Source organism: uncultured Bacteroides sp. (genome assembly GCF_905207245.1).
In the GTDB taxonomy this organism is placed as follows: Bacteria; Bacteroidota; Bacteroidia; order Bacteroidales; family Bacteroidaceae; genus Bacteroides.
This window is the reverse complement of the sequence record NZ_CAJLKP010000047.1, coordinates 1-47,707: the sequence shown is the minus strand read 5'-3', so window position 1 is coordinate 47,707 and position 47,707 is coordinate 1. Positions and strand designations below refer to the sequence as shown.

Genomic DNA, 47,707 nt, shown 5'->3' with positions numbered 1-47,707 from the left:
TTTAGAGGGGTCAATTTAGATTGGAAACTGAGGGTCAGTTTAGTTGGAATATCCACTTAGCGGCTATTTCGAAACTCTCTACAGGAGAAGTAAATGAGCCATAAGTCTGACTTATAGGGGTTAATACTTTTTTTGCACCGCTGGCAGACATGATATTCACGAATTCCATGCTTTTGTATGGGTCATACCCAATGGCAAGGATACGTATTTGCTCACGGTTCCGGCGGTTAATATCGTCCGCTATAAGCCGGTAGTCTATCACATTACCCGGAAGAAGTCTCAGATGTCCGGCATCCGCCCATTTCTTGTATAGCTCCCCGTTAGGGTGGTTCTTTAGGGCACCTTCAGGGAAATAATAATCCGTATGTATATGGAAATTTCGGATATCCGGCATGTAGACCGTATAACTGACCGCGCTAAAGTCATCACACACGGACAGGTCTACGGCTACCATGGCGTCGGGACGACCCTTCAGGGATTTCATATTATCGTCATCACGGGACATAGCCTCAACTTCGGAAGCAGTGAACCATATCTTCCCGGTATTCTGAACGAACATGTTCAATAGCTTTGTCCGGAAAGTCATCATGTCATCTGCATTCATTTGGGCTTTCCTGTATTCATTTTCGTAATAATCCGGCTGTACGGTGACACCAAGATGCGGCTGTACTTTCCCCCAAGTGCGGGGGTCGTCTTCCGCATCGTCTACGTCAGGCTCGAATATATGGGCGAATATGAAATCGTTTTCAATCTCTCCGCGAAGAACGGCCTTATAGGAATCCAGCATGTCTACAAATGGACTTTCCAATTTATCGCTGGCCGTCGTAATTACTACGGTGAGAGGATTTACACGGGCGCCCATGGAAGAGGTAAGTACATTCTTGAGCGCCGCACTGTCAGCCTGTGAATACTCGTCAAGTATGACCATGGAGGCGTTTAATCCATCCAGTTTATCCGCATTACTGGCAAGGCAACGGGCAAACGAGGTCTTACCCTGCATCTTGTTGAATACCTGTTCACGGTTTATCTTGAAATGCCGGAATTTCGGATCGAGACATTTTAAGATTTCCTTAATTTCACTAAAACATATCTGCGCCTGATTGTAATTGTTGGCGGCTACATAAGATTGAGCGTTCGCATCTCCGAACAACAAATCATAAATAGCCAGTGAGGCGACGGAGGTAGTCTTGCTATACTTACGGGGAACGAACAGCAGGGCGTCACGAATCAATCTTTTTTCTTCGGTCTTGTAAAATCCCAGAATATTTGCAAACTGAAATACCTGTATGGGAGTAAGCTTATACCGGGTACGTCCGTTCAGTCCTGAAAATTGCAGGCTCTCATAAAATACAATGAACTTCTTTACCTCGCCTGTCCTGAAGAAGTAGGTATCCAACAGGCGGAAAAACCGCACGATGGAAAGAAGTTCATATAAGTTGTGCCCGTCAGGGTCGGCTATTACGCTTTCAATATACGTATTCAGACGGTCGTCTATTACGTCCAGGTGATACCTGTGCAAGTCGATTCCCCGGAGTTTCTCCCGGGCCTCTTCCTTTAGTTTCCTTAATTCATTTTTGTCTGTCATTTTTCATATCTTTTATTAGTTTAGAAATAGCGTCTTCCTCTGTGGATACTCCCGCTGTGTCGCAGGTCAGATGCAGTTCACGAAGCCATTTACGAGACTGCTCGCTCAATTTCAACATGAGATACATTTTCTGAACATTGGGGTTATTCCCGTCCTTATCATCGAACACCCCGGAAGCCTCATCCAGTTCTCCACCGAGCTTTCCACATTGAGCCAAAACAATAGAGGCTTGCTCTATAGCCAGGTCCATAGGCTTAGAGTAAGTTTTCTGCTCTTTCATCAAACTTTTTAGTTTTCGCTCAATATTCTTCTGTTTCATACACACGATTTATGTACATAACTTACGTATCAATGTATCTGGGTGGCACTTATGATAAAAACCCTCCCCCGGTACACCCTCCCCCTATATTTTCACCTCGTGCGTGTATCTGTGGGTAGGGGTGGGTTTCAAAGGGAAGGCCCGCCCTTGAAAAAAAAGCTCCCCCCGTGGAACAATATTTTAACATTTTGTTCCACGGAGAGGGCAGATGTGGAACAAAGCGTTATTCACGGTTCCACATACTGTAAGCAGGTAAGCACAATTAGATGATCTATTTATCGGTAGAATGGTAGCCGTCATCTTGCAATTATATCATTTTGAAAAGCGAATCAGTCATAATCATTGCAACATGACACACGTAATGAGAAAAAGCCAGGGATTTCACTTTATGAATGTTAGCTTATTCTTTGAATTAATAACAAAAAGAAAGCCCTACCTTATTAGGGTAGGGCTGGCAACGTACATGAAGTAAGTGTATTAATCAAACGAATTGAACGTTGCTTAATTCTTTACCAAACTGCTGCAAGGCAGCTTGTATCTTCTCAGCGGTCTTTTTACTTGGATTTCTATGACCGTTTACATAATGACTTAATTGTCCTTGCGCTACTCCTGTTATACGCTCCAGACCAGCAAGAGATAGCCTGTCACTATAGTAAGCCAGAAAAGAAGGAATGTCATAACTAAAATCGAATGTTACTTCCTCAAATGGCTTACCTTCTTGTGCGTAATATTCTTTCATTCCTTCATAAGCATCCTTAAAGTCCCTTACTGTTTCCTCAATAGTATGTCCTGTACCGGTTATTCCATAAGACAAATTATCATCATCCGGCATATATGCGCTATAGTCACCGTCCGAACCTCTTTCAATAAATACTCTTACTGTCTTCATACTCATTTATTTTTTATTTAATATACATTGCGATACCGGAAAGAAGGCGGGGTTAAATCCCCGCCAATCTTTTGATGCTTCTCAGTGTCCCTGTAGCTACTTCCTGCGCTTCGTGGTGGCTGGTAGTAAACTCTTTACCTGTTTTGGGACTAAACCAAAGCGGGTGCCCCGCTTGTGTCTTTCCTAAAGGATAACATCCATTCTTTTTTAGAATCCGATGTAGTTCATTGTACTTCATGTTAATGATCGCTTGATTAATACAATACAAAGATACGAATATTAATATCAAAAACAAGCTTTTTAGCAACAAATGATATTTGTTTTAATATCATTTAATGATTTACTTCAAAAACTTATCAACGAAGGATTCTGTCGCTCTACGCTGGTTGGCTTTCACAGCTTCTTTTGAATGACTAAACATCTGCCTGTGTATGTCTGAATGGCATGCATGGCATAGACTCATAAGGTTACTATATTGAAACATCAAAGAATACATTTGGCTTTCTCCGGCAACAGACTCTACAGGCGTTATGTGATGTACTTCCGTAGCAGGAACTACCAGACCTTCATTCTTGCACTGCTCACATAGGGGATTAGCCCTTAGCTTCATGAGTCGTAGCTTCTTCCACTCCTTTGAAGCGATCAACTTAATGTAATATGGATTTCTACTCATCATTCACGGTTTTATGAGAAACTCTTCGTTTAGGTTTCTCGAATTCAACATGCTTCTCTGCCTCGGACATCTCATCAAACATAGCCTCTATATCATAAGGAACAGGCTCTGTTTGTGCATCACTGGCAGGATCAGCAACACGGAGAAAACAATGAATCAAAGATTGGATAATCTCGTATACACTACTGAAACCGTATTTGCTCTTGATCGCATCAAGTCTTTGATAAGTTTCCGGAGTAACTCTCGAATAGACTTTTTTAGTGAGTATTTTCCTTTTCTTTGCTCTCATGTTTAAGCCTCATCAATTTATCACGCTTATACTCTTCTGCATATTGTGGGGTAGCCTTATTCCTGGTAACATAGATCACCGTTGTACCGGATACCCGGATGGGGTAGAGTTTCTTTTCTCTTTCCCTCTGCCGAGCAATGATTTCATCAAGGTTACTCACGTTGGTTGTAGTATCCGGCTTACGTTCTTCTGCCGGACCCTTACGCTTCTTTTCTCTAATATTATTCATTTGTAATTTTTACGTTTACGTTTTACGTCTATCCAAGCCATCAAACACGCAATAAGTGAAAGCCAAAATGTTATTTCCTCAAATTGATATTTCTTCATATCTCTATTCGATTTAGCTATGGGGTAAGCATAGCCTGCAACACTAAAACGATTAGGACAATAGATAATATCACCGCTAACGGAAGCCATAACGGGGACAGAACCCACCACCAAGACCAATCAATATAATGTGTCAATTTCAAGATTATAAAAACTATTGAAAGGAGTCCACAAAAGCCGATACCACCACCAGTTGAATTATTACTTGTACTCATTTTATGGATACGGTTACCTGTACACCATAAGGTTTTATTCATTATTATTTTGTTATTAATCAATTATTTCAAATGTCACTTTCACTTTTTTACAGCGATATCCCATCTTATACCATTGTTTCCATGTTCGGGAGCATCCCTCACACCATTCTCTAATACAGATGTTTCGGTAGAATTTCTGCGTATTCATTGCGATAAGACCATCAGGATAAACGATAACGTACATTATATCTTCACGCATATTAGCTCCTTTCTTTATTGATTTGAATATTACTTTTTAGAGTTCTTATAGCACTGTACACAAAGTGCTCCAGACGGAAAATTATAAAGCCCTTCTCCAGCTCCGAACACCTTACCACATTTTGAACATTTTTTTCTCGTGTCCAATTCCGGGGATAGAGCTTGTTCTAATGTCAATGTTCCCTTATTGGGAACACCATCTACGAAAACATCACCCTTTAAGTCATTAGTTGTGATATACCCTGTTGCCGCTTCAATTGCTTCTTGCCAAGAATTAAAGCATTCCGTCGGTTCTCCCGCTTCGTATGAATAGAATCTATCTCCATTAGAATCTATCTCCTGTTGCGTAATAGGTCTTCTTATCTTATCATTACGGAAGTCATTACAACTATCGTAATACTCTACAGACACATAATAGTGAACAGCTTCCACGCACTGACCGCGAAAAGTCGTAAGTGATATTATTATCTTTTTATTCATATTTTTCTTGTTTTACTCTAATTGTTATAAAAATATTCACTACACTTAAATCCCTTTCGTGGGGTAAAGTCTTTAAACTCGCAACTCATATACAGTTCTTTTCGATCAGCCCAGTGTGCCATATCCTTTTGCCATTGAGGTATGGTCTGCCGAGGATTATTCAAACTTCTATATGGTTGCGCATGAGGTACAAATCGAGGGCTTACATGCTTCCAATAATTTATCCGATAAAAGCTCTCTTTAAAGTCCATCAAGATGCAGTACAGGAAGTATTCTCCTTTATAGCCATACTTATCAATCAATGATGCAGCCCTTTCAACTTCTGCTATTTGCCCAGGAGTATCACAACCAAAACGAATGCGCTTAAGCCATTTCACTTTTGCAAGTAATCGGGCAATATCATCCGTTACTAAACGAGCATCTAAACCCTGATTAAAATCTACATGGAGCTTCAATTTTGCAATCTTTTCTATCTGCCGTAGTCCATAGCCAGAAGCAAGCACATTATTATCCATCAGGATAAGATTCTTTCGACCGTCGATTGCTATCTCCTCAACATCCATGTATGGCGCTATCGGACCTTCTTTCTTCGGTACCACGCACCACTTGCACTTGTTGGGGCACCCGCGAGTAAGAAACCCGTAAGCTGTCTTAGTATCAAGATTGTAAAGCGAATAGTCTGGCTGCAAGCGGTCTATTTCAAGAGGCAGTGTCTTATCAACATTAATGCCGGTTCCTCCAGTCTCCAGTTCATCAGTGTTTATGTAATATCCATAATTAGGTGTGAAACTGAATACTTTGGCGGCATAGACTTTATCGTAATGGCACAATGGATTATACCATTCCACATTATCGCCTCTTGCCTTGTGATAACTGCTTATCTTCATCAATGCGAGATTTGGATAATTACTATCAACTGCTAATAGTCCTATGTTCATTTCTTTATTGTTCTACTTCTTCTATTGCTTTAAATATCTCAAGAATCACCTGCGGAACGATGGCGTTTCCATATCCTTTGACTGATTCCTGTCTCCACTTTGTGAAAGGAATGGTAAGGTCGTCCACATTAAAGGGAAGCCCATCATTTCCTCGACAAACAGGGGATTGAGTTGGGAAGTTTTTCCAGTCTGGGGAAAGCGATCCACTAAACTGTTCGTAGCTGGATTTCTTCTTCTCTTTTCCAACGCTTCCAAAGTTGATGCACCCTTGTAATCGTTTGTTGTAGGAGTAGGGAGCATACCGCAAGCTGCCAAATCGTTCAATTCCATTGTCCATCCTTGCTCTATTTTCCGCTTCGTTCGACCGTCTTCCGGTTTTGAGCCATTCTTGTAGCTTCTCGCTGTTGGAGTTGGTAGCATCCCATTCATAGCCATTGCAGTCAACGCAGTCCCCATCTGGCTCTTCGGGTTGTACTTCTTCGTGTATTTGTCCGCTTCCCGGGCATTGGGAGTTGGAAGAAGGTCTTTGAATTTCGGATCGTACATTATCTGACTTGTCAGGCTTCCATATTTCGTTCCGTTCCTGTAACCATTTCTTGCGACACGGGCTCGCATCTTCTCTGGAGACTCCAATGTCTGAACAGATGTCGGAGTCTGTAACATTATTCCTGTGGGCAACAAACCACATCCTGTCTCTTCTGTGGGGCGCTCCGACGGCACAAGCCGGAATAAGTATCGGTTGGACGGAATATCCTTCTCGCTCAAGGTCTTTACAGATGGTTTCGACAACATACTCTTGTCGTAGCAATATTCTTTTTCGGTTATCTTCTCCGAAAAGAGAGGTTTGGATTCCCATTTCAGTCTCCTCGCCGGGCTGAACCATCGTGAGGATTCCAGCAACGTTTTCACCAATAACCCAAGTGGGTCGGATTTCCCGTATAGCACGGAGCATGTGCGGCCAGAGGTAACGGTTATCATCCGCTCCCCTTCTTTGACCTGCAACGGAGAAAGGCTGGCAAGGAAATCCCCCTGTAAGGACATCAATTCTTCCTCTCCATTGTCTAAAGTCTGTTTTGGTAATGTCTTCATAATGTTCTGAGTTAGGGAACCAATATTTCAGTATCTTGTTACAAAAATCATTTATCTCACAGTGAAAGGCATTTTTCCATCCCATCCAGGAAGCTGCTACACTCGGGGCATCAAAACCGCTAAATAAACTGCCATGAACTAATTTCATTTAACTCCTTTCTCATTTGTATTGAGGGTTATTCTTCTTTCTCTTCATTATAGAAATCCATTAAGAAGCTATTTACTTCTCCTTGAAGTCTATTCATTAAGTCACGTACCATCTTACCTTTGGTAAACTTATCATGTTCATAATAATTCATCGAAGGGAATTTGATTGTGAATCGAAGCTCTGATCCTTTTCCATTTTTCCAACCTGATAAATCAGCACTTTTATCGCTGGTTTTATGTCCATAATCAATATAAGCTTCTTCGACTTCTTCAAGTGCCTTATCATCTACTTGATATTGTTGCCAAATATCCCAATCTAATATTTTAGTAGACAACTTATCGGCAAAAAAAGGAACTGCCTCTTTTTTTAGTCTGTACTTTTTCATAAGCATTCTGTATTTTCTATTTGTTAATCTTTGATATACAGGTGACATCCCGTCTTATCTTTAGCTCTCAGCAGGAAACTGGCCGCCTCATCACTATCTACAATCAATTTAATTGCGGTTAACCCTTCCGTTCGTGGTTTCTGGAAAAACAGGGAGCAAGGCTGATCGTAGTACGTCCAGTAGAAGATAAAATCAGCTAAATAGAAATTATCAATCTGAACGATGTATTTAATCGGGGGACGCTGCATATTAATCTTTAGATAAGTTTCTCAAGTTGGTACGCTTTCACGTCATTGTACCAATTGCCATTTACTTCTCTGGCTTCGATGGTGAAGCGAACTTTTACTTTGTCTCCAACTACCGGTGCATCTTCAACAGGACCATCAAAACTAACCATTGCAAAACGCATCTTAACTGGGAAGCGTTCTGAGGTTTCCAAGACAAACTCTTTTTTCTCCCAGTCCTTGCCGTTTCTTGACTGTCCGCCAATGGTTGGCAATGCCACCAATATTTTTCCTTCTACTTCGTGATACATATACTAAATTATTTAATTATTATTTTTCAGCCCTCTAATGTCGGTACCCGACAACCCTGCGGGCTGTATAGGACAAGTTGCCGAAAATCGTTAAAAATGATACTTTAAAAGCGTATGTTGTTTATTATCAAATAGTTATATGCGCACCATAAGGGGCTTTCTATCATTCGTATAATTTATTGATTATCAAACAATTACTACTTTCTCCGAATTGGCGTAAATATCCCAACCTGGTAACTTGCTAAAAGACGGTCTTTAAATTCACGCTCCAATTCGCCCACCTCTTCCACATATTTTTCACGCTCCGTGGGCCAACTCCGGGCGAAGTTCCGAATCGTCTCCCATTGCTTCTTTGTGAGTTTCCCGCCCAGATACATCTTCTTATAATGCTCTTTATAGCGCGTTACACCTATGCGCTGGATTTCACGTGCCTTTTCCAACTGGGATATTTTTATTCCCTTGACAGCAGAGAGTTCCCTCACAAACTCTATTTCCGACCAATCTTTATAAAATATTCTACCAATCTTTGACAAAAATGCATTATCAGTTAATTCAGTCAAACAAACGGATTGATGCTTATATATAGTTTCGATACGAAGTATATTGGCGTCAATCCGCCGACCTTTTTCCTTGGCCTCGAATGTTTTATCATAAATCTTCAGTACTTTGCGAAAATATTTAGCTTTTCGCGTCGTCTTTTGCTTATCTTCCAAGTAATTGGCATCTTCTATCAACACTCTGCCCATAATATTTTTTACTTGACTGATATACTCGTCAGCAGGCAACCTCATTTTCATAGTTATGCCTATCTCGTAATAGGTAACTACGGCATCCTCCATTTTCACACACAACCGGAGCAGAAGCTCTCTGATTGTCCGGACTGCCATCGCAAAGGTCATCGGACGGCTGTTATCCAGTTTTCCGGTACGACCTTTACTCCATAACTTGCAAATTGAACATTTACACCGCAGTTGATTCCCGCGGACCTCAATGAAGCAACCGTCGAAGTTGGCGTACGCTGTTGACTTGTAATAAAGCTCGTCACCTTCCGTGCATTGCTCCAGATAGTTCCGCAGGACAATGGTGTCAATGTCGGCAGTGTCAATTCTTGCCTTTATTGTTATCTTGTCGAACATTGCCTTTTGCTTCATAGAACTGGCAGCGACGGAGGGCTTCACCGACCAATTTCCGGTTTAAAACTGAGCAGGTGATGATGATGGGCATCCCGAATGGATCAGAAGACTGGCGACAGTTGAGGCATTTTATAGCCTCACACTTCTTTACTTCCTTCTTCATTGCCATAAGGGAACACATCTATAATAGGAGTTTCAACAACTGATCCGATGCGGTATTCGGCCATCGTACCTTTCATCCCTTCATGTAACTTGGTAGTTGCATCCTCTGTTGAGGCACCTTGTACAAGTACGTAGGTTGATGTCTTCTTTTCGGCACCGCTTTTATCGTCCAGGGTAATGAAAATCAGTTTGCACTTAAACCATCGGTCGGCAGCCTCTTCTTCACTGGGAAACAATTCACTGAGGTTGGCACGACTAATATCCGCTACCGTAAACTCTCCGGAGATGAACGGGGTCATTTCCTCAATGATGCGGGCTTCCGCTTCCGTAAAACTGAGAGCGTCCACCAGATAAGGTTCTGTCACTTTCTTATTCATCCCGTTCTCCATTACCTTCTCGTAACGGATCTTACATATAAACCATGTGTGCATTGCTATGACTATTTATTTTTATTGTTCAACTTCTTTATAAATTTCTTGCACCTACGACACAAATCCTGATCGGGAGATGTTTTCGGTGCGTATTTCTCAATCTTATCAGAGCATTGCCGGAGAAGGCGCTCTAATGCTTGCATGTCTGTTTTGCATAATTCCATATCACCTAATTAGCTTTTCCTTCTTCAATCGCTTCACCTCTTTTCGGTAGTAGTCAATCATTTCGCGATATTCAAAGTCTGAGATTTTATTTATCTGATTTTTCATCGCCTCAAGCATCAATACGGTAGGTTCTCCGTACTTGGCAATCAATCCCCGCCTGTAGCCTTGTATATTCCCCTCGTCAAAGCGATTGCACTTCCGGCATTGGGCATTGCAGTTTTTTTCATTAAATCGCGTGGCCATGTGCTGACGGTTGATATAGTGGCCGCAGTCTGATTGGTCAAAGGGAAGGAGCCTTCCACATGAGATACATCTGAACATTCCGTTCGGCATCGCATCCCGAAGCCGGATGAACATAGCAAACGCCGTATCGAGGTGCGTTTTAAGACTACTTTTTGGCATAAGAGATTCCCGTTATCTGTCGATACTGATCATCACTGCGGAAACGTATAGAGTTCTTATAATAGACACCATTAGCCGCCTGGTAGGGACATTCGTCCGTCAAGTCGCTTGAATTGTCATCGGACAGACGGGCGATAATAGCACTCTTACGGTCTTCATCATCCCAGAATACCGCTGTGTCACCTATTCGCGGAACTTCTTCCACTTGATCCGTCAGGTCACAGAGGAAATCACCGTAATGCTCCGGCTCAAATATAACAAGCAGCTGGTTGCCAATAGCCTCAATTGATACACGGCTGCATTCTGCTGGTATCTTATAATCTACCAATTTCATTTTCATAGCTTAATATGTTTTTGAATCGTAAAACTTCTTGTTTCTCATATACTCCTGAGCTACGTCGTACTGCGAAGCAGGAGCGATACGATCATGGATGTATTGATACTTTTCAAGACTCATGCCGGAAAGGACATCATCGGTGTATTCTACACGACCTCCATAGATACACCCGGCAATGGCTATTGCTATGATGATGGACTGGAGAGTATATTTGCTGATCTTATTCATGTTATCTATTCCATTTAAAGGCACGCCCTCACGATGAAGTTAAATCGTCACTTAAAACTTTTATCAGAGAAGTGAAGGACGTGCCTGGATTATTATTACTTTTGTTTGTCACTTAAAACTTTACATTAATGGTTTACGATTACATTGCAGAAGGTCGGAGAGTATCTGATCTGCAAAACACAGCCCTTCAGAAACATGTCGAATGGTTGAAATACCTCCTGACGGTTTGTATAGCTCTGTTTGGAGCATTAATTTCCCTTCATCCCACACCTCCAGATACCCCGCTATTGCGTTGGTGCTTTGCAGTTTCGAGTGTATTACTTGCATTCGGCATCCTGTTGATATCAGTGGCACTGTATAGTGCGTACGGACAGTATAATACTCTTGCTGAGAAAGTCCAGAAAGAATTACTACTCGCCATTCAGAAAGGGGGTATACCCTCCGGTACGGGAACGCACATATCAAAAGGTTTCGTAATCTGTAGAAGATTAGGATATGGTTTCCTATTATCGTCCACATTCTCTTTTGCAGTGTATTTAGTAATAAGTTCATTTTCATAATTTTGGATTTATCAATTTAATGGGCTTTTTGAAATCCCCGCCAGCCCGTGGCAGGGAATATTACTACTTATCTATTACTCAGCACGCTTCACAGCGGACTCTTTAATCTTTTAAATAATAAGCCGTTACTTCATCTTTAGAGAAGTAAAGATTCCCGTGCTTCTTATGGTGGGGAATCTGACCGCGGCTGCATCGGGTACGGATGGCATTTTCTGTTAACCCAAGCATTTCTGTTACTTGTCTTATTGTTAGAAGCTCATCCTTATGACCAATTCTTTTTGCAAGAGCTTCTGCAATCTTTTCGATTTCGTAATTCGTTAACATATAGTATTAATTTATAAGTGAATAATATTTTTAAGCATCAATAATAGTATACCGTAACACATCCGACCCTTTGCATTCCCAGCGACCGTTCTTCTTGTCGGTAGTCTTGACATAGGCAATCTTCTTCTCAGCAGTCAAGCGTTCCAAGCGTCTACGACCGCCAACCAAGACAGAGGATTGATTTTTGCTAAATGTTACCTTTTCAGCAGCTTTCATTATTTCTTGTAGTCGATCCATGGTTAGTTCTCCTTTCCAATGAATTTATTTACGAAGTATATCTGCCCTTTGCCGGTGACTTTGCTCGTGGTATTTACAATGACATCACCGTTGGGCTTAGTTATTGTTGTCTTTTTGATTTCAAACAATCCCATTTCCATAGCCTTCTGCGTAGGCTGGTTATAGTACTGGCCTTTATTGCAGAGATAACCGTTCTTGCGCATCCATGCAAATAACCGATTCTGCCCTATGGCTACCCCATTTTGAGAGATGATTTTTGCAAGCTCTGATATCAAGCAGGAACGCTGGGAAGTCGAGACAGCCTCAGCGAACAAAACTTTAGGCTTATTTGCTTCAATCTGTTTTTGCTGCAGCTCAATTTCCTCCTGTTGGTGGGCAGCAAGAAGAAGAGCTTCTTTGAAGGAAGCGGGAACCTGAAAATTTCCATTCCGTCTTTCATTCTCTAATTGTTCCCAACGAAGAATCAATTTTGCCCGGGCCTCATCATTGAACTTAGTAGCCACATAGAGACATTCGGTTTTAGTGAGTTCATAATAAGGTTCCTCTTTATGCCCGCCATTAGGCAACTCTCTGATTTTAAACATCAGGGAAAATTTTCCCTGTTGCACTTTCTCCCATGCAGGCTCCATTACTCGAATAGCCTTCATTACATCATTATGAGGCTTTCCAGTGAGTTCAGCTATTTCAATTGAACTCATCGTTTCTTTAATCAATTCAAGGTTTCCCATGCATCTTTCTTCCTCCTAAAGAAGAAAGCCCTATTCTTTCATATCCTTAAAGTGGCAGTTAGGATATTACCGGAATAGAGCTCTTTCAAATGTCTTTCATTCGCGGAAACTGCCACATAACCGCTTTTATTGCTGTAAAACATTACCTCATCTGTAGGATAAGTGAAAAGGACTGCCTATCTTTGTTGCGTTCAAACATACGACGATAGGATTAGGGACGCTTCTCTAACAGCCCTTTTTGTATCCGTCTGTGAGCTTAGTGACGTTTTACGAATGCAAATATCAATGAATATTTTCAATAAACAAGTGTTGCTATTGAAAATATTCATTGATTAAACTTTTATTAACTATTGAAAGATGAAAGATTGGTTCAAAAAGAACTGGCTATTATTGTTTGCAATACTATTGGCTATTATTGCAATTAGCTTATCGTTAGTAAGAATAGAGCCCATTGACTTCAACAATGGTTCTATGGTTTCTTTTGTTGTTGGGCTGATGGGAATATGCGCAACAATAATGGTTGCTTCTCAAATTATGGGTTTACGATTTTCTGAATCCCAAATTAAAAATATGCTCAATAATGAAGCTGATAGGCTCAAAACAGAATCCCACAGAAACACCATAGAAGCATTATTTAGAGTTGAAATGCGTGCGGCCACTGATAGTTATGAAAGACAGGAATGGAAACATTTCATGGCCGACATAAATTTGCTAACATCTTATGTTTTAGACCTAAAAGACCCTCAAAAAGCTAATGAAGTTGCCAAAATATTAGTTGAAGCAGAAATTTCATTTCGGTTTTATGACAACCTGTTTATAGAGGGCAAAAAAAAACTCCATGAAGTCATATTATCATTAGTGAAGATAATGGATAATGATCCAAGGGATTTATTAATGATATTCAATGTTCTACATACCATTGAATAAGGTAACTAACACATATAATAATCCCTAGACACATTGTGAAAAGAACGACACATCCTATAATTTGCTCAATCATGGCAGCTAGTTTTAAAGGTTAATAAATTAATTCAATTACAAATATAATGAATATATTCAATGGAAAGAGTTATAGATAGATTAATTTTATTCCAGCAGTCTGTTAAAGATATTATTGGTGGACAAAATAAGTTCGAGACACATATCGGCTTATCTACTGGATATATCAGTAATATGAAGAAGAACAATGGGGGAATTTCTTCCGATGTTATGCTCAAGTTAAAAAATAAGTTTTCTGGCTTAAATTTAGACTGGCTTATTACTGGCGAAGGACCTATGCTTAAGTCAGAAGTTTCAACCACGCCAACTTCCCCAACGCCTCCCAATAACAACAATGCAGTTGCTTACAAACTCGTTCCATTGCTCAATCTTGACGCCGTAGGAGGCATACATAGCCCTAATATAGTATCAGGAGATAATGAGTATCCAGATCAACTAATTCCATTCACGGATGCTCAAGAGGGCGACGTAGCTCTGACTGTATCTGGTGAAAGTATGTCACCAACATGCCCACCTGGAAGCAGGGTGCTTATACGTCAGGTTCCACAGTGGAGAGAATACTTTGGATATGGGAACATATTCGTTCTTCTCCTGACAGACGGAAGACGTATACTGAAAGAGGTACAGAAATACCCCGAGGACTCTCAGAATTACATTCTTTGCAGATCACACAACGATAGATTCCCCGAAGAAGAACTACCCAAAAATATGATTTCAAGTGTTTGGAAAGTCATTAAGATATTGAATGAGAGAGGATGGTAACATCTATATAATTTATAAACTATAAAAACGACATTATGAAAAAAGTCACATGTACATTACTGCTATTATGTATTTTAATTTGCTCATGCGCAACTTTACCTGAGCCAAGGTCTGAACTCGGTGTTATAGACTACACCCCTCTGATTAAAGAAGGTATCTACGTAACAGAATCTAACTCTGTCAACTTTGAATATACAGCAGTCGCCAGCCTAATTGCAACAGAAAGGGGCGGATGGGTAAATGGAATGCCTCAACGCCCTTCCACAAAAAAAGCTCTATCAAACATTATCCAAGAATTGAAACGCGTTGGAGCAAATGGTATCATAAATCTTACCGTATTATCATCAGTTGAAATGGTTGATCTGAAATCTTACGCATCAGTCATTACAGTAAAAGGCATGGCTATCAAAATTCCAGAAAATGGTATTAAAATGGAAATAGTAGATACAGATGCTTTAGGATACATTGACGGAATAAAATGCAAAATTGCAAAAAGGTACAATAACGGAGCGGTTGTTTATACATCTAAAGAACTAACACCAGAGCAAATTCGCAAAGCTAAAAACGAATTTAAACTAAATGGGAGAATAAGGTTCAACCTGGAAGGTAATGAAGAGAGAGGAAATGCCTACGCGGGGATAGATGACGGCTTTATCATTCTCTATAAAAATAATGAGTTTATAAAATTATAATCTCGCATTTTATGATTTTAGAATAGAGTAACTAACATAATTATTAACCCAGTCAATTCACACACATTGTGTGGAAACGTATGTAGATTAATATATATCCGTCTAAAAGACGAAGAGCTAACAAATTAATAGGCTGAACGATGCGTTTAAGGATTCTGCCAAAGAACAAAAATTCGTAACGCGTAGGTCGCCAGTTCAAGTCTGGCTAGCGGCTCAGAAAGAGAGATGCTTATGCATCTCTTTTTTTATTCCATAGATTCTTCTTACCTTTGTACGATTAAAAAAACCGCAGAAACAGATGAAAAAAAAGACAAAAAGAATTCTTATAGGAGGATTAATAACGCTGCTCTTTATCGGAATAGCCTGTACAGGAACAGTATATTACTATTTATTCTATCCACAATTTCATCCCCAAAAGACAACTTATATTTATATCGACAGAGATGATACAACAGATTCTATATATAATAAGGTAAAAACACAGGGACGCCCCAAAAATATCACAGGGCTTCTTTGGATGGCTCAATGGCGTGACTATAGCTCCAATATCCATACCGGACGTTATGCCATCCGGCCGGGAGAGAATGTTTATCATGTCTTCAGCCGCCTATATAGAGGCTATCAGGAACCTACAAACCTGACCATTGGCAATGTACGTACTTTAGATAGACTCGCACGTAGTGTGGGAAAACAACTCATGGTCGACTCTGCCGAAATAGCAGTTACAATGAACGATAGCGCATTTCAGAAAAAACTGGGATACACCAAAGAAACGCTGCCCAGTTTATTCATCCCCGAAACTTATCAGGTGTATTGGAATATGAGCGTGAATGATTTTTTTGAACGCATGCAAAAAGAACATGAAAAGTTCTGGAACCAAGATCGGCTGGCTAAAGCTACAGCCATCGGTATGACGCCGGAAGAGGTATCCACCCTTGCCTCCATTGTGGAAGAAGAAACAAACAACAATGAAGAAAAGCCTATGGTTGCAGGTCTATATATCAATCGGTTGCACAAAAATATGCCATTGCAGGCAGATCCTACCATTAAGTTCGCTCTTCAGGATTTCGGTTTAAGAAGAATCACCAACGAACACTTGAATGCTCCTTCACCTTATAATACATACCTAAACGCTGGATTACCCCCAGGCCCGATACGTATTCCCTCTCCCATCGGCATCGACGCCGTATTAAACTATGTGCAGCACGACTACATTTATATGTGCGCCAAAGAAGATTTTTCAGGCACTCACAACTTCGCATCCAATTACGCTGAACATATGAAAAATGCCAGAAAATATTGGAATGCCTTAAACGAAAGAAAGATTTTCAAGTAAAATCAGAATAAAATAAAAGCAAAAGCCTATATTTGCGAATGAAAAACGCAGATTATTTCCTTTTTAATAATCCATGACTAACATTAAAATAATCAGATATGAGCAAGCAACTCTTACTTGGCGATGAAGCCATTGCACAAGCTGCATTAGATGCCGGACTTTCAGGCGTTTACGCCTATCCCGGCACTCCTTCCACGGAAATTACAGAATACATCCAGATGGCACCCATCACGGCTGAACAGAATATTCACAGTCGTTGGTCTTCTAACGAAAAGACAGCAATGGAAGCTGCTCTAGGGATGTCATTTGTCGGCAAACGGGCATTAGTCTGCATGAAACATGTGGGTATGAATGTAGCTGCCGACTGTTTTATCAACTCAGCCGTCACAGGCGTAAAAGGCGGACTAATAGTCGTAGCCGCAGACGACCCCAGTATGCACTCCTCGCAGAATGAGCAAGACAGCCGTTTCTATGGTGATTTCTCACTCATACCTATGTACGAGCCAAGCAACCAGCAAGAAGCATATGACATGATCTACAATGGTTTTGCTTTCTCTGAAAAGATCGGCGAACCAGTATTACTACGCATGGTCACCCGTCTGGCACACTCCCGTTCCGGTGTAGAACAAAAGGCACAACAACCTCAAAATGAAATATCTTTTAGCGAAGATCCACGTCAGTTCATTCTACTTCCGGGTAATGCACGCAAGCGCTACAAAGTTCTACTGGAGCGCCAAACTGAATTCATCGAAGCGTCTGAAAATTCTCCATACAACAAATACATTGACGGACCGAACAAAAAAATGGGTATCATAGCCTGTGGTATCGGTTATAATTATCTAATGGAGAACTATCCTGAAGGTTGCGAATATCCTGTATTGAAAATAGGACAATACCCATTGCCCAAGAAGCAACTCCTGCAACTGGTGGAAACTTGTGACGAAATTTTAGTATTAGAGGATGGACAACCTTTTGTTGAAAAACAACTGAAAGGTTATCTTGGTATCGGCGTAAAAGTCAAAGGACGCCTAGACGGCACACTGTCGCAAGACGGCGAGTTGAATCCGGACAAAGTAGCACGTAGCTTAGGAAAAGAAAACAAATCAGAGTTTGGCATTCCCTCTCTTGTAGAGATGCGCCCGCCCGCATTATGTGAAGGTTGTGGCCACCGCGACATGTACACAGTGCTGACGCAGGTATTAAGAGAAGAATACCCTGCACACAAAGTATTCAGCGACATCGGTTGCTACACTTTAGGAGCCAGTGCTCCGTTCAATGCCATCAACTCATGTGTAGATATGGGTGCGTCCATCACTATGGCAAAAGGCGCCGCAGATGGTGGACTCCATCCGGCAGTAGCCGTCATTGGTGACTCCACATTCACCCACTCCGGCATGACAGGGCTTTTAGATTGCGTCAACGAAAATACAAATGTCACTATCATTATATCCGACAATGAAACTACAGCCATGACAGGTGGTCAGGATTCTGCCGGAACAGGACGTATCGAAGCAATTTGTACCGGTATCGGTGTAGCCCCTGAGCATATTCGTGTAGTAGTTCCCCTTAAAAAGAATTACGAAGAAATGAAGCAAATTATCCGCGAAGAAATCGAATACCGTGGTGTATCCGTGATTATTCCGCGCAGAGAATGTATTCAAACGTTAGCACGTAAAAAACGAAACAAGTAAAGCCATGAAAAAAGATATCATACTTTCCGGCGTAGGTGGACAAGGTATCCTCTCTATCGCCACCGTAATTGGTAAAGCCGCCCTCAAAGACGGACTATATATGAAACAAGCGGAAGTACACGGCATGAGTCAACGCGGTGGAGATGTACAATCCAACCTGCGCATCAGCGACCAACCTATCGCTTCCGACCTTATCCCATCGGGGAAATGTGATTTGATTATTTCACTTGAACCGATGGAAGGATTACGTTATCTGCCTTATTTAAGCCCAGCAGGTTGGCTGGTGACCAATGAGACGCCATTCATCAATATTCCCAACTACCCGGCAGAAGCTGATGTAAGAGCGGAGTTAGATAAACTACCCCACAAAATCGTTCTCAATGTAGACAAAGTAGCCAAAGAAATTGGTTCTATCCGTGTAGCAAACATTGTTTTGCTTGGAGCTACCATTCCTTTCCTTGGCATTGATTATGAGAAAATACAAACCAGCATCCGCGAGATCTTCGAGCGCAAAGGCGAGGCTATCGTAGAGATGAACCTCAAAGCACTTGCTGCCGGTAAGGATATCGCCGAAAAATTAATGTAAGCCCCCAAAAGAACAAGACCATGAATAACAAATACTGGGAAGAAGAAATAGAGATCATGAGCCGTGAGAAGTTGCAGGAATTGCAGCTTCAACGGCTTAAGAAAACAATAAGCATTGCGGCAAATTCACCGTATTACAAGAAAGTATTCCAGGAACATAACATCACTGCCGACAGCATACAAACCCTGGATGACGTCCGCAAAATCCCATTTACAACCAAAGCAGACATGCGTACCACCTACCCATTCGGACTGGTTTCAGGCAATATGAAAGAGGATGGTGTACGCATCCACTCCTCAAGCGGAACAACGGGCACGCCGACTGTCATCGTCCACTCGCAACATGATCTGGACTCCTGGGCAAACCTTGTAGCGCGTTGCCTGTATATGGTGGGCATACGCAAAACTGATGTTTTCCAGAACAGTTCCGGATATGGTATGTTCACCGGAGGATTAGGCTTTCAATACGGCGCCGAACGCTTGGGAGCACTGACTGTTCCTGCTGCAGCCGGAAATAGCAAGCGGCAGATTAAATTCATCACTGATTTTAAAACAACAGCACTTCATGCCATTCCCAGTTACGCCATTCGCCTGGCTGAAGTATTTCAGGAAGAAGGTATAGATCCGACCAGTACCAGCCTTAAAACGCTCGTCATCGGCGCTGAACCTCATACAGACGAACAACGCAGGAAAATCGAACGCATGTTAGGTGTCAAAGCCTATAACAGCTTCGGCATGACAGAAATGAATGGTCCGGGCGTCGCTTTTGAATGTCAGGAACAAGAAGGCATGCACTTCTGGGAAGACTGCTATCTTGTCGAAATCATCAATCCGGAAACAGGAGAACCTGTTCCCGAAGGAGAAATCGGCGAATTGGTTCTGACTACCCTTGACCGTGAAATGATGCCACTTTTGCGTTACCGCACCCGCGATCTTACCCGTATTCTTCCCGGAAAGTGCCCCTGTGGCCGTACTCATCTCCGCATAGACCGTATTAAGGGGCGCAGCGATGATATGTTTATCATTAAGGGAGTCAACATCTTCCCTATGCAGGTAGAAAAGGTATTGGTACAATTCCCCCAATTGGGTAGCAATTACCTCATCACTCTGGAAACAGTAAACAATCAGGATGAAATGATTGTAGAAGTGGAACTCAGCGACCTTTCCACTGATAACTATATCGAATTGGAGAAAGTACGCAAAGAAATTACCCGCCAACTGAAAGACGAAATCTTAGTTACTCCCAAACTAAAACTTGTGAAGAAAGGTTCCTTGCCACAAAGCGAAGGAAAAGCAGTCAGAGTGAAAGATTTGCGCCAGAATCACTAAACTTGTAAGAGAACTCCCACACTTAGTTTTTTGATGCATAAAGGTGACCTTTAGACACATAAAGGTCACCTTTATTATAATAAACCTATACGTATATTCCAGAGGCATGGCGGCATCAAAAAGAAAAGGGAACGGTAACCAACCAAGATTACCGTTCCCTTTATAAAAAAGCCGCACCGATGATGTGATGAAACTCCGAATGACATGATTTGAGCGCTCGTCCTCTTTGTAATCCACCGACTCAAAGGTTACCCCGAAGGGCGTGGCCCGCCATTGAGAAGCGAAGCTTGTCTCGGTATTTCATAATAGTTTGATGAGTTTCCCGATCCAATCAATGCGGCTATATTTTCTACAACAAATGTAGTAAGTTTCTGTCAAAGAAACAAGGAAAAACATGAAATTGTTTCTCCCATACAGCATATTTTATACTATATTCTCCGTACAATAAGCAAAAAGTGCCGATTACTCATTCGTAATCAGCACTTTGTAAAGTATTTGCTAAATAAACTTAAGCAGCTTTTGCTTTAGCTACGATAGCCTTGAAAGCTTCCGGATGATTCATCGCTAAATCAGCCAAAACTTTACGGTTGATTTCGATTCCTGCTTTGTGCAAAGCACCCATCAGTTTAGAATAAGACATACCTTCCAAACGAGCGGCAGCATTGATACGCTGAATCCACAGAGCGCGGAAGTTTCTTTTCTTGTTCTTACGGTCGCGGAACGCATAAGTCAAACCTTTCTCCCAAGTATTTTTGGCAACGGTCCATACGTTCTTTCTTGCACCAAAGTAACCTCTGGTTAATTTCAAAATTTTCTTTCTTCTTGCTCTGGAAGCAACGTGATTTACTGATCTTGGCATAGTTTTACTAATTTTTGAATGTTAGCGCCATTACTTCACGCAACGGACTTAAAGCTAATGCATTCGGTTAATACTTAAATACTTTGTACGCTTTTTACTTCATTGCTAAGAGTTCCTTAACCTGGCTTACATTCGTCACGTCAACTGTAGTCGAATGGCACAGATTTCTTTTTTGCTTCTTAGTTTTCTTAGTCAAAATGTGACTGTGAAAAGCGTGCTTTCTTTTGATTTTACCTGTTCCGGTAAGAGTAAATCTCTTTTTAGAACCGGAGTTAGTCTTCATCTTTGGCATCTTACTTATTTTTAAATTATTTAAATTATATGGCAACGCACTATACCTGTGGCGCTACTCATTTCTTTTATTCTTCTGTTTTCTCAGCCGGAGCTGCTGCCTTTGGTACAACCGGCTTCTTTGGTGCTTCCTTTTTCTTTGGAGAAAGCTGAATTGTCATCCTCTTCCCTTCCAAAATCGGCATTTGATCCACCTTCGCATATTCTTCCAAGTCATTGGCAAAACGAAGCAGCAACACCTCTCCTTGTTCTTTAAACAAGATTGAACGCCCTTTGAAGAATACATAGGCTTTCACCTTGTCACCATCTTCTAAAAAGCCTATGGCATGCTTCAACTTGAAGTTGTAATCGTGGTCATCAGTCTGAGGACCAAAACGAATCTCCTTCACGTTCACTTTCACCTGCTTTGCCTTCTGTTCCTTCTGACGCTTTTTCAGCTGATAAAGAAATTTAGAGTAATCGACGATACGACAAACAGGGGGTTGTGCATTTGGAGAGATTTCCACGAGATCCACTTCATGCTCTTCAGCAAGTCTCAATGCCTGAGCTATTGGATATACGTTTGGTTCTACTTCATCGCCCACTATGCGGACTTCTTTGGCGCGGATTTGTTCATTAATCCGGTATTGCCCTTTTAAGCTGTCATTTTTCATTAAATAACCTCTATTTCCAGTTTGTTTCTTATTTACTACTCCCAAATTATTATTTTTTAATGTTAAGTAAAAGCTATCTTTAGAACATCATGGTATGCTATGCTTTCACAAGTGGGCGCAAAGTTACCATTTATTTATCATATTCTGAACTTCTTCGTTCAAAATTTTAGCAAATTCTTCAAATTTCATGGTTCCTTTATCGCCTTCCCCCTGCTTGCGGACAGAAACTTCTCTATTTTCAGCTTCTTTCTCACCAACAATCAGCATGTAAGGAATACGCTTCAATTCGTTATCACGAATCTTACGTCCGATTTTCTCATTACGTTCATCCACAATTGCGCGGACATCATATTGTTTCAGGAATTTCTTCACCTCTTGTGCATAATCATTGAATTTCTCACTGATAGGCAGAATAGCAACTTGCTCAGGAGTCAGCCATAATGGGAATTTACCTGCTGTATGCTCGATAAGTACAGCTACAAAACGCTCCATTGAGCCAAACGGCGCACGATGTATCATCACCGGACGGTGCTTCTGATTATCAGCTCCCGTATATTCCAATTCAAAACGCTCCGGCAAGTTATAATCCACCTGGATAGTTCCCAATTGCCAACGACGGCCAATGGCATCTTTCACCATAAAGTCTAATTTCGGACCATAGAAAGCTGCTTCACCATATTCTATTTTGGCAGTCAGACCTTTTTCTGCACAAGCTTCAATGATAGACTGCTCAGCTCTTTCCCAGTTTTCATCGCTACCGATATATTTCTCACGATTCACTTTGTCACGCAAGGAGATTTGCGCTTCTACATTGGCAAAATCCATAGAGCGGAATACGATAGAAATAATATCCATTACGCGTAGAAATTCATCCTTCACCTGATCGGGACGACAGAAGATATGCGCATCATCCTGCGTAAAACTACGTACTCGTGTCAATCCATGCAACTCTCCGCTTTGCTCGTAACGGCAAACCGTACCGAATTCAGCCAGACGTAAAGGCAAATCCTTATACGAACGGGGAGAATTCTTATAAATCATACAGTGGTGAGGACAGTTCATAGGTTTCAAGAAGTACTCCTCTCCTTCTTCCGGTGTATGGATGGGCTGGAATGAATCCTTGCCATATTTTGCATAGTGACCGGAAGTGATATACAACAGTTTGTTGCCAATCGGCGGAGTAATAACCTCCTGATAGTCATAACGTGCCTGAATACGGCGCAGGAATTCTTGCAAACGCAAACGCAAAGCAGTACCCTTCGGCAACCACATCGGCAATCCTTTACCTACCGTATCAGAGAACATAAACAAATCCATTTCCTTACCAATCTTACGATGGTCACGTTTTTTGGCTTCTTCCACCATCACCAGATATTCATCCAGCATTTTCTTTTTCGGGAATGTGATACCATAAATACGCGTCATCATCTTGCGATCTTCATGTCCACGCCAGTATGCACCTGCCACCGACATCAGCTTGATAGCCTTAATAGGAGCAGTAGTCATCAAGTGCGGACCACGGCACAAGTCCGTAAAAGCACCTTGTGTATACGTCGTGATGTGACCATCTTCCAGTTCAGAAATCAATTCACATTTATAAGTTTCGCCACGGTCGCCGAATTTTTTCAATGCATCCGTTTTTGAAATACTTTCTCTTACAACAGCTTCTTTTTTCGCTACTAATTCCGCCATTTTAGCCTCGATAGCTGGCAAGTCAGCCTCTTTAATGGTAGTTTCGCCCGGATCTACATCATAGTAGAAACCATTTTCGATGGCAGGACCGATACCGAACTGAATGCCCGGATATAATTCCTGCAATGCCTCAGCAAGCAAGTGGGCACTGGTATGCCAGAATGCATGCTTACCTTGTTCATCTTCCCATTTATAGAGAACAAACTCAGCGTCCTCATTAATAGGACGTCCCAAATCATAAATCTCACCGTTTACTCCACATGCCAGCACTTCCTGTGCCAGGCGAGAGCTGATACTTTCTGCAATTTGCAACCCCGTTACTCCTTCGTTATATTCACGTACAGAGCCGTCTGGAAATGTAATCTTTATCATAATGTTGTGTATATTTCAATTTTCAGAACGCAAAAATAGCTAATTCTTTTTGATATTTTATTTTTTAGCAAAAAAATGTTATTCACGCGTATCGGTAAATCGCTTAATGATATTGTAAGCTGACACAATGCCCAACTCACCTGCTTTGCTTAAATCCGTTATACCAAGCTTATTGTTACCCAAGAAAATATGAGTCAGTCCACGGTTAAAATAAGCTTCAGCAAAGTCATCATTCAACTCAATCGCCTTATTATAATCCTCTAGCGCCCCACGATAATCTTTTAACATAGACAACACATTGGCGCGATTATAATAAGCATAAACAAAATCAGGAGCCAATTGGATGACGTGATCCAAATCATTTTTCACAATATCATAATCCAATGCTGTTACTTCAGGCTGTTTCTTATTATCGGCAGAAGCACCGGGAACACCTTCAGTCAGGCCAGCTTCCGCTTTCTTATATTCCAATTGTTTGCAACGTACTAATGCCCGCATAAAATAAGCAGGGAAGAACTTGTCATCCAGCAAGATTGCCTGCGTAAAGTCATCTATAGAGCTGGCAAAATCCTGAACCAAATAGAAGTCAAGCCCACGCAGGAAACGCTTTTTAGCATCCTTATCATTTGCCACGATATCCGAAGTATGGGAATCAACCAAGGCAAAGTGGAACCTCACCTGCTCTTCCGTCAAGGGTGCTTCCATATTAGTGATTCGCAACGGTTTCGGGAATATTTTCGAATGATTCAGCTCTTCAATATATTTATGGAAATGAACAATTCGCTTCACCTCGCTCGATTTCTCATAATACGTCAGCGCATACATGGGTTCCATCTTAATGCTCACATTGCGATCTTGCACACGTCCGCGATAATCGCTCTTATACTTTTGATCCGCTTCCGAGTCATCTGCAATCACAATCTTCCGATAGTTCTCCATATTCTTATCGGACTTTTTACGCGTTTTGCTTCCATCATCACCATCTGCAAGGTCCTTATTGTCCGATGCATCTTTATTATCTTTATTATCCGCAGTGACACCATTACGCTTATCAATCTGCATTTTCATGATTTTGAATTCGTCCTGTTCCGCCCCTTTCCTATCACCTGCTTTCTTCCGGGCTTCGGCACGATGATAATATCCGGCCATAAAATTAGGATACTCATCAATCACCTTTGAATAATCACTGATAGCACCACGATAATCCCCCGTCTGTGCACGCAGCAAACCACGGTTGAATGTTGCCATCATATTATCCGGTTCTATTTGCAGAACAAAATCAAAGTCCTCAATAGCACGGTTATCGTCACCTACCTGTGCACGCAGCAAACCACGATTATAGTGCCCAAGGAAATTATTGGGGTCAATATCCAATGCCAAATCATAGTCGCTCATGGCACCTCTCAAATTTTTCTGGTGAAAACGAGCTAATGCACGATTGATATAATTGCCAGCATTCTTCGCACTCAAATGGATGGCTTGATCCAAGTCGCTTTCCGCATCTGCGTATTTCCCTTGTTGCAAACGAACGATAGCACGCGCTCCCCATCCATCGGGATCATAGCGGTCCATATCAATCGCTTTCTCAAAGTCATTCAAAGCCTGTATCGTATCCTTCTGCTTCAACGACACTTCACCACGCATCAAATAAGCGCGAGTGTATCTGGGAGCAATCTTCAGCAGTTTTCCCAAATCCTCTTTAGCCGAATCATAATCTTCCTTCTGCATATGGCAAAGAGAAAGATTATGCCAAAGCACAATATTCTCCGGGTCATACTTCAGAGCCATCATATAATCTTCAATAGCACCATCATAATTATTTTGGCGGATACGCGCCAATCCACGTATCTGATAAGCACCAACTACAAAGGGGTTACGATGGATAGCAGCATCACAATCCGCTTCTGCGCCCTGGAAATCATCCAAATTTATCTTTGCCAAACCACGAAAGAAGTAAGGCTCATATAAATAAGGCTTAGCGTTAATCACCTGGTTAAAATATTGGATAGAAAGCACATAATCCTCAAAATATAATGCGTTACGTGCGATTGTCATCACACGTTCCGTATTGATTTGCGCACACAATAATGTGGGAAGCAACAGGAAAGCCGTCAATATTCTTTTTATCATCTTGTCTTATAAATGCTTGTAAACGAAACAAATTTAATGCTTTTCGTCTACTTGGCAGGATTAACGGAAGACTTTTTATATTTTTTGAGCCTTTTATACCTTATTATAAGATTAAGCTATCTCACGGTCTTCACCTTATATGTGCAATGAGCCTTCCCTTTCAGCATCGCATTCAGTTTTCCCTTTACCATTTGCTTACGCAAGGGAGACAGGTGATCAATAAACATCTTCCCTTCCAGGTGATCGAATTCGTGTTGCATCACGCGCGCCAGATAGCCTTCAACAATTTCATCATGCTCCACCATATTCTCATCCATATAGGTTACGTGAATCTTGTTGCCACGTTTCACTGATTCATGAATACCCGGAAGGCTCAGACAACCTTCTTCCATGGATACTTCTTCACCCGACACCTCTAAGATATGGGGGTTGATGTACGCTTTCCGAAAATTCTTATATTCAGGATAATCTTCAGACAATACATCCAAATCAACAACTACGACGCGAATAGGCAAACCAACCTGTGGAGCGGCAAGTCCCACGCCTTCTGCATGTTCCATTGTCTCAAACATGTTCGCAATCAATTCTTTCAAGTTAGGATAGTCGGGAGTAATATCTTCCGCCACTTTTCTCAATACGGGTTGACCGTATACATAAATGGGTAAAATCATTCTTTATCTAAATTACAAATTACTAAATCACTATATATACCTTATTATATTATAAGGTAAAACGTTTATTCTCCAAATAACTCTGTAGAATAATAGTCGCACTGATTTCATCCACAAGTGCTTTATTCTGGCGGTCTTTCTTTTTTAATCCGCCCTCCAACATTGTCCGGTGCGCTAAAACAGAAGTGAAGCGTTCATCAACATATTCAACAGGTATGCCCGGCAGCTTTTTCTTCAATGAGCGAACAAAAGGTTCTATGCGTTTCATATTCTCTGAAAGCTCATTGTTCATTTGCTTGGGAAGTCCTACAAGAATACGCTCCACCGGTTCTTTTCCTATATAATCAAGGATAAATGCCAGTAATTCATGTGTAGGCACAGTTGTCAGCCCGTTAGCGATCATTTGTAACGTATCACTAACAGCTATCCCCGTACGCTTTCTCCCGTAATCAATAGCTAATATTCTACTCATAATAGGCTACAAAATTACGATTAATATTTGATATTTGCCTCCATTTACTGCCATAATAATAAAAAGACTACCTAACACACATTCGAACCACCACTAAAATCATAACCGAAGTTCCTGTTATCACAGTCCACTTCAAAAATACAATCATTATTTACCCAATTGCAGAAAAGAGCAATTCAAGACACACAAACATCAAAATATATTACTATCACACACTTTCTATCACCTTCAGAAACAGGAACTGGTAATGAGCAAGTAGCACAACCATAATACAATGATAATCAGCAGTGAACAAACATTAAATCAAAAAGGAAGATATTAACGTATTTCTGCATTTTTCTTGTATTCAATCTCTTATTATCTTCTTTTTCACTCTTTATTCAGCTTTTGCATTTAGCAATTATTCAACAATTAAACTAATTTATTCATTGATTACAAGGAATAAATCATGTAAATAATTCTAATTTAATAGTACGATTGTGATATGATTACATATCTATTTTCACAATCAATCTATCAAATATTGAATTCTTTATAACAAAAAAGGCGTCTAACTAATGCCAGACACCTTTTTATTTTTTTTATAGAGTTTACACTCCTATACTGCTTTCTCTTATTCCAAAATAACTACGCGATTCAGATAGTTCTTACCGAACATATTAGCCGTACCACCGAAGCCTACGAGTTCGAGTTGATCTTTGCTTACGCCTTCTTTAATCAATGCATCGTAAACAGCCTGAGCACGTTTTTCAGACAACTTCTGGTTCCAGGAAGCGCTACCTGTAGCCTTGTCAGCATAACCGGCAACCTTATACTTCTTATCCGAATTAGCCTTCAGAATCTTAGCAGCCAACTGAATGTTAACCATACCGTAATCATCGATACGAGCACTACCAATCTTGAAGAAGATAGCACGAGGACCGGCAACTTCAACTTCCTTCACAACTTCCTTAGTTACAGGTTTCACGTTAGCCAAAGCGTTCTTAGCGTTAGCCAGGTCAGCCTGAGCCTGTGCCAATTCACTTCTGTATCTGTTGATTTCAGCGTTGATAGCATCTTGGTCAACCTTTGCGCCACAAGAAATAAACTTCTTGCCACCAAAAGTGTAAGTGACACCGGCAGTCAAAGACACAGCACCGTCCGTATAAGCATTGCTTTTGCTTCCAAACATAGATGGAGACACTTCACCTCTTGCTTCAATATTAACATCCAAATACCTGTTTACATTAAACTGCCCCATCAAACCGACAGAACCGTTAATCAAAGCATTTAACTTATCCTGATCGCCATATGTCTTTGCAAAAACCAAACCGGGTCCGGCAAACACAGATAAAGTAAACAAGCGATCAGGATTATACCCACCAATGGAATTAGAGAGATTATACATAGCATCCGCACGCAGAGTAAAATACTTCTTATTCTTGATTTCTGCATAAGTGCCTTTTATCTGTCCATGCCCTGAATACAACGTTGACCACAATCCGGCAACCTGTCCGCGGACTCCCCAGATAGGGTTGAACAATTTACCCACCGATACATGAATCAACGGTGTGATGGCATGTCCAAAGCCATAATCAAAATTGTCAGGGTTGACACATGCCTGAGTTCCTACACCAGCGCTAATAAAGATATTATCTTTAAATTTTTCGCTGTAGTATTTCTCTTTGGTCTGTGCGGTAGCCACAAGGGCCATTCCTGCCAACATGATAGATACTATACCAAATTTACATTTCATTGTTTTTAAATTTTTGTATTTCAACTCTTTTTTAATTATTTGCTCCGACCACTCGCTTACTTCAGATAAATCTTGTAAGTAAGTCCGCCGGTAAAGTATTTCATTTTTTGCAATTCTACCTGCATATGCAAGTGTTTGAAAAGCAAATAAGTGGCACCCAGTGCAAAATCTTTTGAGTCATACTCCGCAATCACTCTTAAATCAGGCGCAAAAGTCGGATTATAACTGACACCTGCCGCTATTCCATTCAGTTTATACTCCCGCCTCTTATTATATAAGTAAGAGAGATGTACCCCGATTTCCTCCGTCCCTATTGCAAAGTGTTTGGTTGCCGCCAGATAAAAACGACTATAATATCCGTTTCCCTCTGTAGAACCTACTTCTCCACCTCCGGATGAGGTAAATGGGTCTGATGTACCAAAGACAACAGCCGGCATATATTTCCAGAACTGTCCTTCTTTCAAAGCTCGCAGCCGGACAGAAAAATATCTGTCCTGGTTAGTAAAACCAGAGTAACCGTAAGGCTTTAGACCTAATGCTTCCGCTTTAAAGAGAGTGCAAGTATACGCAACCTCTATCCACGGCAAGATGGTTACATTCAAAAAATAATTGTACGTATGATAGTACCACGTAGGAGGAGTTATCTCCTTATTCATAAAGTTCCCTCCCAGCATCACTGTTTTATCCCTTTGCATTTCTGCCGAAGGAGCATGCAGCAAGCCGGTAGTTCCATAAGTCAATTGAGCCGAAAGCATGGATGACACACTGACAAGCAGCGTTGTAATAAACATCCGTTTCATTCTCATTAGGTATAATCTCATGCTTCGCCTCAATTGCGTTATTCAAGAGTAATTTATTCGAAATTAATAATGCCACCACCTGCATTCAGGTCTTCTCCATTACCACCATGACCGTGAGTATGACCGATGGCATAATTCGGAGTCAAGGTATAAGAAACAATTCTCTTAACCACTACAGTTACATCTATAACTTTCTTGTTTTTATCGATTACATGAACAGTATAAGACTTCTTAACTTGTTTTCTTTCCAGACTAAAGCTATCAATCTGTTTGTATGCAGGTACTACAATAGTCGTAGAAAGAGCTGTTTTCACATAGGCATTAGTCGGCATAACATTAGCATAATCCACTTTAATCATATTTTTCAGCAGGGTTGTTACATAGCTCTTAGTTTCCGCATTCATACCACTTAAAGCTGCTTCTACAGCCATATCGGGAGTCTTTTCATCGTATGCCGTTCCACCCATATAACTTCCATTTACAGTTACGTTAGCAGAAGCTGAACCTGTGTAACAAGGTTTATTGATAGGATCATCCTTCAAGACGGTACTTTCTTTCGAATTGATTTCAGACTCATAACCAAAACGGAATTTAGAGAAGTGGCTGATATTACCAACAAAAGTTTTGGAAGTCATATCATACTCAGCGTAGTTACCTGCATCAGCTTTCCACTCACCTGTTTTTTCATCCAGATAGAGAACACCTAATACATAATCAGGTTCTACCGTAATGGTCACAGGAGCCGGGAACTTGATTTCCATCGGCTTAGAGAATACCGTACCGCTCGGCTTACCTTCATAGGTACGTACAGATGCTGTAGCCTTTTCTGCAGGGATATCACGGGTTACACTGATTACCTCTGCAAATCCACCAACGTAATAAACATTCGTGTTGGCAGGCAATACTATTTGGTCAGCAACATCTTTGGTTTCCGATGTCATTTCCCCTGTTTCTTCATCAATAACAACTTCTTTAGATACCAATTCTACCTTCAACTCTTCTTCTACCGGAACAACAGGAAACTCCTTTGTAACATCTACACCTAGTTCCTTCGCTATTTCTTCGATTTTTTTTACAACAGTTTCATCTTCCGTCTTTTTTATATCTTCTACCGTCGTTTCTTCCGCCTTGTCTATAGGAACCTCAACCTCCGTATTACCGCCCACACTTGGATCTTCAGGAGGAACAGGCTCACCACCTTTCACTTTCAATACGATTTCGAAAGAAGTAACAGAAGTAGCACCCGTTTCAACAAATTTAATAATACCGGCTTTTGCTTGCGTAGCATAGCCTCCCTTAGATACAGTCACAACAGCCAAAGTAGTCGGAGCTACATTTTCCGCAGGCACCTCTACACTAAAGTAACCATAACCATTTGTTATCAAGTTATCTGTAGATGTACCAATATTGACCTTCACCTCAGCTCCATTTACAGCAGCACCTTCTTCATTAGTCACAAAACCACATACAAAATACCTTGCAACCTTAGCAGCATCTTCTTTCTGCATCAACACTGCCACTGCAGAATTTACAATCTGGTCACCTTCACCTTCTTCGGCAGCAACAGAGGCAATATTAATGGTTGCATAAGCATTTTTATAACCGTTTGCCGTGAGGACTGCATAATAAGTACCCGGCTGAATACCTTCTACAGCAAAAGTGTTACCTGTTGGTGTAACATCCAATCCAGGAATTACAACAGAAGTCAGCACAACTTTAGCACCACTTTCATCAGTAGCCGTACCCTTGATGTTGTATTTCACTGTTTTGTAAGTTGGAGCATCCTTACCCGGATACATAGCTGCATTAGCCGTATAAACAGAGACTTGTCCATTCGCAATTTTTTCTACGTAAACTGAAGTAGTTACTGTCTGGAAATCCTCTTTGGTAATCTTCAGAACATTCATACCTTCCTTAGCAATCAATGTATAAGTACCGTCTGCAGCAGTAGTCACATCATTTACTTTAACTCCTTCCAATGGCGCACCAGTAGCTGCATTAGAAACAACACCTGCAATTTTATATACCGGTGCTACAGTGCTTGGCGCCTCAGTCGTCAATTCTTCTTTTTCGTAGCAACTTGCGAACATTCCGCAGATTGCCACTAACATCAACGTCAATTTAACGTTAATACCAAACAAACTTTTCTTTTTCATCTCAATAAAATTAAATTAATAAATTAGTAATTCTGATTTAATAAAATATGGGTTAAAACTATTTGATTGCATAATATTGTCGCCCGGCGATGAACGATAGGTATTATAATAATACTGCTCATTCCCTGCATTATACGCCATTCCCATATTCCTGGAAGGAGCGACCCGGGGAATATGCCCTTTCCGTTTATACCTATATGGCGGAAGAGCTATTTGAAAACGAAAACCACCATTGGCCTTTGCATCCGGACTTTTCATTGCAAAAAAGCCAATAGAAGCGTAACGAAAATGCCGGATAACATCTACCCGAACACCTTTTTCTCCCAATAAATACTGTTCAAGTTTCATTGTTGTTTCTATATTATATCGTGGCCAATAAAAAGAGCCTCCCACTGACCACGTCAATTGTTTCTTTGTTCCAAAATGACACGTAAAGCCATCCCAGTACGCAGCACCTGTATATCCGATACGAGCTTCAACCCCAAACCTATTATCATGAACAAAGCGATGATTCACTTTCAAATCAACTCCATAACGTTCACTACTAAAATGCCCCACAGTCAGTGTTCCCCATATATTATAAGGTAGTCTCACTGCCTGTGATACACCTATAAACCCAGGATGCACTTTATTGTATAGATAAGGATATCCATCATTATATATCGGAACCACCATTTGAGCTGTCAGCCTCATTCCTTTCCAGAAAGAGACTTCAACAGCCGATGCCAAATTGAACAGCACCTGATATATCTGAGTGATTACCAAGTTCTTTAAAGATAATTCCGGGTATATCACAACATCTACTTTAAGCAAAGAGCTATTCTTTCTTTTTACTTTATCAGCACCTTTCCAACTATCCCCCAGATTATAACTGACAACCCAGTCTTTACGAGTTGACTCAGGTATACTGTCACCAGCAATCGGCTTATAAAGCAAAGATATTTGGGGCACATTGTTATCGAGAACAATGACTCGGCATGGCTTTTTATCCGGAAATGAGAATATGAGTTTAGATAGATAAATAAAACACACAATATGTTCTCCTTTAGTCTATTGCATAATAATAGACAATACTATTGCTTATTCATATTGTTTCTTTTTTAGACAATAATATCATATATTTGTTGCTGCTCTGTTACTATTTCTACATCTTTGCAGAAAGTTTAATTCGCATTTATTTTTCTAATATTCAATAATTTAAATACAAAAAGAAGCAATAGAACAGAATAAAAACCAAATGCATAATCATTTGAGACGCATTTTTGTTACCCTATTGTTACCACAAAAGACATTATGTATATTTATTTAACCAATAAGATTTCAAAGTAGCAATATGAAAGAAGAACTAAAAATAAAAGAGCCAATAAGAATCAGAGTTAAGGACTTGACAAACGGAAGTAAATCGATATACCTTGATATGTATATGAATGGAAAACGAAAGTATGAGTTCTTGAAATTATATATCATACCCGAAAACAGCAAATCGGATAGAGCACGTAATAGCGAAACGCTAAAATTAGCGAATGCCATTAAGGCTCAACGGATTATTGAACTACAAAATCAAAGTTACGGCTTCAAAGTCAATAAAGTAACTAACATAAAACTGATCGATTACTTACAGAGTATAGCCGAAAAAAAGTCTGAGAACGAAGTTCGTAAAACCGCCTTGCATGCTGTAATCTGTCATCTTAAGCGTTACGACCCCAATGAAATCCAGCTAAACCGGGTAGATAAAGAATATATTCTAGGCTTTTTAAGCTACCTCACAACAGTCAGACAAGCCCACAGCAAAAAAGAAAAGCTGCTTCACGTCAATACACAAAACTATTATTATAAGATACTAAGGTATAGCCTGAATTATGCAATGTCCGAAGAACTTATATCTGTCAATCCAATGGACAAAATAAAAAACGAAGAGAAACCACATCGCTATCGAACAGAGAGGGAATTTCTCACTATTGACGAACTGAAAAAACTTGCACAAACTCCTTTTTACAATACGTTATTAAAAAAAGCCTTTCTCTTCAGTTGTTTTTGCGGATTGAGGCATTCTGATATTATAGCGCTCACATGGGGAGATATAGAGATTGATGAAAATAAAAGCTACCGTCTACATATTATTCAGAAAAAAACCAAAGAAGCTATTTCTCTACCATTAAGTCAAGAAACTGTAAAACAGTTACCCAAACGAGAGAATTCAAAAGATAGCGATAAAATATTCAAAGGATTAATTACCCTGGGAAGAACAAATGAAATCTTACCCAGATGGGCAAAACAAGCCGGAATTAAGAAACATATTACATTCCACACAGCCCGCCATACTCATGCAACAATGTTGCTGACTTTAGGAGTTGATTTGTATACTGTTTCCAAATTACTGGGACATACCAATATACAGACTACCCAAATATATGCTAAACTCGTAGACGAAAGTAAGAAGAAAGCAATCGATCTTATTCCAAACATAACATAATTATTTCTTTAGATATAAGAGCATTTTGAAAGTAATTAGTATATCCGTTGGCAAAATTAGTCATTGGCCTGGTTTTAGTCAGGAACATATCAAAGAGGTATCTAGTCCGTACCTGCTCCGTAGCAAATTCGGTTGAAAGTACCTCTAACCGAATTTGCTACGGAGCAGGTACGGACAAGATACGGGTCAGATGTGGACAGAACCCGGTCTTGAGTCCTTTCAGATACGAGAAAGGAAACAAAGAGTATCATTTAGCATCAAACTGTAAAGAATATATTTATCTTCGTATTAAGCAATTAATAATTCATTTTCTACAAAACATACATATAACGAGAATTACTTTTATAGTCATATTTCTCGCATAAATATCGTATTTATTAGTCATTTATCAACCTCTTAATCATGCGTTATAAAGTCTTCAGGAAAGAATAGTAGTCTTAGGGAAACGATTATGCAAAAAAAGCTACATTATTTTATTTTTTCATGTAAATTTCTTTGGTATTATTAAAAATGTGTCTATTTTTGCACCGTATTTTGTGTCGTAAAGATACAAAAATTGAATAAACAAGATGAGGTATAGAAACTCTAACATGAGAAAGTGTCTAACTACTAAAACAATAGCACAATGTGCAGCGTTCTTTTTATTCTGTTTGCTTCCTTTAAAAGGAGTTTGCCAAACAGGAGAAAGTACGGTAAATACTTTAGTAGAGATGGGATTTGAAAATGTAGGGTGGACGGAAGACAGCAAAGAACGTGTATACGTTTTGCAAAATTCTGCATATCGTCTGAACGGAGTAGGTATTGGCAAAGCAGTAGATGTCATCCAAAAGATGGGTTTACCGGATAAAAAGCCATGTAGAGTAATCGTTTTAGACAATAATGTACCTCAAATTTCTCTTTACTATAAACCGGTAATCGGTGATAGTATTCCGGAAGCAAGTCGTCGGGATTGGGACGTTAGTTACGATTTAGGCGATTCGTGGGAACAGATTCGGAAACAAAAGAGAAAAAATAGTTCTTTGTTTAAGGTAGATATTGTAGTATACCCGGAATTGAAACTGAAAAATCTGATTATTACGCAAATATATCAGGTTCTTTTCAATTTGAATCCTGCGATTGAAGTTTCGTTATGGAAAGGTATGAAATTTATCGGGCAAGTAATTATACCCGTATATAATGAGTATGGAAGATCATATGGGCAAGTTCGCCAAGGTTATGTGGCTTTATCTCAATCAGTGAGACTCCCATACAATATTTTTCTGACAGCAACAATCGGATCATTCAATAATTACCGCTGGGGGGGGACTTTGGATGCGAAGCACATTTTTAAAGATGAGCGATTCTCTGTAGAAGGACGCATTGGCTATACCGGACGTTCACGTTTTGAGAACTGGCGTTGGAAAGTAAGTCCTTTGAAGCGTATAACTTGGAATTTAGGAGGTAGTTTTTACTGGCCTGAGTATAATACATCGCTCTCCTTGAAAGTTGAACAGTATCTGTTAGGTGAAAAAGGAGTCCGTTTCGATATGGTACGTAATTTTAGATATGTGTCTATCGGTTTTTATGGTATGAAAGTACAGAATGCCGGAAATAAAGGATATAATGGTGGCTTTCGTTTTCAAATCGCACTGCCGCCTTATAAATATAAAAGAAGAGGATATATACCAAGAGTATTACCCTCGGAATATTTTGGAATGTCGTATAATGCGGGTAACGAACAATTTTATGGACGTTCGTTTAATCCTCGCGTAGACGATAATATAGGAACAGAGAATAGTTTTAACCCATATTTTATTAAATCAGAATTATTAAATTTTTAATTTTTTATTGAGATGAAAATGAAAAGTAAATTTTTTGGTGTTACCGCAAAATTAGCGATAGCCATTTTAGCAGTCGGTACTATGTTTACAAGCTGCTATGATTCAGAAAACGGTGATGTAACGAAACCGTATAAAGCACCGGATGCTGTATACTCTTTTATCGGTACTGTAACTAACAATATTACCGGTGCTCCTGTATCAGGTGCCTCTGTTGCTTTAAGTGGTGCTGTTACTGCAACTGCTACTACAGATGCTAATGGTGTTTACCAAGCTGTCGTACAAATAGATGGTGGAGCAGAAGGTGTTGTAACTGTTGCTGTTGCTGCCAAAGCTGGTGAATATGAAGCAGCTTCAGCTAATATAGATGTACAGAAGATGTCTAATGGTCAAGCTATTACTTATTACAAAAATATAGTTGTTAGCTACACCGAGTATATACCAGATGGCCTGAAGTATACTACTTCTTCTAAAACTGATGCAAAAGATGTGGTACTGAGTGGTGAAGATGAAGAATATCCAGGTTTGGATATCATGAACCGTGATAGCGAACCACTTCTTGTTACAAGAAACTTCATTGTAAACGAAGGTACAGTTGTTGTATCACAAAATCCTGAAGTTTATACTCTTACCAAAGCAGTATCTGCAGAAGTACTTGACGCTGTTAGAAATATTATTAACGCTGACTTAGGCGGTGTTGCCCCTACCAAAGAGTTTGATAAGAAGACTACTCCTTTCTCTATTCTGGTTGCTCCGATGTCTGCATTAAAGAATGTTACAGTTTCATACTTATATGAAGACAAGGCTTACAATTTCACTTACGGCTCAGATAAGATCAATGTAGTGACAAGACGTATCGTAAGTGTATCTTTCGACTACAGCGAAACTTCATTCAACCACTATCATGGTCATGGTCATGGTCACGGTCATGGTGATGATTTGAATGCAGGTGGTGGTATCTGGGAATAATTTTTAAAGAGATAGCGCAATAAAAAATGAAAAGAAAGCAAAGATGAGGTATATATTGGGAAAAGTAATCCTTATAGGTTTATTGCTGTGTTGTCCTCTCTTGCTTTCGGCTCAATTGACGTATGGTACCACCGGTTTATTGCATGCCCCTTCGGCAGAAATGCAACGGGACAAAACGGTGATGATTGGTGGTAACTTTTTGAATCAGGAGATAACTCCTCCTACATGGTACTATCATACGTACAATTATTTTCTGAATGTGACTATATTTCCCTGGTTAGAAGTGGCATACACATGTACACTTTTTAAAGCGGAAGCACTGGGACTTGGTCCTTATGGTTACACAGGATTTACAAATCAGGACAGATATTTCTCTGTCCGACTGCGAGCTTTGAAAGAAGGACAATTCTGGAAACATATGCCGGCTGTGGTAGTAGGAGCTTCGGATCCTTATACTGAATCCGGTGATGGGCAGATATCTTCAGTTGACGGTAACGGTTATTTTTGCCGCTTCTATATTGCAGCGACAAAACATATCCCGGTAGGAAAAGAGACGATAGGTGTACACCTCTCCTATCTTTTCAACCACCGCAACGATTATCCTCTGAACGGACCAGCCGTAGGCATTACCTACAACCCTTCTTTCCATCCGCAATTGCGGGTAATCGCAGAGTATGATTCGAAAGATTTTGCGTTGGGTGCCACCTATTTGCTTTTCAACCATTTGCATGCGCAGGTAGAATTGCAAAAAATGAAATACTTTACCGGCGGACTTACTTACAAGATTTATCTGAAGTAAGCGAGTGGTCGGAGCAAATAATTAAAAAAGAGTTGAAATACAAAAATTAAAAAACAATGAAAAGTAAATTAGTAATATTATCTTTGATGTTGGCTGGTGCTACTGTTGCAACAGCTCAGACAAAAGAGAAATTCGTCAGCGAAAAAGCCGGAGACAATATCTTCGTGAGCGTGACTGGTGGAGTTTCTTTGGTAAATTCGGGTAAGAGTGAGGGAAAATTCGGAGACCCGGCTCCCCATATTACCGTATCTCTTGGTAAGTGGTTTACTCCGGTTTGGGGTGTGCGTGCTCAGGGTGGCTTGTGGAAAGCTAACTTTAACACACAATGGTCTGAAGGTACTTATGCTGCTGATGGTAGCATGGTAGGTTCAAAAGTAAACAATGACAAGAATGTAGGTCAAATTCGTTTGGATGGTTTGTTTAACCTTTCAAATGCTATTGGTGGATACAATCCTGACCGTTTGTTCACTTTGTCTGTGTTTGCAGGTCCCGGTTTGACTATTGCTAAGGGTGCAAGCTCTTTCGAAATTGCAGAAAATCAAGCAGGTACTGCTTGGCATAAAGTTCGCCCCGCAGGCGCTGATGATAAGACAGGTGCTTATATCAACGGTTCTGCTGGTTTATTGGGTAAATTCAATGTAAACAACTACCTTGATATAGATATTGAAGCTCGTGGTGAATTAGCTTCTTCTTATCTGGGTTATTTGTCATCTTCAAGAACTGTAGGTGGCGTGTATGTTGGTGCAGGTCTTACTTATACTTTCGGTGGCAAGAAGTTTATTTCTTGTGGCGCAAAGGTTGACCAAGATGCTATCAACGCTGAAATCAACAGATACAGAAGTGAATTGGCACAGGCTCAGGCTGACCTGGCTAACGCTAAGAACGCTTTGGCTAACGTGAAACCTGTAACTAAGGAAGTTGTGAAGGAAGTTGAAGTTGCCGGTCCTCGTGCTATCTTCTTCAAGATTGGTAGTGCTCGTATCGATGATTACGGTATGGTTAACATTCAGTTGGCTGCTAAGATTCTGAAGGCTAATTCGGATAAGAAGTATAAGGTTGCCGGTTATGCTGACAAGGCTACAGGTAGCGCTTCCTGGAACCAGAAGTTGTCTGAAAAACGTGCTCAGGCTGTTTACGATGCATTGATTAAAGAAGGCGTAAGCAAAGATCAACTCGAACTCGTAGGCTTTGGTGGTACAGCTAATATGTTCGGTAAGAACTATCTGAACCGTGTAGTGATTCTGGAATAAGATATAGGGTAAGAGCTTAAAGCTCTAAACAAGAGAGGGCGGCTAAGATAAATTAGCCGCCCTCTTCATTTTTATTCTAATAGCAAATCAATATACCAGTTTTACATTATCAATCCAAAGTGAATTACCCGGAGAACCGATGTATGCTCCTCCATGACTGGAAGTGAATTGCAATAATAAATGGGTAGGAACATCTTCTTCTGTTCCCCACGCCACTTCTTTCACAGGAACACTTTCACCCTTACTATTGATTGCATAACGTTCTTCTACTTGAAGACGCATCATATGTGGTTTATAAGCAGGATCACCGGTTATATCGCCATACATAATTGAATAAGTGGCATTATTACGCCAATCAGGAGTAGTATTATAATAGCGCACTACCATAGTTCCCACACGTTTGGCAAAGATGTTACCATCCTTATCTTCCCAACGTTTCTGCAAGAAAAGGTTCACTTCCGGAAAGTCCTTACCATCCACATCGGTGATACGGCTGAAACCGGTAGCACGAATGCGTTTCTCCCTATCAGACATCTTTACCTTATAATCAAACTGAACAGCAATAGGCTTCTTAGTAAAAGGAATACCGGAATTCAGCATCTTCTGCGGATTTTTTGTCCCCTTGATTGGTTCGTGCACTGATCCCAAAAACATAGAGCCTGCGGCAAGCACCGTGATATCAACAATTCCCAATACTTTTACGCTCTCCATACGGGTATCCATACGGGCACAGTAACCATCTCCACGCTTTTCAGGGAATACGGAGGTATTGGTTTTAGTAATGCCAGCCACACGAGCCATCACATTGGAAGTCGCCCACGGCGAACCGCCCATATTCGTATAAGCTTTGTTCTCACGAATAGTTGCTGTCGGTCCGATGGCATACACATTCTTCATTGCGCCACCGATAATGCCCGACTCTTTAATCTGCCGATCTATCCACTGGTCCATATTGCCAAATGGAATCATTTCCACAGTAGGCTGTTGCTGCTGTGCAGATGCCATTCCGCAACATAAGAAAGCGGATAGCAAACCATACATACAAATTTTCTTCTGCATCATCTTCTTAAATTGAGAATTAAAAATTGAAAATCAAGAAATAATAGACACACAATCATTCATTTCTTAATTTTCAATTTTCAATTTTTAATTATTATATATCGTATTTCCATTGCTCCAATGCAAAGCTCCAGTTATCCTGAACCAATTGCACAGTGCGGTCATCATACTTATATTTATTCTTCTTATATCCTTTTTTTCCACCTACATACTTTTCTATGTCAGCCTTCGCTTCTGCAAATCCGGGAATGGACAAATCCCGGTAAATTTGCTCGGTCATTCCCATAGCATCCGCCTCAAAATCCTCGAACTTAACTTCTATCAGATTACCGGCAGGAATGAATGACTTATCTGCTTCATATTTATGATACAACTTAGCGTAAATAGAAAGAATATTTTTTTCTAATTCTTCATTACTGATGTCCTGCAACTTCAACGGTTGGATAGTATTTGTAAAGAAGCTACGGGTACTCTCGAATACCGTATAAGGATTACGCATCAGATAGATAAATTTAGCATTGGGGAACATCTTGACAAGCTCCTTCACACGTCCTGTATGCGGTGGATTCTTACTCAGGAATTGCGTTCCTTTCGTATTCCACAAAGATATTTTAATCAGCTTGACAAACACCTCTTCAAATACTTTCAGTTCTGCTTCCGTAATATCATCGAACAGCAAATACTTATCTGCATACTCCTGCTGATATTTAGGAAGAAACCAGAAGTTATAATAAGTATAAGGCATCATATTGGCAAGCGCAAACTCTTCTTCCTGCGGCAGGTCTACGGCAAGTTCCATATTATCCGTGGGACGCTTATCAGGCATCAGCCAACTCATATTCTTCTTGAAGAAAGGTTGTCCCCACATCATCAGATGCGGAAAAACGGTCTGATAAGTGGTGTTATAGCCAAAATGTTTGTCGCACGAAAATACATTATGCACAAATGTAGTACCACTGCGCCAATGGCCAAGGATGAATACCGGATCATGTTCTAAAGGTCGAGATGCTAATTGTTTCTCATAGCGCCCATTCTGCAAAGGAGCCAAAGTAGAAAGCAAACGGCATACCGCTTTAGTCAGACGATACTTGCCTTTATACGCTGCATCTATTTCCCGGTCCTTGGTTATGGCATTGAATGTCTTCCAATCAGCCCCTACCAACGTGTTTATAGGAAGTTTATTAAATTCGAGTAAACCCATAGTTATTAAATTGAGAATTGAGAATTAAAAATTGAGAAATAGCCATGCGGACTAAAAGCTGCTGTATAATTTCCCCAAGTATCATTTTTCAATTTTTATTTTTTAATTTTTAATTAAAACAGTGATCCCCTGACGTTCCAAATCCTTTACTGCCTTTTCTATAGCTTCATAATGCTCGGGAGCAATGCCCAGCCTCGATAAATTTAAGACAGGAAGGTCCTCGGACAGGTGCATATCTTTATCCTCCACCCTATCAATAATCATACCCACAGCACAAGTATTGTTGGTTATCGGATCAATCAGAATGAATGCACCTGTAGCTTTGTTCTTTTGATAAGAATCAAAGAACAACTCTTTGGCAGTAGTGAACACCACACGCGCTATTTGATTCAACTGCATCGGCAGACTATCGGTTGTCAACTGGCCATTGTCAATCGATAGCTTCTCCATCGTATTCACATCTACCTTATACTTTATATTATCAATGCGCGAACGGCTCAGATTGGTAGTTTGCTTGATGAAAAAAGACTTATTAAGATCCATCGGTTCCTCATCCATCCACACCAGCATAGCCTCAAAATTGCGGTCTACAACAGGCAAATTACCAGGATGCACCAACATCTCTCCTCTCGATACATCAATTTCATCCTCCAGGGTCAACGTTACGGACTGAGGCGGAAAAGCATATTCCAATTCGCCATCATAAGTAACAATACTCTTGACACGTGATTTCTTACCTGATGGCAGTGCTATGACTTCATCTCCTTTGCGAACGATACCAGACGCTACCTTACCGCAGAAACCACGGAAATCAAGGTTAGGACGCAATACATATTGCACCGGGAAACGGAAGTCTGTCAGATTGTGGTCGTTATCAATATGAACAGTTTCCAAGAAATCGAGCAAGGAAATCCCCTTGTACCAAGGAGTACGTTCAGATTTCTCCACCACATTATCACCATCCAAAGCCGATAGAGGAATACAAGTTACATCCGGAATACTCAACGGAGCAATAAACTCCTTATACTCTTTAACGATTTCATTGAAACGTTCTTCCGAGAAATCCACCAAATCCATCTTATTAACAGCAAGCACCACATGCTTGATACCTAACAAAGATACCAGGAAAGAGTGACGACGTGTCTGTGTGATGATGCCTGTACGCGCATCTACAAGAATAATCGCCAGATTGGCTGTTGAGCCTCCGGTAATCATATTACGCGTATATTGCTCATGTCCCGGAGTATCAGCAATGATAAACTTACGGTTATTAGTAGAAAAATAGCGATATGCTACATCAATCGTGATGCCCTGCTCACGCTCAGCTTTCAAACCATCCAGCAACAATGCATAATCAATATGATCACCCGCATTCCCCATGCGCTTGCTGTCGCGTTCCAGTGCATCCAATTGGTCTTCATATAATTTTTTGCTGTCAAACAACAAACGTCCAATCAGCGTGGATTTGCCATCGTCTACCGAACCGGCTGTCAGGAAACGAAGTAAGTCTTTCTGTTCGTCTTTATCCAGAAAAGCCTTAATATCTAATTTAGAGTTATTCTCCATCACTTTTTACTTTTTAATTGTCACCTTTATTCTCTCAAACCTGAGCTTCAGACTTCTAAAGGTCAGGTTTAAGATTCCAATCCTCAGGTTTTAATTTTTAATTCTTCAATTTTTAATTCCTAAAAGTACCCTTCACGCTTCTTCTGCTCCATGCTGGCATCCTGGTCGAAATCAATTACACGAGTAGTACGCTCACTCTTTGTGGTGGTCATCATTTCCTCTACAATCTTTTCAATGGTATCAGCACTGCTCTCTACAGCTCCGGTCAGCGGCCAGCAACCCAATGTACGGAAACGGACCATCCGCATTTTTATCTGGTCGCGATACTTTTCAGGCAGACGATCATCATCCGCCATAATCAGATTGCCATCCATTTCCACGCAAGGACGTTCCTTAGCATAATACAACGGAACAATAGGAATATTCTCCAAACGGATATATTGCCAAATATCAAGTTCTGTCCAGTTACTCAATGGGAATACGCGAATACTTTCTCCTTTGTGTACACGAGCATTATAAATATCCCACAACTCCGGACGCTGGTTTTTCGGGTCCCACTGGTGGAACTTATCACGGAAAGAAAAAATACGTTCCTTTGCACGCGACTTCTCCTCATCACGACGGGCGCCACCAAAGGCAGCGTCAAACTTATACTTATCCAAAGCACTCAGAAGAGCTTTGGTCTTCATCAAGTCCGTATGTACTTTACTACCATGAGTAAAAGGCCCTACACCTGCATGAAAAGCCTCCATGTTGCTCTCAACAATCAGATTCCAGCCATACTTTTTAGCATACTCATCGCGAAATTCAATCATTTCCTTAAACTTCCACTTCGAATCGATATGCATCAACGGGAAGGGTACTTTGCCGGGATAAAAGGCTTTCTCGGCAAGACGAACCATCACCGAGGAGTCTTTTCCGATACTATAGAGCATCACCGGGTTTTCAAATTCCGCAGCCACTTCACGGATGATATGAATAGACTCTGCTTCGAGTTCTTTCAGATGGCTTAATTTATATTCTTCCATTTTTATATAATCACTTTTTAATCTGTATCTTCGGTAAAACAAGCTCAAGCAACTTATTGACTGATTCTTCCAGGCTGAGCACTGCAGTATCCAGCGTTAACGCCGGACATACAGGAGCTTCGAACGGGGCGGAAATACCTGTGAAATTCTTAATCTCTCCCCTGCGTGCTTTGGCATACAAGCCCTTCACATCTCTGCGTTCACACTCTGCCAAAGGGGTGCTGACGTATACTTCGAGAAAGTCATCCTGTCCGATGATATTAGCTGCCATTTCGCGGATATCATTGTTAGGACTGATAAATGCAGCAATGGTAATAATGCCTGTATCAAGAAAAAGTTTAGAAACTTCGGCTATACGGCGGATATTTTCCACACGGTCGGCTTCGGTGAAACCCAGATTATTGTTGATGCCGCTACGGATATTATCGCCATCCAGAATGCGGCACAGCAAACCGCGTTTGTGCAACTCACGTTCCAAAGCAATAGCTATCGTACTTTTACCGGAGCCGCTTAATCCGGTAAACCATATCATCACACTATGTTGGCCGAGAAGCTCTTCTTTGTCTTCTCTCGACAACATCCTATCAAAAATCGGATATATATTATTATCTGTCATAATCTAATTAAAAGGGCCAAATTAACGGAATCAGGAATATAGATATTAGAAATGCTATAATATTTAATGGCAAACCGATACGGACAAAGTCAGTAAACCTATAGTTCCCGATACCTTGTACGATAAGATTTGTCTGATAACCGATAGGGCTGGAAAAACTGGCGGAAGCAGCCATACAAATCACCACAAAGAAAGGCATAGGACTGACACCCATTTGCGAAGAAATGGAAAGCGCCAACGGAAAAGCCAATGCAGCAGCAGCATTATTGGTTATCAATTCGGTAAATAAATTCGTAATGATAAAGACAGCAGCCAACAGCACTTGTGGTCCGTAATGCTCAGTCATACCGATAATATAGCTTGCCACTACATCTGCCACACCGGAGTTGACCATTGCTTTACTAATGGCAAAAGCACAAGCAATTGTTATCAGGATGTCCCAAGAAATGTATTTGGTATACTTACGTGCCGGAAAGATTTTAGCCCACGCCATGATAATTGTAGTCACAGAAACAAAGAAGAACATATCCAGCTTGATGTTCGGGAAGGCTTCCTTCACTGCCGGCAGTTCGCCCACCGTAGCACCGACAATCATCAGTATCAGTAAGATGAGTGCAAACCAGCGTTTCCCTTTTCCCGGAACGGGTTCATTATCCTTGCCATTGGCCAGCAAAACGAATACAGAAGATTCGCCCCACGTCTGAACAAAAGAATCATCCGCCATCACTACCAATGTGTCACCGTCACGCAATACTTCGTTATCCAGATTCTCCGTTATGCTTTGACCACTACGTTTGATTTCCTTAACGGCAGCCCCATAGTGACGCTGGAAATTGAACTCACCCAACTTTTTATTGATACCGGGAAAACGGGGTCCCAGCACTGCTTCAACCCGGTGCAAGCTGCTATCTTCTTCCTCTTCATCATCCAATTTCACCGCATCCGTACGAACATCCGGCAAGAGTTTGGACGAGAACAAAAACAGATAAATAATACCTGCGATAGCAATGAATATCCCGACCTTACCCAACTCGAACATAGTAAATCCTTCATAACCGGCTTCCAGAATCATGCCATGCACCACCAGATTGGTAGAAGTCCCGATAAGGGTACAGATACCACCCAGAATGGTCACATAAGAAAGAGGAATCAAAAACTTGGTAGCAGGTAATTTTACCGATTCTGCCCAGCGCTTAATAATCGGGGCAAATATAACGACAACAGGGGTATTATTGAGAAAAGCAGAGATGAAAGAAATAGTAGGAAGCATACGTAGCTGTGCTTTAAACACTGTCGTTCTGCCCTGAGGAAGTAATTTCTTGATGACCTGCCCCAATGCCCCCGACTGGCGGATACCTTCACTGACCAGAAACAGCATGGCTACAGTAATCATCCCTTTATTGCTAAACCCTTCCAACATTTCTTTAGGCGACAGGATACCTGCACACAAGAACAAAACTACAACAGAAAACAGCACCATTCCGGGACGCATTTTGTCCAACACCAATGCAACAACCATGCCCAAAAGTGCCAAAAGCACAAATACTATATCAAATGTCATACACTACACTGTATCTTATTAATTTTTCATTCGCTTGGGTTCAACGACAAACCACGGATTCAGCAGATTCTCCTTATTGTAACAAAGTGGTTCTTCTTTCCCTACCTGATAGATTTCCATTCCGGCAGCACGTGCAATGGCATGTCCTGCTGCCGTATCCCACTCCATAGTAGGTGCAAAACGGGGATATACGTCTGCTTTCCCTTCCGCCACAAGGCAGATTTTAATAGAGCTGCCGCTGGACACAAGTTCCACTTCCGAATGCAGGCGTTTCATATCTTCAATATAAGCCTCAGTCTCCGGCGACAGATGCGAACGGGAAGCAACTATCACAAACCTGTCTCTTGTAGCCATAACCGGAAGTCGGGTGGCGGATGCCATTAATTCGTCCAGTGAGGCGCCTCCGCGCGAAGTTATACCGGACAGTTTATATGCACCCAGTTGCTCATCTGCAAAATAAAGTTCCTTCTTCACAGGGAGATAGATGACTCCCATTACCGGTACTGAATTATGAACCCATGCAATATTTACAGTAAACTCTCCATTCCGCTTAATGAACTCTTTAGTCCCGTCCAGCGGATCCACAATCCACAAAGCATCCCATCCGGAACGCTCTGCATAGGGCAAATGTTTGCCTTCTTCGCTAAGAATGGGGAAAGGGGTATTGCATAGAAACCCGGTAATAGTTTCATGAGCCTTGCGGTCGGCAATTGTTAAAGGGGAGTTATCCGCTTTTCTCTCTATTTCAAAGTCAGATGCCGGGTCGTTATAGATGGCAAGTATATCTGCACCGGCTTGCAGAGCTGCATCTATCGCGTTTAAAATATATCGTTGTTCCATATATGGTATCTATACTTATATATAGTTTGCAAAATTAAAAACTTTTTCATCCTCAAAAGTTTCCATCCTTCGTTTTATAACTTCTTTTAAACTACCTAATACATTTATAAGCACTTTTCACAATCAATGAAACAGAAAAGGTACTTCAATGGAATATCGAAGTACCTTTTCCTAAAAACAGTTTCTTTTTCAGCTCAATTCTTATATTGTTGTATTTCCCGATTTATAAGGAATATATTATTTACAAACAATGTATGTTCAAGGAATAGTTGTATACTGAACCTGATTCAGTCGTATAGTGAATGCCATTCAGTCGTATACTGAATAGGGTTCTGTCGTATACTGAATACCACGCGGTCAACTGCATTGATAATGAGAATGTTGCAAAGCACCACATTTTCATCAATAAACATCAACATATTATTAAAATATCATTGCATTCAAAACTGATTAGTTACGAGCTACGGGCTACAAGCTACAAGTG

The 47,707-nt window shown here is 40.7% G+C and carries 55 protein-coding genes; 12 read left to right on the top strand and 43 right to left on the bottom strand.

The genetic code is table 11. From position 1 onward, the window contains the following. Window positions 1–34: 34 nt before the first annotated feature. From QZ135_RS14735 to QZ135_RS14620, 25 genes are all read right to left on the bottom strand, one after another. Window positions 35–1,585: a terminase large subunit gene (locus QZ135_RS14735; protein ID WP_294610766.1), complete on the bottom strand. Its 1,551-nt coding sequence runs from the start codon at window positions 1,583–1,585 to the stop codon at window positions 35–37. Next, a complete protein-coding gene (locus QZ135_RS14730) occupies window positions 1,569–1,904 on the bottom strand; it encodes a hypothetical protein (protein ID WP_294610764.1) in 336 nt (111 codons plus the stop codon). The genes QZ135_RS14735 and QZ135_RS14730 overlap by 17 nt, the downstream gene beginning before the upstream one ends. A gap of 481 nt (window positions 1,905–2,385) precedes the next feature. Continuing rightward, window positions 2,386–2,793, bottom strand: a complete 408-nt coding sequence (locus QZ135_RS14725) for a type II toxin-antitoxin system HicB family antitoxin (RefSeq protein WP_294610762.1) — start codon at window positions 2,791–2,793, stop codon at window positions 2,386–2,388. A gap of 52 nt (window positions 2,794–2,845) precedes the next feature. Beyond that, window positions 2,846–3,031: a type II toxin-antitoxin system HicA family toxin gene (locus QZ135_RS14720; RefSeq protein ID WP_291601972.1), complete on the bottom strand. Its 186-nt coding sequence runs from the start codon at window positions 3,029–3,031 to the stop codon at window positions 2,846–2,848. A 102-nt stretch (window positions 3,032–3,133) separates the two neighbouring features. Next, on the bottom strand, window positions 3,134–3,403 hold the full coding sequence (locus tag QZ135_RS14715) for an HNH endonuclease (protein ID WP_294610759.1): 270 nt from the start codon (window positions 3,401–3,403) through the stop codon (window positions 3,134–3,136). 55 nt (window positions 3,404–3,458) lie between these two features. After that, on the bottom strand, window positions 3,459–3,755 hold the full coding sequence (locus QZ135_RS14710; RefSeq protein WP_294610756.1) for a hypothetical protein: 297 nt from the start codon (window positions 3,753–3,755) through the stop codon (window positions 3,459–3,461). Further along, window positions 3,724–3,984, bottom strand: coding sequence for a hypothetical protein (locus QZ135_RS14705; protein ID WP_294610752.1), 261 nt, complete (start codon window positions 3,982–3,984; stop codon window positions 3,724–3,726). The genes QZ135_RS14710 and QZ135_RS14705 overlap by 32 nt, the downstream gene beginning before the upstream one ends. A 115-nt stretch (window positions 3,985–4,099) precedes the next feature. Further along, the gene (locus QZ135_RS24920; RefSeq protein WP_365978960.1) at window positions 4,100–4,297 is read right to left on the bottom strand and encodes a hypothetical protein; all 198 of its coding nucleotides are present in this window, start codon (window positions 4,295–4,297) and stop codon (window positions 4,100–4,102) included. A gap of 55 nt (window positions 4,298–4,352) precedes the next feature. Further along, window positions 4,353–4,538 carry a hypothetical protein gene (locus tag QZ135_RS14700; RefSeq protein WP_294610749.1) on the bottom strand — a complete coding sequence of 62 codons (186 nt, stop codon included), beginning with the start codon at window positions 4,536–4,538 and terminating at the stop codon, window positions 4,353–4,355. A gap of 29 nt (window positions 4,539–4,567) precedes the next feature. Next, entirely contained in the window at window positions 4,568–5,017 is a 450-nt protein-coding gene (locus QZ135_RS14695) for a hypothetical protein (protein ID WP_294610747.1), read from the bottom strand. A 17-nt stretch (window positions 5,018–5,034) separates the two neighbouring features. Then, window positions 5,035–5,955, bottom strand: coding sequence for a radical SAM protein (locus tag QZ135_RS14690; protein ID WP_294610744.1), 921 nt, complete (start codon window positions 5,953–5,955; stop codon window positions 5,035–5,037). 4 nt (window positions 5,956–5,959) lie between these two features. Beyond that, window positions 5,960–7,192: a DNA cytosine methyltransferase gene (locus QZ135_RS14685; protein ID WP_294610741.1), complete on the bottom strand. Its 1,233-nt coding sequence runs from the start codon at window positions 7,190–7,192 to the stop codon at window positions 5,960–5,962. A 28-nt stretch (window positions 7,193–7,220) separates the two neighbouring features. Beyond that, the gene (locus tag QZ135_RS14680) at window positions 7,221–7,577 is read right to left on the bottom strand and encodes a hypothetical protein (RefSeq protein ID WP_294610738.1); all 357 of its coding nucleotides are present in this window, start codon (window positions 7,575–7,577) and stop codon (window positions 7,221–7,223) included. A 23-nt stretch (window positions 7,578–7,600) separates the two neighbouring features. Continuing rightward, entirely contained in the window at window positions 7,601–7,825 is a 225-nt protein-coding gene (locus QZ135_RS14675; RefSeq protein ID WP_294610735.1) for a hypothetical protein, read from the bottom strand. Window positions 7,826–7,833: 8 nt separating this feature from the next. Then, complete coding sequence (locus tag QZ135_RS14670; RefSeq protein WP_277114233.1) at window positions 7,834–8,112, bottom strand: DUF3127 domain-containing protein; 279 nt, start codon at window positions 8,110–8,112, stop codon at window positions 7,834–7,836. A gap of 197 nt (window positions 8,113–8,309) precedes the next feature. Further along, window positions 8,310–9,248 (bottom strand): hypothetical protein, encoded by a 939-nt coding sequence (locus tag QZ135_RS14665; RefSeq protein WP_294610730.1) that lies wholly within the window; start codon window positions 9,246–9,248, stop codon window positions 8,310–8,312. Continuing rightward, the gene (locus tag QZ135_RS14660) at window positions 9,214–9,408 is read right to left on the bottom strand and encodes a hypothetical protein (protein ID WP_294610727.1); all 195 of its coding nucleotides are present in this window, start codon (window positions 9,406–9,408) and stop codon (window positions 9,214–9,216) included. Before QZ135_RS14660 ends, QZ135_RS14665 begins: the two co-directional genes overlap by 35 nt. Beyond that, the gene (locus QZ135_RS14655; protein ID WP_294610771.1) at window positions 9,383–9,844 is read right to left on the bottom strand and encodes a DUF4494 domain-containing protein; all 462 of its coding nucleotides are present in this window, start codon (window positions 9,842–9,844) and stop codon (window positions 9,383–9,385) included. Before QZ135_RS14655 ends, QZ135_RS14660 begins: the two co-directional genes overlap by 26 nt. Before the next feature lie 159 nt (window positions 9,845–10,003). Next, window positions 10,004–10,405 (bottom strand): recombination protein NinG, encoded by a 402-nt coding sequence (locus QZ135_RS14650; protein ID WP_294610724.1) that lies wholly within the window; start codon window positions 10,403–10,405, stop codon window positions 10,004–10,006. Next, window positions 10,392–10,745 (bottom strand): hypothetical protein, encoded by a 354-nt coding sequence (locus QZ135_RS14645; RefSeq protein WP_294610721.1) that lies wholly within the window; start codon window positions 10,743–10,745, stop codon window positions 10,392–10,394. Before QZ135_RS14645 ends, QZ135_RS14650 begins: the two co-directional genes overlap by 14 nt. A 3-nt stretch (window positions 10,746–10,748) precedes the next feature. After that, window positions 10,749–10,970 carry a hypothetical protein gene (locus tag QZ135_RS14640; RefSeq protein ID WP_294610718.1) on the bottom strand — a complete coding sequence of 74 codons (222 nt, stop codon included), beginning with the start codon at window positions 10,968–10,970 and terminating at the stop codon, window positions 10,749–10,751. Window positions 10,971–11,090: 120 nt separating this feature from the next. Further along, complete coding sequence (locus QZ135_RS14635) at window positions 11,091–11,297, bottom strand: hypothetical protein (protein WP_294610715.1); 207 nt, start codon at window positions 11,295–11,297, stop codon at window positions 11,091–11,093. Window positions 11,298–11,632: 335 nt separating this feature from the next. Beyond that, window positions 11,633–11,854, bottom strand: coding sequence for a helix-turn-helix domain-containing protein (locus tag QZ135_RS14630; protein ID WP_288530760.1), 222 nt, complete (start codon window positions 11,852–11,854; stop codon window positions 11,633–11,635). A 30-nt stretch (window positions 11,855–11,884) separates the two neighbouring features. After that, window positions 11,885–12,091 carry a hypothetical protein gene (locus QZ135_RS14625; protein ID WP_294610708.1) on the bottom strand — a complete coding sequence of 69 codons (207 nt, stop codon included), beginning with the start codon at window positions 12,089–12,091 and terminating at the stop codon, window positions 11,885–11,887. Window positions 12,092–12,093: 2 nt separating this feature from the next. Then, complete coding sequence (locus QZ135_RS14620; protein WP_294610706.1) at window positions 12,094–12,819, bottom strand: phage regulatory protein/antirepressor Ant; 726 nt, start codon at window positions 12,817–12,819, stop codon at window positions 12,094–12,096. 357 nt (window positions 12,820–13,176) lie between these two features. On the opposite strand from QZ135_RS14620, the gene QZ135_RS14615 reads away from it, so the two are divergent. The 7 genes from QZ135_RS14615 (at window position 13,177) to QZ135_RS14585 (ending at window position 20,213) form a co-directional block, all read left to right on the top strand. Then, window positions 13,177–13,746: a hypothetical protein gene (locus QZ135_RS14615; RefSeq protein WP_294610703.1), complete on the top strand. Its 570-nt coding sequence runs from the start codon at window positions 13,177–13,179 to the stop codon at window positions 13,744–13,746. Window positions 13,747–13,878: 132 nt separating this feature from the next. Next, a complete protein-coding gene (locus tag QZ135_RS14610) occupies window positions 13,879–14,580 on the top strand; it encodes a S24 family peptidase (protein WP_294610700.1) in 702 nt (233 codons plus the stop codon). A 35-nt stretch (window positions 14,581–14,615) separates the two neighbouring features. Further along, a complete protein-coding gene (locus QZ135_RS14605) occupies window positions 14,616–15,272 on the top strand; it encodes a hypothetical protein (protein WP_294610697.1) in 657 nt (218 codons plus the stop codon). Window positions 15,273–15,570: 298 nt separating this feature from the next. Further along, window positions 15,571–16,608, top strand: a complete 1,038-nt coding sequence (gene mltG / locus QZ135_RS14600) for an endolytic transglycosylase MltG (protein WP_294610694.1) — start codon at window positions 15,571–15,573, stop codon at window positions 16,606–16,608. A 98-nt stretch (window positions 16,609–16,706) separates the two neighbouring features. Next, window positions 16,707–18,299, top strand: a complete 1,593-nt coding sequence (locus QZ135_RS14595) for a thiamine pyrophosphate-dependent enzyme (RefSeq protein ID WP_294610691.1) — start codon at window positions 16,707–16,709, stop codon at window positions 18,297–18,299. A gap of 4 nt (window positions 18,300–18,303) precedes the next feature. Further along, window positions 18,304–18,885: an indolepyruvate oxidoreductase subunit beta gene (locus QZ135_RS14590; RefSeq protein WP_294610688.1), complete on the top strand. Its 582-nt coding sequence runs from the start codon at window positions 18,304–18,306 to the stop codon at window positions 18,883–18,885. A 20-nt stretch (window positions 18,886–18,905) separates the two neighbouring features. After that, window positions 18,906–20,213: a phenylacetate--CoA ligase gene (locus QZ135_RS14585; RefSeq protein ID WP_294610685.1), complete on the top strand. Its 1,308-nt coding sequence runs from the start codon at window positions 18,906–18,908 to the stop codon at window positions 20,211–20,213. A 508-nt stretch (window positions 20,214–20,721) separates the two neighbouring features. On the opposite strand, the gene rplT is transcribed toward QZ135_RS14585, so the two are convergent. The 11 genes from rplT to QZ135_RS14530 form a co-directional block, all read right to left on the bottom strand. Further along, complete coding sequence (gene rplT, locus QZ135_RS14580) at window positions 20,722–21,072, bottom strand: 50S ribosomal protein L20 (RefSeq protein WP_007214085.1); 351 nt, start codon at window positions 21,070–21,072, stop codon at window positions 20,722–20,724. 94 nt (window positions 21,073–21,166) lie between these two features. Next, on the bottom strand, window positions 21,167–21,364 hold the full coding sequence (gene rpmI, locus QZ135_RS14575; RefSeq protein ID WP_007214084.1) for a 50S ribosomal protein L35: 198 nt from the start codon (window positions 21,362–21,364) through the stop codon (window positions 21,167–21,169). A 67-nt stretch (window positions 21,365–21,431) separates the two neighbouring features. Beyond that, complete coding sequence (gene infC / locus QZ135_RS14570; RefSeq protein WP_294610679.1) at window positions 21,432–22,016, bottom strand: translation initiation factor IF-3; 585 nt, start codon at window positions 22,014–22,016, stop codon at window positions 21,432–21,434. A 123-nt stretch (window positions 22,017–22,139) separates the two neighbouring features. Continuing rightward, window positions 22,140–24,080 carry a threonine--tRNA ligase gene (gene thrS, locus QZ135_RS14565; protein ID WP_294610676.1) on the bottom strand — a complete coding sequence of 647 codons (1,941 nt, stop codon included), beginning with the start codon at window positions 24,078–24,080 and terminating at the stop codon, window positions 22,140–22,142. Window positions 24,081–24,158: 78 nt separating this feature from the next. After that, window positions 24,159–26,210, bottom strand: a complete 2,052-nt coding sequence (locus QZ135_RS14560) for a tetratricopeptide repeat protein (RefSeq protein WP_294610673.1) — start codon at window positions 26,208–26,210, stop codon at window positions 24,159–24,161. A 116-nt stretch (window positions 26,211–26,326) separates the two neighbouring features. Further along, on the bottom strand, window positions 26,327–26,881 hold the full coding sequence (gene def / locus QZ135_RS14555) for a peptide deformylase (protein WP_009131092.1): 555 nt from the start codon (window positions 26,879–26,881) through the stop codon (window positions 26,327–26,329). 49 nt (window positions 26,882–26,930) lie between these two features. After that, window positions 26,931–27,353: a Holliday junction resolvase RuvX gene (gene ruvX, locus QZ135_RS14550; protein WP_294610669.1), complete on the bottom strand. Its 423-nt coding sequence runs from the start codon at window positions 27,351–27,353 to the stop codon at window positions 26,931–26,933. Between the two features lie 613 nt (window positions 27,354–27,966). Continuing rightward, complete coding sequence (locus QZ135_RS14545) at window positions 27,967–29,088, bottom strand: OmpA family protein (RefSeq protein WP_294610666.1); 1,122 nt, start codon at window positions 29,086–29,088, stop codon at window positions 27,967–27,969. A gap of 56 nt (window positions 29,089–29,144) precedes the next feature. Beyond that, the gene (locus QZ135_RS14540) at window positions 29,145–29,879 is read right to left on the bottom strand and encodes a YjbH domain-containing protein (RefSeq protein ID WP_294610769.1); all 735 of its coding nucleotides are present in this window, start codon (window positions 29,877–29,879) and stop codon (window positions 29,145–29,147) included. A 62-nt stretch (window positions 29,880–29,941) separates the two neighbouring features. Then, complete coding sequence (locus QZ135_RS14535) at window positions 29,942–32,044, bottom strand: carboxypeptidase-like regulatory domain-containing protein (RefSeq protein ID WP_294610663.1); 2,103 nt, start codon at window positions 32,042–32,044, stop codon at window positions 29,942–29,944. A gap of 15 nt (window positions 32,045–32,059) precedes the next feature. Next, complete coding sequence (locus QZ135_RS14530) at window positions 32,060–32,995, bottom strand: hypothetical protein (protein ID WP_308758122.1); 936 nt, start codon at window positions 32,993–32,995, stop codon at window positions 32,060–32,062. 382 nt (window positions 32,996–33,377) lie between these two features. On the opposite strand from QZ135_RS14530, the gene QZ135_RS14525 reads away from it, so the two are divergent. The 5 genes from QZ135_RS14525 (at window position 33,378) to QZ135_RS14505 (ending at window position 39,352) form a co-directional block, all read left to right on the top strand. Next, window positions 33,378–34,517 carry a site-specific integrase gene (locus QZ135_RS14525; RefSeq protein WP_294610657.1) on the top strand — a complete coding sequence of 380 codons (1,140 nt, stop codon included), beginning with the start codon at window positions 33,378–33,380 and terminating at the stop codon, window positions 34,515–34,517. Window positions 34,518–35,086: 569 nt separating this feature from the next. Beyond that, on the top strand, window positions 35,087–36,337 hold the full coding sequence (locus QZ135_RS14520) for a hypothetical protein (RefSeq protein ID WP_294610655.1): 1,251 nt from the start codon (window positions 35,087–35,089) through the stop codon (window positions 36,335–36,337). A gap of 18 nt (window positions 36,338–36,355) precedes the next feature. Continuing rightward, a complete protein-coding gene (locus QZ135_RS14515) occupies window positions 36,356–37,303 on the top strand; it encodes a hypothetical protein (RefSeq protein WP_294610653.1) in 948 nt (315 codons plus the stop codon). A 52-nt stretch (window positions 37,304–37,355) separates the two neighbouring features. Next, complete coding sequence (locus QZ135_RS14510) at window positions 37,356–38,102, top strand: YjbH domain-containing protein (RefSeq protein ID WP_085938347.1); 747 nt, start codon at window positions 37,356–37,358, stop codon at window positions 38,100–38,102. A gap of 56 nt (window positions 38,103–38,158) precedes the next feature. Then, complete coding sequence (locus QZ135_RS14505) at window positions 38,159–39,352, top strand: OmpA family protein (protein WP_294610651.1); 1,194 nt, start codon at window positions 38,159–38,161, stop codon at window positions 39,350–39,352. An 87-nt stretch (window positions 39,353–39,439) separates the two neighbouring features. Here QZ135_RS14505 and QZ135_RS14500 read toward each other — a convergent pair whose 3' ends face one another. The 7 genes from QZ135_RS14500 to cysQ all read right to left on the bottom strand — a co-directional run bounded on the left by QZ135_RS14500 (window position 39,440) and on the right by cysQ (window position 47,223). Beyond that, entirely contained in the window at window positions 39,440–40,414 is a 975-nt protein-coding gene (locus tag QZ135_RS14500; RefSeq protein ID WP_294610649.1) for a PCMD domain-containing protein, read from the bottom strand. Between the two features lie 91 nt (window positions 40,415–40,505). Next, a complete protein-coding gene (locus QZ135_RS14495; RefSeq protein WP_294610647.1) occupies window positions 40,506–41,612 on the bottom strand; it encodes a sulfotransferase in 1,107 nt (368 codons plus the stop codon). Between the two features lie 102 nt (window positions 41,613–41,714). Next, window positions 41,715–43,178, bottom strand: a complete 1,464-nt coding sequence (cysN, locus tag QZ135_RS14490; protein WP_294610645.1) for a sulfate adenylyltransferase subunit CysN — start codon at window positions 43,176–43,178, stop codon at window positions 41,715–41,717. Between the two features lie 119 nt (window positions 43,179–43,297). Continuing rightward, window positions 43,298–44,206, bottom strand: coding sequence for a sulfate adenylyltransferase subunit CysD (gene cysD, locus QZ135_RS14485; RefSeq protein WP_294610643.1), 909 nt, complete (start codon window positions 44,204–44,206; stop codon window positions 43,298–43,300). A 10-nt stretch (window positions 44,207–44,216) separates the two neighbouring features. Then, on the bottom strand, window positions 44,217–44,822 hold the full coding sequence (cysC, locus tag QZ135_RS14480) for an adenylyl-sulfate kinase (protein WP_294610641.1): 606 nt from the start codon (window positions 44,820–44,822) through the stop codon (window positions 44,217–44,219). A gap of 7 nt (window positions 44,823–44,829) precedes the next feature. Then, entirely contained in the window at window positions 44,830–46,383 is a 1,554-nt protein-coding gene (locus QZ135_RS14475; protein ID WP_294610638.1) for an SLC13 family permease, read from the bottom strand. 18 nt (window positions 46,384–46,401) lie between these two features. Beyond that, window positions 46,402–47,223 carry a 3'(2'),5'-bisphosphate nucleotidase CysQ gene (gene cysQ, locus QZ135_RS14470; RefSeq protein WP_294610636.1) on the bottom strand — a complete coding sequence of 274 codons (822 nt, stop codon included), beginning with the start codon at window positions 47,221–47,223 and terminating at the stop codon, window positions 46,402–46,404. Between the last annotated feature and the right edge of the window lie 484 nt (window positions 47,224–47,707).

What these genes read in the sequence shown, in the direction of transcription:
- thrS (WP_294610676.1), bottom strand. Translation starts at nt 24,080, where the DNA reads ATGATAAAGATTACATTTCCAGACGGCTCTGTACGTGAATATAACGAA.
- QZ135_RS14725 (WP_294610762.1), bottom strand. Translation starts at nt 2,793, where the DNA reads ATGAAGACAGTAAGAGTATTTATTGAAAGAGGTTCGGACGGTGACTAT.
- cysD (WP_294610643.1), bottom strand. Translation starts at nt 44,206, where the DNA reads ATGGAAGAATATAAATTAAGCCATCTGAAAGAACTCGAAGCAGAGTCT.
- QZ135_RS14500 (WP_294610649.1), bottom strand. Translation starts at nt 40,414, where the DNA reads ATGATGCAGAAGAAAATTTGTATGTATGGTTTGCTATCCGCTTTCTTA.
- QZ135_RS14705 (WP_294610752.1), bottom strand. Translation starts at nt 3,984, where the DNA reads ATGAATAATATTAGAGAAAAGAAGCGTAAGGGTCCGGCAGAAGAACGT.
- QZ135_RS14545 (WP_294610666.1), bottom strand. Translation starts at nt 29,088, where the DNA reads ATGAAATGTAAATTTGGTATAGTATCTATCATGTTGGCAGGAATGGCC.
- QZ135_RS14605 (WP_294610697.1), top strand. Translation starts at nt 14,616, where the DNA reads ATGAAAAAAGTCACATGTACATTACTGCTATTATGTATTTTAATTTGC.
- QZ135_RS14680 (WP_294610738.1), bottom strand. Translation starts at nt 7,577, where the DNA reads ATGAAAAAGTACAGACTAAAAAAAGAGGCAGTTCCTTTTTTTGCCGAT.
- QZ135_RS14520 (WP_294610655.1), top strand. Translation starts at nt 35,087, where the DNA reads ATGAGGTATAGAAACTCTAACATGAGAAAGTGTCTAACTACTAAAACA.
- QZ135_RS14685 (WP_294610741.1), bottom strand. Translation starts at nt 7,192, where the DNA reads ATGAAATTAGTTCATGGCAGTTTATTTAGCGGTTTTGATGCCCCGAGT.
- QZ135_RS14665 (WP_294610730.1), bottom strand. Translation starts at nt 9,248, where the DNA reads ATGTTCGACAAGATAACAATAAAGGCAAGAATTGACACTGCCGACATT.
- QZ135_RS14700 (WP_294610749.1), bottom strand. Translation starts at nt 4,538, where the DNA reads ATGCGTGAAGATATAATGTACGTTATCGTTTATCCTGATGGTCTTATC.
- QZ135_RS14525 (WP_294610657.1), top strand. Translation starts at nt 33,378, where the DNA reads ATGAAAGAAGAACTAAAAATAAAAGAGCCAATAAGAATCAGAGTTAAG.
- QZ135_RS14515 (WP_294610653.1), top strand. Translation starts at nt 36,356, where the DNA reads ATGAAAAGTAAATTTTTTGGTGTTACCGCAAAATTAGCGATAGCCATT.
- QZ135_RS14630 (WP_288530760.1), bottom strand. Translation starts at nt 11,854, where the DNA reads ATGTTAACGAATTACGAAATCGAAAAGATTGCAGAAGCTCTTGCAAAA.
- QZ135_RS14495 (WP_294610647.1), bottom strand. Translation starts at nt 41,612, where the DNA reads ATGGGTTTACTCGAATTTAATAAACTTCCTATAAACACGTTGGTAGGG.
- QZ135_RS14610 (WP_294610700.1), top strand. Translation starts at nt 13,879, where the DNA reads ATGGAAAGAGTTATAGATAGATTAATTTTATTCCAGCAGTCTGTTAAA.
- QZ135_RS14660 (WP_294610727.1), bottom strand. Translation starts at nt 9,408, where the DNA reads ATGAAGAAGGAAGTAAAGAAGTGTGAGGCTATAAAATGCCTCAACTGT.
- rpmI (WP_007214084.1), bottom strand. Translation starts at nt 21,364, where the DNA reads ATGCCAAAGATGAAGACTAACTCCGGTTCTAAAAAGAGATTTACTCTT.
- QZ135_RS14715 (WP_294610759.1), bottom strand. Translation starts at nt 3,403, where the DNA reads ATGAAGCTAAGGGCTAATCCCCTATGTGAGCAGTGCAAGAATGAAGGT.
- ruvX (WP_294610669.1), bottom strand. Translation starts at nt 27,353, where the DNA reads ATGAGTAGAATATTAGCTATTGATTACGGGAGAAAGCGTACGGGGATA.
- QZ135_RS14595 (WP_294610691.1), top strand. Translation starts at nt 16,707, where the DNA reads ATGAGCAAGCAACTCTTACTTGGCGATGAAGCCATTGCACAAGCTGCA.
- QZ135_RS24920 (WP_365978960.1), bottom strand. Translation starts at nt 4,297, where the DNA reads ATGAGTACAAGTAATAATTCAACTGGTGGTGGTATCGGCTTTTGTGGA.
- cysQ (WP_294610636.1), bottom strand. Translation starts at nt 47,223, where the DNA reads ATGGAACAACGATATATTTTAAACGCGATAGATGCAGCTCTGCAAGCC.
- QZ135_RS14635 (WP_294610715.1), bottom strand. Translation starts at nt 11,297, where the DNA reads ATGCAAGTAATACACTCGAAACTGCAAAGCACCAACGCAATAGCGGGG.
- QZ135_RS14560 (WP_294610673.1), bottom strand. Translation starts at nt 26,210, where the DNA reads ATGATAAAAAGAATATTGACGGCTTTCCTGTTGCTTCCCACATTATTG.
- QZ135_RS14675 (WP_294610735.1), bottom strand. Translation starts at nt 7,825, where the DNA reads ATGCAGCGTCCCCCGATTAAATACATCGTTCAGATTGATAATTTCTAT.
- QZ135_RS14505 (WP_294610651.1), top strand. Translation starts at nt 38,159, where the DNA reads ATGAAAAGTAAATTAGTAATATTATCTTTGATGTTGGCTGGTGCTACT.
- QZ135_RS14735 (WP_294610766.1), bottom strand. Translation starts at nt 1,585, where the DNA reads ATGACAGACAAAAATGAATTAAGGAAACTAAAGGAAGAGGCCCGGGAG.
- QZ135_RS14720 (WP_291601972.1), bottom strand. Translation starts at nt 3,031, where the DNA reads ATGAAGTACAATGAACTACATCGGATTCTAAAAAAGAATGGATGTTAT.
- QZ135_RS14710 (WP_294610756.1), bottom strand. Translation starts at nt 3,755, where the DNA reads ATGAGAGCAAAGAAAAGGAAAATACTCACTAAAAAAGTCTATTCGAGA.
- def (WP_009131092.1), bottom strand. Translation starts at nt 26,881, where the DNA reads ATGATTTTACCCATTTATGTATACGGTCAACCCGTATTGAGAAAAGTG.
- QZ135_RS14615 (WP_294610703.1), top strand. Translation starts at nt 13,177, where the DNA reads ATGAAAGATTGGTTCAAAAAGAACTGGCTATTATTGTTTGCAATACTA.
- cysC (WP_294610641.1), bottom strand. Translation starts at nt 44,822, where the DNA reads ATGACAGATAATAATATATATCCGATTTTTGATAGGATGTTGTCGAGA.
- QZ135_RS14730 (WP_294610764.1), bottom strand. Translation starts at nt 1,904, where the DNA reads ATGAAACAGAAGAATATTGAGCGAAAACTAAAAAGTTTGATGAAAGAG.
- infC (WP_294610679.1), bottom strand. Translation starts at nt 22,016, where the DNA reads ATGAAAAATGACAGCTTAAAAGGGCAATACCGGATTAATGAACAAATC.
- QZ135_RS14535 (WP_294610663.1), bottom strand. Translation starts at nt 32,044, where the DNA reads ATGAAAAAGAAAAGTTTGTTTGGTATTAACGTTAAATTGACGTTGATG.
- QZ135_RS14670 (WP_277114233.1), bottom strand. Translation starts at nt 8,112, where the DNA reads ATGTATCACGAAGTAGAAGGAAAAATATTGGTGGCATTGCCAACCATT.
- cysN (WP_294610645.1), bottom strand. Translation starts at nt 43,178, where the DNA reads ATGGAGAATAACTCTAAATTAGATATTAAGGCTTTTCTGGATAAAGAC.
- mltG (WP_294610694.1), top strand. Translation starts at nt 15,571, where the DNA reads ATGAAAAAAAAGACAAAAAGAATTCTTATAGGAGGATTAATAACGCTG.
- QZ135_RS14540 (WP_294610769.1), bottom strand. Translation starts at nt 29,879, where the DNA reads ATGTTTATTACAACGCTGCTTGTCAGTGTGTCATCCATGCTTTCGGCT.
- QZ135_RS14590 (WP_294610688.1), top strand. Translation starts at nt 18,304, where the DNA reads ATGAAAAAAGATATCATACTTTCCGGCGTAGGTGGACAAGGTATCCTC.
- QZ135_RS14625 (WP_294610708.1), bottom strand. Translation starts at nt 12,091, where the DNA reads ATGGATCGACTACAAGAAATAATGAAAGCTGCTGAAAAGGTAACATTT.
- QZ135_RS14645 (WP_294610721.1), bottom strand. Translation starts at nt 10,745, where the DNA reads ATGAAAATGAAATTGGTAGATTATAAGATACCAGCAGAATGCAGCCGT.
- rplT (WP_007214085.1), bottom strand. Translation starts at nt 21,072, where the DNA reads ATGCCAAGATCAGTAAATCACGTTGCTTCCAGAGCAAGAAGAAAGAAA.
- QZ135_RS14475 (WP_294610638.1), bottom strand. Translation starts at nt 46,383, where the DNA reads ATGACATTTGATATAGTATTTGTGCTTTTGGCACTTTTGGGCATGGTT.
- QZ135_RS14585 (WP_294610685.1), top strand. Translation starts at nt 18,906, where the DNA reads ATGAATAACAAATACTGGGAAGAAGAAATAGAGATCATGAGCCGTGAG.
- QZ135_RS14640 (WP_294610718.1), bottom strand. Translation starts at nt 10,970, where the DNA reads ATGAATAAGATCAGCAAATATACTCTCCAGTCCATCATCATAGCAATA.
- QZ135_RS14650 (WP_294610724.1), bottom strand. Translation starts at nt 10,405, where the DNA reads ATGCCAAAAAGTAGTCTTAAAACGCACCTCGATACGGCGTTTGCTATG.
- QZ135_RS14620 (WP_294610706.1), bottom strand. Translation starts at nt 12,819, where the DNA reads ATGGGAAACCTTGAATTGATTAAAGAAACGATGAGTTCAATTGAAATA.
- QZ135_RS14690 (WP_294610744.1), bottom strand. Translation starts at nt 5,955, where the DNA reads ATGAACATAGGACTATTAGCAGTTGATAGTAATTATCCAAATCTCGCA.
- QZ135_RS14695 (WP_294610747.1), bottom strand. Translation starts at nt 5,017, where the DNA reads ATGAATAAAAAGATAATAATATCACTTACGACTTTTCGCGGTCAGTGC.